Genomic DNA, 56,486 nt, shown 5'->3' on the forward strand with positions numbered 1-56,486 from the left:
CTTTTGGCACGCTGTTGAGTTCTCAAGGAACGGACGCTTCCTTCGTACTCACCGCGAGAGACTCTCTCGGGCTTTCCTCCGGGCGCTTCCCTTCGGTGTTTCCAACTCTATCAGTGTTTTTCCTTCTCTCTGACCGCACTTCCGCAGGCACGCAGAAGTCCACCCCGAGATGAGGATCTGACAAGTTGGATGCTGCCAACCGGTGACGCTGTGGTGCGTCGCTCGGTCCCAGGCAGGTCTACGACTGTACAGGGGCGGTCGGAGCAGAGGCAAATCGTTTGGGCGCCGTCCCACGGTCGCCAACCGGTACGTCTTATGCGGAACCGCCAGTTCATATGTCATACGCTGCACAACAGTGCGCCGTCCGGGACAGGCAGTGACGGCCCATATGAAACTCCTCTGGGAGGTTTCCCATGACCACCGTGACGTCCCCCCTGGCGGGGCGGGCCATCGGACTCGCCGCGGTACCCGACCCCGTCTTCTCGGGGGCGATGGTAGGACCCGGCACGGCGATCGACCCCGTGAGGGAGGCCTCGGATGCCTTCTCCCCCGTCGACGGCGTCGTCGTCTCGCTCCACCCGCACGCCTTCGTGGTCGTCGACAGCGACGGCCACGGCGTCCTCACCCATCTCGGCATCGACACCGTGCAGCTCAACGGGGAGGGCTTCGAGCTGCTGGTCAACAAGGGCGACACCGTGACGCGCGGGCAGGGCGTCGTGCGCTGGGACCCCGCCGCCGTCGAGGCCGCGGGCAGGTCGCCAATCTGCCCGGTCGTGGCGCTGGAAGCCACGGCGGACTCCCTCACCGGCCTCCGCGAGGCCGGTGAGGTGCGGGCCGGCGACGAGCTCTTCGGCTGGCAGTGACCACGGCGCCGTGCGACACGGCGGGCTGGACGACCACCGCGGCGGCCGGATCCGCCGCACTGATGGAGACGGGTGACATGGAGACAACGCTGCGAGGCGTCGGTGTGAGCCACGGTGTGGCGATCGGCGAGGTACGGCACATGGGAACGGCGGTGCTGGAGCCGCCCGCCAGGCAGATCCCCGCGGAGGGGGCGGAGCGCGAGCAGGAGCGGGCCCGTAAGGCCGTGGAGGCCGTCGCCGCCGATCTGACGGCGCGGGGCACTCTGGCGGGGGGCGAGGCCCAGGCCGTCCTGGAGGCCCAGGCCATGATGGCCCAGGATCCCGAACTGCTGGCCGATGTGGAACGACGCATCGCCGTCGGCAGTACGGCCGAGCGCGCGGTGTACGACGCGTTCGCCGCCTACCGGGAGCTGCTCGCGGGAGCCGGTGAGTACCTGGCCGGCCGGGTGGCCGACCTGGACGACGTGCGGAACCGTATCGTCGCGCGGCTGCTCGGGGTACCCATGCCGGGCGTGCCCGACAGTGACACGCCGTACGTCCTCATAGCCCGCGATCTGGCTCCGGCCGACACGGCGCTGCTCGATCCGGCGCTCGTCCTCGGATTCGTCACCGAGGAGGGCGGGCCCACCAGCCACAGCGCGATCCTGGCGCGGGCGCTCGGCGTGCCGGCCGTGGTCGCGCTGCCGGGCGCCGGTGAGCTGGCCGAGGGCACGGTGATCGCCGTGGACGGGAGCTCGGGCGAGCTCTTCGTGAACCCGAGCGCGGAGAAGAGGGCCGAGCTGGAGGCCGCGGCGGCGGAGCGGAAGGCGGCGCTGGCCGCGTCGTCCGGGCCGGGTGCCACCTCGGACGGGCACAGGGTCCCGCTGCTGGCCAACGTGGGCGGTCCGGCGGACGTGCCGGCCGCCGTGGAGGCCGGGGCGGAGGGCGTCGGTCTGTTCCGCACCGAGTTCCTGTTCCTCGACGACAGCAAGGCCGCTCCTTCCGAGCAAAAGCAGGTCGAGGCGTACCGGCAGGTCCTGGAGGCGTTCCCCGAGGGGCGTGTCGTCGTGCGGGTGCTGGACGCGGGGGCCGACAAGCCACTGGATTTCCTGACGCCTGCCGACGAGCCGAACCCGGCGCTGGGTGTCCGTGGTCTGCGGACGCTCCTCGACCACCCGGAGGTGCTGCGCACGCAGCTGACGGCGCTCGCGAAGGCCGCGGAGGGGCTGCCCGTCCACCTCGAGGTGATGGCTCCCATGGTCGCGGACCGGATCGATGCCCGCGCTTTCGCGGACGCGTGCCGGGAGGCCGGGCTGCAGGCGAAGTTCGGCGCGATGGTGGAGATTCCGTCGGCCGCGCTGCGGGCGCGGTCGATCCTGCGGGAGGTCGAGTTCCTGTCGCTGGGGACCAACGACCTCGCGCAGTACACGTTCGCGGCGGACCGGCAGGTCGGTGCGGTGTCGCGGTTGCAGGACCCGTGGCAGCCCGTGCTGCTCGACCTGGTGGCGCTGTCCGCCGAGGCGGCGAGGGCCGAGGGCAAGAGCTGCGGCGTCTGCGGCGAGGCCGCGTCGGATCCGCTGCTGGCGTGTGTGCTGACGGGCCTGGGGGTCACCTCCCTGTCCATGGGCGCGGCGTCGATCCCGTACGTGCGGGCGACGCTGGCCAAGTACACGCTGGCGCAGTGCGAGCGGGCCGCGGCTGCCGCACGGGCGGCGGACACCGCCGAGGAGGCGCGCGAGGCGGCCCGGACGGTGCTGTCCGGCGAGTAGCCGTCGGTCTGCCGGTGTGCGAGGGGCGCTCCACCCGAGGCCGTGGGCGGGGCGCCCCTCGCTCGTTCCTGTGCAGCCTGTTCAGTGGGTGTGTCCGCCCGGCGGCGGCCCCTGGTCGCCCAGGTCGGGCGGTGCGCAGTAGTCGACGCCCGACTCCGGTGGGACGAGGTCTCCCGATGCGGCGTCCGTGCAGTAGGCGTCGAAGACCTCGCCGGCGGTGAGGGGGTGGAGGGTGTCTCCGCTCAGGCGCCAGCCGTAGACGCGGTCGGTCGTGCCGGGCGCGCCGGTCCGCACGATGAGGCCGCCGGCGCTCCGGGTGGCCAGGCCCACGGCCAGGAGCGTGGTGAGTTCGAGTGCCTCGGACTCGTCCGGGTGCCGGGAGCCGTCGGGCCGCTCAGCGGTTCGCAGCGCTGCGGTGAGTGGTTCGAGGGCGGTGGAGAGGCTGCACACGAGGTGGTGTTCGCCCGGTCCCGCGGTGTCGAGGACGCGGGTGAGCAGGTCCGAGGCGTGGGTGAAGGCGGCGCGTCCGATGTCTTCGCCGCAGGACGCGCAGGCGCCGAGGCCCGCCAGGAGCGTGGCCGCGTAACTCCAGGTGGCCCGTCGGACCGCCTCGTCGATCAGTTCGGGGACGAGTTCGTCGAAGGGCTGGCCCTCGTAGGGGACGCTGGGGCCCGTGGCGGCCAGTTCGGCGGTGAAGCGGGTGCGGCTGGACGGGGTGTCGGGTTCCAGGCCGGTCTCGGCGCAGAACTCCGCGTACTCCTCTGGATCGAAGAGGGCGACCGTGGTGTGGGTGCCCTGTGCGGCGAGCGTCCTGAGCAGCGCTTCGACCTGTCGCAGGTAGGTCGTGTGGTCGTCGAACGCGAAGCTGCGGTAGCGCCGCATCGCCGCGAAGTCGTGCTCGTCGGCCAGCAGGCCGATGGTGCCGGCGATCTCGCGACGCAGGACGCGTCGCATGGTCGGGTGCTGGGTGCGCGGCATGTTTCCCCCTGTGCGCAGCGGTCGATCAATGCTCACTCACAGTAACCGGCGGCACTGACAACGCCCGGTGAGCTGGGGAAAGAGCACGTCAGCGGCGTTCTCGCGCCAAGTTCTCGTAGAAGTGGAGCAGGTCGAGATCGTCGATGGAGCCCGGGTTGACGGCCTTCTCCAGCGGGCTGCCCTGCAGGAGGCGTTTGACCGGGATCTCGATGCGTTTGCCGGTGAGGGTGTGCGGGATGCCGGGGACCTCGATGATCTCGTCGGGGACGTGCCGTGGGGAGAGCTGTTCGCGGATGGTCCGCCTGATCCGGTCCAGCAGGGCCTCGTCCAGGGTCGTGCCCGGGGTGAGGTGCACGAACAGCGGCATCCAGTAACCGCCGTCGGGTTCCTCGACACCGATGACGAGGGACTCCCTGATCTCGGGGAGCCGCTCGACGGCTTCGTAGATGTCCGCCGAACCCATGCGGACGCCCTGGCGGTTGAGCGTGGAGTCGGAGCGGCCGTGGATGACGACGGAGCCGCGCGAGGTGACGGTGATCCAGTCGCCGTGGCGCCAGACTCCGGGGTAGGTGTCGAAGTAACTGTCGTGGTAGCGGCTGCCGTCGGGGTCGTTCCAGAAGCGGATCGGCATGGACGGCATGGGGTTGGTGACCACGAGTTCGCCGACCTCGTCGGTGAGCGGTTCGCCGTCGGGGTCCCATGCCTGCAGGTCGGTGCCGAGGCTCGGGGCCTGGAGCTCGCCGATGTGCACCGGCAGGGTGGGGACGGCTCCCGCGAAGCAGGAGCACACGTCGGTGCCGCCGCTGACGGAGGCGATCCACAGGTCCGCCCCGCTCGCCGCGAACTCGTCGTGCAGCCAGCGGAAGCCGTCGGGCGGCAGTGGGGAGCCCGTGGTGCCGACGCAGCGTACGCGGGACAGGTCGTGGTCGCGTGCCGGGTGGACGCCCGCCTTGCGGCAGGCCATGACGTACGCGGCGGAGGTGCCGAAGAACGTGGCACCGGTGCGTTCGGCGACGCGCCACTGGGCGCCCGTGCCGGGGTGGCCGGGGCTGCCGTCGTAGAGCACGATCGTGGTGCCGGTGAGCAGGCCGGAGACGAGGAAGTTCCACATCATCCAGCCGGTGGACGTGTACCAGAAGAAGCGGTCCTGGGGGCCCAGGTCGCAGTGCAGGCCGAGTTGTTTGAGGTGCTCGACGAGGATGCCGCCCTGGGACTGGACGATGGCCTTGGGGAGGCCGGTCGTGCCGGAGGAGTACAGGACCCACAGGGGGTGGTCGAACGGGACCTGTTCGAAGACGGGGTCGACGTCCGCGGAGGTCAGGGCGGACCAGTCCAGGGCGCCTCCGGGGGCCTCGGTGCCGAGCAGCGGGATGTGCACGACGGCGCGGAGGGTGGGCAGTTCGCGGCGGAGTTCGGCGACGACGTCCCGGCGGTCGTGCTCCCTGCCTCCGTAGCGGTAGCCGTCGACGGTGAACAGGACGACCGGTTCGACCTGCTGGAAGCGGTCGAGGACGCTGCGGGCGCCGAAGTCGGGGGCGCAGGACGTCCAGACGGCGCCCACGGCGGCCGTGGCGAGGAGGGCGACGACTGCCTGCGGGACGTTCGGGAGGTAACCGCTGACGCGGTCTCCCGGGCGTACGCCGAGGGCGCGCAGTCCGGCGGCCAGGGAGCCGACCTGGCGGCGCAGTTCGGACCAGGTCACCGGGCGCGGGTCGTGGGTCTCGTCGACGTACAGGAGGGCCGGTTCGCCGGGGCGGGTGTCGGCGGTGCGCAGGGCGTGTTCGGCGTAGTTGAGGGTCGCCCCGGGGAACCATCGGGCGCCCGGCATGGAGCGGTCGCCGAGCACGCGCGCGTAGGGGGTGGAGAACCGTACGTCGAAGAACTCCGTGACGGCTTCCCAGAAGGTCTCCAACCGGTCGACGGACCAGCGGTGGAGAGCCGCGTAACCGCCGTCGGCCGGTGCTCCGTGGCGCTCGGCCGCCCAGGCCTGGAACGCGGTGATCCGCGCCCGGGCGACGCTGTCCGGGTCGGGTTGCCAGAGCGGCGAGGGGTTCGCTGAGGTCATGGGGCGGCTCCCGGACGGTACGCGGCGTGTGCGTGGGGCGCGCACGGGCTGGGGTGTGCGCGTGACGCGGCTGACAGGGACGATGCCACGTGATCGACTCGTGCACCAGAGTGCGGCACGCGCGGTCGGCACCGGTCGGTGGTGGTCGGCGCCGTGAAGATCTCCTCCCGCTGCGGGTGAACGGCGGCTGAACGGCTCACACCTGCGGGCCGGTCAGTGGCAGGGTGACCAGCATGGAAGCTCGTGACCTGGTGCGTTCGGTGAAGGCGGTCGGTTCGGCGGGGGCTGCGCAGGGCCTGCGCGCCGTGCGGGCGGCGTGGCGCAGAAGGCGTACCGACGCCGCCGGGCTGCCCGGGCGGGGCACCGAGCGGGCCCGGGTGCCCGGGGCCGTGCGGGAGGTGGAGCCGGGTCCCGGGGGCGGGGTCGTCCGGTTCGCCCGGTCGGAGCTGCGCGTCACCGTGACGGTGAACGGCGCCGTCTTCTGGGGCTGGGACGGCGCGGCGCCGGAACCGTCGTACGCGCTCGCGGGCCCGTGTCCCGAGCCGGATCCGCGGGCCGTCCTGGAGCCGGACACGGACGGCGCGTGGCGGGTGGTGGCCGAGCGCGTGACGGTCGTCGTGTCGCGGCACGGCGCCGTCGAGGTGCAGACGCCGGGCGGTGTGACCCTGCGCCGTGACCAGCCGCCCCGCTGGTGGGAGCCGGCCGACGGGGGCGCGTCGCGCTGGATGCAGCGCACCGAAGTGGCCGCGGACGCCCGGTTCTTCGGCCTGGGCGGGCGCTCCGCGGGGCCGAGGCTGCGTGCCGGAACGTACCGCCTGTGGAACACCGACCCCGGGCGTCCCTTCGTGCCCGGCGACGATCCGCTGTTCCTCACCGTGCCGGTGCAGCTGGTGGTGGCCGACGCGGGGACCCACCTGGTGTTCCACGACACCTCGTGGGACGGCACGGTGACGCTGCGGGAGGGTGAGGAGGGCGCCGGTTCCGGGCACGACCGGGCCGGGACGGCCGAGGTGCGGATGGACGGCGGTCCGCTGCGCTGCTGGGTCGCGGTGGGCACTCCCGCGCGCGTGCTGCACACCTGGGCCTCGATCACTGGGGCGCCGGCGGTGCCGCCCGCGTGGGCGCTGGGACACCATCACGCGCGGTCCGGGCTCGGATCCGTGCAGGAGGTGCGGCGGGTCGTCGCGGGCCACCAGGTACACGGCCTCCCGCTCGACGCGCTGCACCTCGACGCGTTCCGCTTCGGTGTCGACCGCACCGACGCCACGCGGGAGCTCGCGGTCGACGGGCCGGGGTCCGCCGGGTTGCCGGAGCTCGCCGAGGAGCTGCGCCGGGACGGTGTACGGCTGGTGCCGGTTCTCGGTCCGGCGGTCGGGGCGGTACCGGGCGACCCGGTGTACGACAGCGGCACGGCCGGGGACGCCTTCGTGCGGGACGCGGCGGGCCGGGTGGTGGAGGGGGTGGCCGGGGCCGGTGAGTCGGTCTATCCGGACTTCACGCGCGCGCGGGTGCGCGAGTGGTGGGCCGAGCGGTGCGCGGAGGGGACGGCGCGGGGGTTCGCCGGGTCCTGGTACGAGGGGAACGAGCCCACGTCGTTCACGGCCTTCGGCGAGAACACGCTGCCCCGGTCGGCCCGGCACGATCTGGACGGCAGGGGCGGCGACCATCGCGAGGCGCACAACGTCTACGCCCTGTGCATGGCGCGCGCCGGGTACGAGGGGCTGCGCGCCGCGGCGCCGGAGGAGCGGCCGTTCCTCGTCTCGCGTTCCGGCTGGGCCGGGCTGCAGCGCCACGGGGGCGCGTGGTCGGGGGACGTGGCGACGGGCTGGCCGGGGCTGCGGGCGTCGTTGTCCGTGGTGCTGGGGCTCGGGCTGAGCGGGGTGCCGTACGCGGGCGCCGACGTGGGGGGCGCCGACGGCTGCCCGTCACCGGAGCTGTATCTGCGGTGGCTGCAGCTGGGCGCGTACCTGCCGCTGCTGCGGACGCGTGGCGGTTCTCCGGCGGGGCGCGACGAGCTGTGGGAGCTGGACGGCGAGCTCCTCGCCCACGCGCGTGGGGCGCTGCTGGAGCGGCGGCGTCTGCTGCCGTACTTCCTGACGCTGGCGCACCTGGCGCACCGCACGGGAGCGCCCTGTGTGCGGCCGCTGTGGTGGGGCGCGCCCGAGGACCGGGCGCTGCGCGACTGCGAGGACGCCTTCCTGCTCGGTGACTGTCTGCTGGTGGCTCCGGTGCTGGACCCGGCTGCGGACCGGCGCGCGGTGCAGCTGCCGAGGGGGCGGTGGTACGACACGGCGACCGAGGAGGCGTACGAGGGGCCGGGGCAGGTGCTGGTCGAGGCGCCGCTGTCCCGTGTGCCGGTGTTCGCGCGCGCGGGTGCCGTCCTTCCGGTCCGGGGCGCCGACGGCAACCTGGAGCTGGAGGTGTGGGCGCCCGCGCGGGGCCGGACGGGAGGCGGGGTGGTGGTGCCCGACAAGGGTGACGGCTGGGACGAGCCGGGGGCCGAGCGCTACGTGTCGCGGTGGCACCAGCGTTCGGTCGTCGTGGAGCGGGCCGGGGACGACGGGCCGGGCGAGCCGCCGTACCCCGTACGGGTCCGCGGGCTCGCCCGGGGATGACGTCAGACGTACCGGCCCTGGAAGAAGGCCCGTACGGCCAGGGTGTGCAGCGGGAAGGCGAGTTCGGCCGGACCGTGCAGCAGGCGCCGGCCCGCCGTCTCGTCCGTGTCCGTGAACGGGGGCAGGCTCCCGGCCGGGCGTTCCGGGAGGAGTCCGAAGAGCAGCAGGTGGCCGTCGGGCGAGCTCATGGCGTCGGCGAGGCGGACGTCGCGCTCGTCCGCGCCGATGCCCGTCTCCTCCTTGAGCTCGCGGACGACGGCGCCGCGCCAGTCCTCCCGGTGGTCGATGAACCCTCCGGGCAGGGCCGTGCCCCCGCGCGCGGGTTCGATGGTGCGGGTGATGACGACCAGTGCGGTGCCTGTCGTGTCGTACACGGGCTGCAGGGCCACCGCGACGGGCAGCGGGTTGCGGTAGGCGGTCGTGCGGCAGACCGCGCAGGTGCGCGGCCAGCCGGAGACGCCCTCTCCGTAGGGCGCTCCGCAGCTCGAACAGTGGCTGTCCGGTACGGGGTCGCCGTTGGGGAGTCTGGTGGTTGCGGACACGCGGCGGACTGTAGCCGATCAGGTGGACGGCGTCTGCCGGACGCGGCTCAGTGGGTGTGCGCGAGGGACCTCCTGGACACCGGGAAGTCGAAGTAGGTGTCCGGGTAGGGCTCCGGCCCGTAGGTGAAGTGCCACCATTCCTCGGGGAGGTTCACGAAACCCTGCGCTTCCAGGGTTGCCTTCAGGAACTGCCGGTTGGCGCGCTGCGTGCCGCTGGTCCGCGGGTCGTCGGTGTGGGAGAGGGTGTCGAAGCAGTCGTAGCCCGTGCCCATGTCCACGGAGTTGTCGGGGAAGCGCTGCCCGCGCGGTGCGTAGCAGGGCGCCAGGGGCTCTCCGGGGACGTACGGGCGCGTCGGCACGGCGGGGAGCTTCACCAGGGTGAGGTCGACCGTGGAGCCCCGGCTGTGGCCCGACCTCTCCGCGAGGTAACCGTCGGCGAACAGGCGGGTCTTGTCGACCCGCGGGTAGAACTCGGCCTTCATCCGGTCGTCGTCCGGGTCCTCGGCCCACCGGACGAAGTGGTCGACCGCGCGCTGCGGGCGGTAGCAGTCGTACACCTTGAGCGTGTGACCGCGTTCCAGGAGCTGCCTCTGGGCCCTGCGCAGTGCCTCGGCGGCGGGCCGGGTGAGAATGCACAGCGGTTGCCGGTAGCCGTCGACGCGCTCGCCGACGAAGTTGTGCGCGGTGGTGTAGCGGATGTCGTGGAGGATCGTCGGGTCCACGCTCGTCAGGGAGACGAAGTCCTCGGGTGCCCCGGGCCCGGGGGTGGCGGCTCCGGCCGGTGCGGCCGTCGTGGTCAGGGCGAGCAGCGACGTGGCGGTGACGAGCAGGGCCCGCAGGCGGGACGGGAGTGTTGTCATGCCCTTTCATGTACCAGCCGATCGGGGGGCGCGGGAGCCGGACGGGGCCGTGCGGAGGGCCGTCCCGCCGGTCACTCGTACCCCTCGCCCTCGTGCCGTCCCAGCCGTTGCCGACGGCGACCTTGACGCTCCCTGACCCGGGGCTGACACTTCCGATGTCAGCCGACATCGCCGCATTCGGGTGGCTTTGCGCATCGCGTGCACCACACCGCTCGGGCATCCCACCCGCGTCATCGCGTCACGGGCCGTCCTCCGGGGGCTAGGAGCCGCCATGAGCAACGGGAACATCTTCGTCGGTGAGGTCATCGGCACCGCGATCCTCATCCTCTTCGGCGCCGGCGTGTGTGCTGCCGTCACCCTCAGGTACTCGAAGGCCAGGGCCGCCGACTGGGTCGTGATCGCGTTCGGCTGGGGCTTCGGAGTGCTGGCGGGCGCGTACACCGCCGCCCCTCTGTCGGGCGGTCAGATCAACCCCGCCGTCACCCTCGGGATCGCCGTCGACACCGGGGAGTGGGGCCGGGTGTGGGTCTATCTGCTGGGGCAGATGGTCGGCGCCATGCTGGGCGCGGTTCTCGCGTACCTCGTGTACTACGCCCAGTTCCGGGCCAACGTCCGCGAGGTAGGCACCACGGAGGGCACGGTGGACGAGCCGGTGCCCACCCTCGGCATCTTCGCCACGATCCCCGAGATCCGGAACCCGGCCGCCAACCTCATCACCGAGATCATCGCGACGGCGGCCCTCGTGCTGCCGATCCTCGCCTTCGGGCTGACCAAAGGCCTCGGCGAGTCCGGCACCCAGGTGCTGATCGTCTCCCTGCTGGTCACCGGCATCGGTCTCTCCCTCGGCGGGCCCACCGGCTACGCGATCAACCCGGCCCGCGACCTCGGTCCGCGCATCGTGCACACGTTCCTGCCGATCCCGCACAAGGGCACCTCCGACTGGGGGTACGCCTGGATCCCGGTCGCCGGGCCGCTGATCGGCGGGGTGCTCGCGGGCCTCATCTACAACGCAGCCTTCTGACGCGTCCGGCGCAAGGGTGCACGGACGCACGGACGTAAGGGGACGTCATGCCGGACACAGCCCAGAAGTACGTCGCCGCGATCGACCAGGGCACCACCTCGAGCCGCTGCATGGTCTTCGACCAGGACGGCGCCGTCGTCGCCGTCGACCAGCGCGAGCACCGCCAGATCTTTCCCAAGCCCGGCTGGGTGGAGCACGACGCCACCGAGATCTGGTCGAAGGTGCAGGCGGTGGTCGCGGGCGCGCTCGCCAAGGCGGGTCTGCGGGCCGGGCAGCTCAGCGCGCTCGGCATCACCAACCAGCGGGAGACGACGGTCCTGTGGGACCGCGCCACGGGCAAACCCGTGCACAACGCGATCGTCTGGCAGGACACCCGGACGGCCGCGCTCTGCGACGAACTGGGCGGCACGGACGGGCAGGACCGTTTCCGCGGGCGGACCGGGCTGCCGCTGGCGAGCTATTTCTCCGGGCCGAAGGCGGCCTGGCTGCTGGACAACGTGCCGGGCCTGCGGGACCGCGCGGAGCGCGGCGAGATCGCCTTCGGCACGATCGACTCCTGGCTGATCTGGAACCTCACCGGCGGCACCGACGGCGGGCGCCACGTCACCGACGTCACCAACGCCGGGCGCACCCTGCTGATGAACCTGGAGAGCCTCCAGTGGGACTCCTCGATCCTGACGGCGATGAACGTGCCGGAGGCGGTCCTCCCGGAGATCAGGTCGTCCGCGGAGGTGTACGGCACCGCGGTCGGCCCGCTGGAGGGCGTACCGATCGCGTCGGCGCTCGGCGACCAGCACGCGGCGGTGTTCGGGCAGGCCTGCTACGACGTGGGCGCGGCGAAGAACACGTACGGGACCGGCAGTTTCCTGCTGCTCAACACGGGCAACCGGCCGGTGCCGTCGCGGAACGGGCTGCTCACCACCATGGGTTACCAGATCGGTGACGAGGCCCCGGTGTACTGCCTGGAGGGATCGATCGCGATCACGGGCGCCCTGGTGCAGTGGTTCCGCGACCAGTTGGGCATCATCCGCAGCGCGGACGAGATCGAGTCGCTGGCGGCGAGCGTCGACGACAACGGCGGAGCGTACGTCGTGCCCGCGTTCTCCGGCCTGTTCGCGCCCTACTGGCGGTCGGACGCGCGCGGTGTCGTCTGCGGGCTCACGCGGTACGTCACCAAGGCGCATCTCGCGCGCGCGGTGCTGGAGGCGACGAGCTGGCAGACGCGCGAGGTGGTGGACGCCATGTTCCGGGACTCCGGGGTACGGCTCACCACCTTGAAGGTCGACGGCGGCATGACCAAGAACAACCTGCTGATGCAGCACCAGGCGGACGTCCTCGACGTGCCGGTGATCCGTCCGAAGGTCGCCGAGACGACCTGTCTGGGCGCCGCGTACGCGGCCGGGCTCGCCACCGGTGTGTGGCACGACCTCGACGAGCTGAGGGCCCACTGGCAGAAGGACGCCGAGTGGACACCGTCCATGGAGCCGTCCGTCCGGGACCGCGAGTACCACAACTGGCACAAGGCGGTGGAGAGGAGCTTCGGCTGGCACGAGGACGGCGCCGGCTGAGGCCGGACGGGACCGTGCCGCACGCGCGCGTGCCGGACGATCTCACCACGCGCGCGTGTCCGGGTCAGGTGGTGACGCTCCGCTCGCGGTCGGCCGCGTACGTCATGGCGTGCCGTACGACCGCGACGAGTACCTCCTTGACGGACTCCCTCTCGCGGGCGTCGCACAGGACGACCGGCACCTCCGTATCGAGGTCGAGGGCCCGGCGGACGTCCTCGGTGGAGTGCCGGGCCGCGCCGTCGAAGCAGTTGACGCCGATCGCGAAGGGGATGGAGCGCCGCTCGAAGTAGTCGACGGCGGCGAAGCAGTCCTCCAGGCGGCGGGTGTCGACGAGCACGACCGCGCCCAGGGCGCCGGTCGCCAGCTCGTCCCACAGGAACCAGAAGCGGTCCTGTCCGGGGGTGCCGAAGAGGTACAGCACGAGGTCCTCGCGGAGCGTGATGCGCCCGAAGTCCATCGCCACGGTCGTGGTGTGCTTCTGTTCCACGCCGGTGGTGTCGTCGACCGGGCGGCCCGCCTCGGTGAGCAACTCCTCGGTGCGCAGCGGTCTGATCTCGCTGACCGCGCCGACGCAGGTCGTCTTGCCCACGCCGAAACCGCCGGCCACCAGGATCTTGAGCGTGACGGGCTCGACCTGGGGCTTGCCGCGTTCGAAACGCCCGAAAGCCATCGGATTCTTCCTCTGCTTGTCGGTGATCGCGCGGCGCCCGCCGCCCCGATCGACCCAGAACTGCCGGCCTGCCACGTCCGTGTTCCGCCGGGTGCCGTTCAGAGCGCCCGGAGGCCGTTGATCACGTCGCGCAGAATACTCTCGTCCACCAACTCCGCAGGAGGCACGGGCCGGTTGACGTGGACCAGCTCCTCGTCCACGAGATCCCCGACGAGGACCCGTACCACTCCGACGGGCAGGTCGAGTTCCGCGGCGAGTTCCGCCACCGACTGGGGAGCGTCGTGGCAGAGCTCGACGATGGTCAGGTGCTCCGGGGACAGCGAGTGGTCCGCCTCCGGGTCGTCCGCGTGCGGTTCCGCCACCACCAGCGCGATGAGGTCGAGGCGGTGCTGGACCGCGTGGCTGGTCCGCCCTCGCGTCATGGCGTACGGACGCACCACCGGTCCGGCCTCGTCGTCGAACCAGTGGCTGCTTCTCTGACCGTCTCCGCTCATGTCATTCCACTACCCGCCTTTAGGGCACATCGGTGCGCGGAGCCGCGCCCAGGTGCACACCGACCCGCTTGACCAGCAGCGTCATCTCGTAGGCGACCTGCCCGACGTCCGAGTCGGCGTCCGCCAGGACGGCCAGGCAGCTGCCGTCACCGGCGGCCGTGACGAACAGGAAGGCGTCGTCCAGCTCGACGACCGTCTGCCGGACGCTGCCCGCCTCGAAGTGGCGGCCGACGCCCTTGGCGAGGCTGTGGAAGCCGGAGGAGACGGCGGCCAGGTGCTCGCTGTCCTCGCGGGTCAGGTCCTTGGAGACCCCCGTGGGCAGTCCGTCGCTGGACAGCACGAGCGCCTTGCGGATGCTGGCGACGCGCTCCACGAGGTCGTCGAGCAGCCAGTTCAGCTCCTTGGACTCCGTGCCTGCGGCGGTGGGCGCTGGGACCTTCGGTGCGGTCATCGACCGTCCCCCTTGTTCGTTCCTCGTGCTGTGCCGTGTGTTTCGTCTGTGCGGTCCGTGCGGTCCGTGCGGTCCGTGCGGTCCGTGCGGTCCGTGCGGTCCGTGCGGTCCGTGCGGTCCGTGCCACCGGGGGCCTGGTCGTCCGCGGCGTTCTCCTCGCGGCCGCGCTGCCAGCCCCGCTGGAGCGAGGCCATGCGGCTGCGGACCTCGTCGGCGTCGCGGTCGGCGAGCGCCTGCCGTTCCTGGCCGCCGGCCGCGTCGCGTTGCGTGTCCCGGGTGTGGCCGTCCCTGAGCTGCGGGGCGAGGCTGGCCTGCCGCACGCGGCGGGGCAGCGCGGGGCCTGCCGGCTCCGGGTCGTCCGTACCGCCGGTGGCGTGCGTGCCGCCGGTGCCGTCCGTACCGCCGATGCCGTGCGTACCGTCGGTGCCGTGCGTACCGTCGGCCCCGTCCGTCCCGCCGAACCCTCCGCGCGGGGGGTCGTTCCGCGGGACGCGGTCCGAGGGGCTCGTGCGACGGCGCGTGGGCAGCGGTTCGGGCGTTCCGTCCCCGTCGGAGGACCGGGCGGAGGACGGTTCGGCGGGGCCCTGCGACGCCTCGTCGCCCTCGTCGGGGAGACGTTCCGCCACGGGACGGCCGTGCGAGACGACGAGCTTGGGCATCCGGCGCCTGGGCAGTGGTACGGGCCCCTCGGGGCCGCCGGTCCCCGTGCCGGCCGGACGGGCGGGGCGCACCGGGTCGACCGGGCCGTCGTCCGGGCCGTCGTCCGGCTTCCGGTGCTGCTCGGCGGCTTCGCCGGGGGCCGCGTTCCGCGCCGCGGGGTGACCGGCGTGCGGGGCCGGGGCCCCGGCCTCCTCGGAGGGGCGCGCGCGGTCGAGCCGGAAGCCGGTGCCGTTGGTGTCGGGGACGTCGTCGGTGAGCAGCGCGTCCGGTATGAGGACGACGGCCGTGGTGCCGCCGTACGGCGAGGGCTGCAGGGAGACGCGGACGTTCTGCCGCTGGGCGAGCCGGCCGACCACGAACAGGCCGAGCCGGTCGGTGTCGGACAGTTCGAACTCGGGGGTCTCGGCGAGCCGCAGATTGGCGTCGAGCAGCGCCTCGGCCGACATGCCGAGGCCGCGGTCGTGGATCTCCAGGGTGAAGCCGTTGGTGACCCGTGCGCCCTGCACCTGGACGGCCGTGTGCGGCGGTGAGAACACCGTGGCGTTCTCCAGCAGTTCGGCCACGAGGTGGGTGAGGTCGGCGACCGCCGGTCCGGTGACGGCCACCCGGGGCAGCCGGCGGACCTCGATGCGCTCGTAGTCCTCGACCTCGGCGACGGCGGCCCGCACGACGTCCATGAGCTGGACGGGCTTGCGCCACTGCCGGGAGGGCGCGGCGCCGGAGAGGATCACGAGGCCCTCGGCATGGCGGCGCATGCGTGTGGTGAGGTGGTCGAGGCGGAAGAGGTCGGCGAGTTCCTCGGCGTCCTCGGTGCGGCGTTCCATGGTGTCGAGCAGGGTGAGCTGCTTGTGCAGCAGGACCTGACTGCGGCGGGCGAGGTTGACGAAGACCTCGGAGATGCCGGCGCGCAGTTCGGACTGCCGGACGGCGGCCTCGACGGCGGCGCGCTGCAGGGTGTTGACGGCCTGCCCGACGGCGCCGATCTCGGTGCCGTCGTGCTCCAGGCGCGGGGCCTCGGCCTCCACGTCGACCTTCTGGCCCGCGGACAGGCGCCGCATCACGCCGGGCAGCCGCACCTCGGCCGCCTCGTGCGCCTCCTGGCGCAGCCGCAGCAGGTCGCGCACGTGGGACCTGCCGATGCGCACGGACAGGTAGAGCGAGACCAGGAGGGCGAGCAGGCCGAGGACGCCCGGGACGGCGGCCTTGACGATGACGGCGACGACGAGGGGGCGGACGCGCTCCTGGAAGCGGTCGCCCGCCTGGACACCCAGGTCGGCGAGTTCGTCGAGCACCTGCCCGGCCGCGGTGTCCCAGGTCTTCGCGGTGACCCCGGTGGGTTCGCCGGCGCCGGACTCGACGACGGCCTCCTCGGCGACGCGCAGCGGGGCGGTGCCCGCGTTCGTCCAGTAGCGCTCGAAGCGGTCCCGTTCCTCGGCGGGCAGCAGCGGCAGGCTGACCTCGTACATCAGGGTGCGCTGCGCCATCAGGTCGGACACGTCGCGGATCTCGTCGCGGGTGAGCCGGCCGGAGACCAGGGCGGAGCTGAGGAGGGCGTCCTCCCGGGCGAGCAGCTCGCGCGCGCGGGCGACGTTGACGAGGGCGCGGCCCTGCTTGTCGAGCTCGACGTCGTCGAGGGTCTGGAGGCCGACCAGCAGTGAGAAGGCCGGGTCCACCAGGCGGTTGTAGAGGTCGAGCGCCTGCGAGACGTCGACCGTGCCCTCCTCGACGCCGCCGCGCAGGGACGGCAGGCCGTCGAGGGCGTCCAGGAACGAGCCGAGGCGGGTGGCGGTCCCCTCGCCCATGTCCTCCCGCAGTTCGTCGTCCGCGGCACGCTCACGGACCTTGGCCACGGCCTCGTCGGTGGCGGCCCGGCTGCGCCGCAGTGCGGTGAGCGCCTCGGAGGCGCGGGGATCGGCGAGGTGGACGAGGGTCTGGCGGCGCTCCTCCTGGAGCACCCGGACGGCGTCCTCCGCCGGGAAACCGAGTTCCTCGACGACGTGCGACACCGTGAAGAGCCGGCTGACGTCACGCACCGTGAGAACGGTGGCGAAACTCCAGATGGCGGTCAGGGACAGCAGCGGGACGAGCAGCAGCGCCACGATCTTCCTGCGGATCGACTTTCCGCGAAAGCGCATGGCCTCCCCCAGCTCGGCCCTCCCGCAACGGAGGAACGCATGTACGTCAACAAACGGCGTGAGCCTACTACCGGAACACAGGTAACTCGAAGGGCCGTCCGAGTGCGGCGCCCGCCGACGGGGAACCGGACATGGTGAGTTGTCCGTTCATTGGAGGAGATTGCCTCCTGTCGTCCGGCACGGGAGCGACCGCGTTCCGGCGGTGAGGGCCGCCGGTCGTCCGGATTTCTCCGCGTGTCGGGAATCTTCGCCGAACGCCGCGCGTCCTTCTGTACAGGTAACGGGGGCGGAGTCGGCTTCAGGCGCCGCGTGCCGCCTCAGGCGGCGTAAAAGAGCGCATGCCGGGCAGCCAGAGGGGTGCCGGGACGCGAGGTCCCGGAGGGAGTCGGCGGCCGGGCGGTGGGGAGTGACGAGTTGATGGGCAGGGCGGAGCGGGTCGGGGCGTCGGACGGCGTGGTGGCGCCCGCGGCCGAGCGCGGTCGGCGGATCGGGCCGGACCTCGGGAGTACAAGCCGGGAAGTGGACAGTCCTGCGGACATGGAGTACGCGGCGGGCATGGCCGAGGAGCAGCCGTACCGTCGCCCGTTGTGGGTGGAGGAGCCCGCGCGCAGACGGCGATTGCCGGATCCGGTACGGACAGCGGCCGTGCGCGCGGTGCTGATCATCTCTGCGACGCTGGTCCAGGCGATGGTGGCCTTCCTGTGCACGCTGGCCGGTTCGTGGCTCGCCTTCCCCATGGTCGTCAGCAGTGTGGCCAGCACGGTGCTGGCGACGTGGAGCGTGCTGGACGTATGGGTCACCCGGCAGGTGTGGAACCAGCGGAACGGCGTGGTGTCCGTCCCGAGCAGCACGGCGCGTGAGCTGCGCCGCGAGCGCCGCCGCGCCCGGCGGCAGGCACGGGCCGCGCAGCGCTCGCAGCAGCGAATACGCCGGCGGCGGGGCGGGGCCGGGCAGTTGTCGCATCCGTAGTTCCCGTTCATTGCCGTCTGTTGCCGTCCGTTCTGTCCGTCACACCACCGCCGCCCTCGTCTCACCGGCCGTGCGGGCCAGTTCGCGCCTGGCGCGCACGAAGGAGCGGGGCCGGTCGACGGAGAGCACAGCTGTCGTACGTCCGTCGCGTCGGTACTCGGCGAGGAAGCCGCTCCCGGCCGGGCCTCCGTCGGTCAGCGAGCCCTCGGTGACGTGGACGGTGCCGCCGTCCGGGCGACGGCCGGCGAACTGGATGCGGGCGCCGTACTGGTCGGACCAGAAGTAGGGGACCGACCGGACGGATTCCACCGTGCGTCCGGCGAGCAGGTTCCGTACGGCCACCCGGGGCTGCTCAGTGGCGGAGGTCCAGTGCTCGGCGCGGGTACCGCCGACACGGGCCACGTCTCCGACGGCGACGACCTGGGGCAGCGCCGTCACGCAGCCGTCGTCGCAGAGGACACCGTCGCGCAGGGCGAGCGCCGAGCCGTCCAGCCAGGCGGTGCCGGGGACGGCACCGATGCCGACGACCACGGTGTCGGCGGGAAGGACACGGCCGTCGGAGAGTTCGACGCCTGTGACGGCACCCGTGACGGCGTGCAGCCGGGCGACACCCGTGCCGGTCAGGAGGCGGACGCCACCGCGCTCGTGCAGGGCGGCGCAGACGGCGGCCATCTCCGGGCCGAGTTGAGCGGCAAGGGGCAGCGGAGCGGCCTCCACGACGGTGACGTGGTGTCCGAGGGAGGCGCACGACGACGCGGTCTCCGCGCCGACGAAGCCCCCGCCGACGACCACGACGCGGCGCGGCCCCTCGGCGAGTTCGTCGCGCAGGGCACGGGCGTCGTCCAGGGTGCGCAGGGCGTGCACGCCGGCGAGCGCGTCGCCCGGCAGACGGCGTGCCGAGGCGCCCGTGGCGATGACGACGCCGTCCGTGCGCACGGTGCGGCCGTCGCCGAGAAGCACACCGCGGCCGCGGGCGTCCAGGCCCCGGGCGCGTACGCCCAGCACCCAGTCGGCGCCGAGCGCGGCGGTCTCCCCGGGATCGGTCAGGGCGAGACTCGCCTCGGTGCTCCGTCCGGTCAGGAAGTCCTTGGACAGGGGCGGCCGGTCGTACGGCCGGTGCGGCTCGTCGCCGACGACCACCAGCCGGCCGTCGAAGCCCTGGGCCCGCAGCTCGCGGGCCGCGTACACACCGGCGAGCGAGGCACCGACGACGGTCACGGACCTCATGCCGCCGTTCCCGCCCCGACCCCGAGGTGCACGTGAATGACGCCGTTCTCCACGCTCACACGGTGCGTGCGGACGGCGCGGCGGGCGGGAAGACAGGTGGCCTCGCCGGTCCGCAGGTCGAACGAGGCGGCGTGCAGCGGGCATTCGACCAGACGGCCCTCCAGCCAGCCCTCGGAGAGGGAGGCGTCCTGGTGGGTGCAGGTGTCGTCGACGGCGTAGAGCTCACCGTCGGCGTTGAACACGGCGACGGGCGGCGTCGTGTCGATGCGGACGGACCCGCCCACGGGGAGGTCTTCGAGGCGGCAGACGGGAATCATGGGGCCCCCTGCGTGATGGGAGGTTCGGATGCGGTGTGCGGGGAGTGCGCGGTTCGCGGTCCGGGCCGGTCGGAAACCTTGGCGGTCCGAGGCGCTTCGGTACCATGGCGTTTCACATATCGCATCGCAGAGCGTTATGCGCAACAGAATCCGGGCGGGACGACCGTCGCGTCAAGGGCTTCCCGCAGATGCGGTCCGAACAGGGCCGTCAGGTGGTGAGAGTTGACCTATGACCCGCACGCAGCAGCAGCAGAACGAACCGAAGCGGAACGATCAGAAACAGAACGCCCAGAAGCAGAACGACCGGAGGCGGAACGACCAGAAGCAGAACGGCAGAAGCGCGGCGAGCGCCGTCCAGTCGGTGGACCGCGCGGTGAGCGTCCTGGAGATCCTCGCCCGGCACGGTGAGGCGGGCGTCACCGAGATCGCCGACGAGCTGGACGTGCACAAGTCCACCGCCTTCCGGCTGCTGGGCGTCCTGGAGAACCGCGGCCTGGTGGCCCAGGCGAAGGACCGCGGCAAGTACTACCTGGGCGCCGGCGTACTGCGCCTCGCGGGGGCGGCGGCAGTGCGCCTGGACATCTCCCAGGAGGGCGTGCCCGTCTGCCGCGAACTCGCCGACGAACTGGGCGAGACCGTGAACATCGCGGTGCACGACGAGGACGCCGCCGTCAACATCATGCAGGCCCGCGGCACCGCGTCCGTCACCGCGCAGAACTGGCTCGGCCGGCGCACCCCCCTGCACGCGACGTCCAGCGGCAAGGTACTGCTCGCGCACATGCCGCCCACCCTGCGCGAGGGCCTGCTCGCCCGCTCGCTGCCGCGCTTCACCGAGCACACCGTGACCGGCGCGGCCGCGCTCCGCGCCGAGCTGGAGGCGGTCGTCGAGCAGGGGTACGGGATGACCGTCGAGGAGCTGGAGCTGGGCCTCGCCGCCGTGGCGGTACCCGTGCGGGCCCACGACGGCAAGGTGGTCGGCGCGCTCAGCGTCTCCGGGCCGGTGTACCGGCTGACCCCCGACCGGCTCCCGGAGCTGGCCAAGCGGACGGTCGCGGCCGGGAGCGAGCTGTCCCGCCGCATGGGATACGCCTACTGACCCACCGCCGGGCGCGTGGCGGCACCCCCGTGCACGCGGACACGGCACGGCGCGGGGCCGGAGCCGTCCGGCCCCGCGCCTCCTTTGTGTCGGGCGCGTTTCGCGACGTCCGGAGGCTTTTGCCAAGGGTTAACCCGCACCCCTTGACGGTCCTGTGACGCCGTTCTCACTATGTCTCTCATCGCGCAACCCATCGTGCAATGCGCAACAGCAGAGGAGTCTGTCGTGCCACACGAGGTCCGTGCCGCAGTCGCTGTGAAGAGGGGCGCACCCGTAGAGGTGCGGAGGATCGTCGTGCCCGACCCGGGGCCCGGCGAGGTACTGGTCGACGTGCAGGCCTGCGGGGTCTGTCACACGGACCTGCACTACCGGGACGGCGCGGTCACGGACGACTTCCCCTTTCTCCTCGGTCACGAGGCGGCGGGCACGGTCGCGGCGGTCGGCGAGGGCGTCACCGGTCTCCGGGCCGGTGACTACGTGGTCCTCGCCTGGCGCGCGCCCTGCGGCGCCTGCCGCTCCTGTCGGCGCGGCCGTCCCTGGTACTGCTTCGACTCCCGCAACGCCCGCCGGCCGATGACGCTCCTCGACGGCACCCCCCTCACGAACGCCCTCGGCATCGGCGCCTTCGCCGAGAAGACGCTGGTCGCGGCGGGACAGGCGGTGCGGATCGACCCGGCGGCCCGCCCGGAGGCCGCGGGGCTGATCGGCTGCGGGGTGATGGCCGGGTACGGTGCCGCCGTCCACACCGGCGGGGTCGGCCGCGGTGACTCGGTGGCCGTCATCGGCTGCGGCGGTGTGGGGGCCGCGGCGATCGCGGGTGCCTGTCTGAACGGTGCGGTCAAGGTGATCGCCATCGACATCGACGACAGGAAACTCGATCAGGCGGAACGGTTCGGCGCCACGCACACGGTCAACTCCCGCGGCACGGACCCGGTCGAGGCCGTCCGCGAGCTCACGAACGGCTTCGGTGTCGACGTCGCCATCGACGCGGTGGGCCGCCCGGAGACGTTCCTGCAGGCCTTCTCCATGCGCGACCACGCGGGCACCCTCGTCCAGGTCGGCGTCCCCTCCCCGGGGGCGCAGGTCGAACTCCCGCTGCTCGACGTCTTCTCGCGGGGCGGGGCGATCAAGCCCTCCTGGTACGGCGACTGCCTGCCCAGCAGAGACTTCCCCTTCCTCGTCGACCAGTACCTGAACGGACTGCTGGACCTCAACGCCTTCGTCAGCGGAACCGTCTCGCTCGACGATGTCGAGGACGCCTTCGCGAAGATGTACCGGGGGGACGTACTGCGTTCGGTGGTGGTCCTGTGACCGCGCACGCTGCCGGCACGGCCTCCCATACGGCCCCTCGCGTGGTCGTCATCGGCGCCGGCGTCGTCGGCTGCTCCCTGGCCGACGAACTCACCGCCCGCGGCTGGACCGACGTCACCGTCCTCGAACAGGGCCCCCTGCCCGCCCCCGGCGGCTCCACCTCGCACGCCCCGGGGCTCGTCTTCCGTACCAGTCCCTCCAAGACCCTGACCGCGTTCGCCGCGTACACGGTCGAGAAGTTCTCGGCCCTCGAAGTGGACGGGGTCCCGTGCTTCGACCGGGTCGGCGGCCTGGAACTCGCGACCACCCCCGAACGCCTCGCCGACCTGCATCGCAAGGCGGGCTGGGCCGCGTCCTGGGGGATCCGCGGCGAGGTCGTCCCGCCGGAGCGCTGCCGGGAGCTCTGGCCGCTCGTCGACGCGTCCCAGGTCCTCGGCGGCTTCCACACCCCGGACGACGGCCTGGCCCGCGCCCTCCTCGCCGCCCGCGCCCAGATGGAGCGCGCCACCGGCCGCGGCGCGCGCTTCCTGGACCGGCACACGGTCACCGGCATCGAGCGCCACGACGGCCGGGTGACCGGCGTCGTCACCGACCGCGGCACCTTCCCCGCCGACCACGTCGTCTCGGCGGCCGGCTTCTGGGGTCCGGTCGTCGGCCGCATGGCCGGGGTCGACGTACCCCTGCAACCCCTCGCCCACCAGTACGCGACGACGCGGCCGCTGCCCGAGCTCGCCGGCCGGCGGCAGGAGGCCGTCCGGCCCATCCTGCGCCACCAGGACCGCGACCTGTACTTCCGGGAGCACGGCGACCGCATCGGCATCGGCTCCTACGCGCACCGTCCGCTGCCCGTCGACCCGTTCGCGGTCCCGGCGTACGACGACGCCCGCGGCCGGGACATGGACATGCCGTCCTCGTACCCGTTCACCGCGGAGGACTGGGCGCCGAGCTGGGAGGACTGCCGCCGGCTGATGCCCGCCCTGCGCGACACCGGCATCGACACGGGCTTCAACGGCGTCTTCTCCTTCACCCCCGACGGCATGCCCCTGCTCGGCGAGGCCCGCGCGCTCACCGGCTTCTGGCTGGCCGAGGCGGTCTGGGTGACCCACTCCGCGGGCGCCGCCAGGGCGGTCGCCGAGTGGATGGTCGAGGGCCGCCCGTCGCTCGACGTCCACGAGTGCGACCTCACCCGCTTCGAGGACGCCCAGCGCTCCCCGTCGTACGTCGCCGAGCGCGGCGCGCGGCAGTTCGTCGAGGTGTACGACGTGATCCACCCGCTCCAGCCGATGGAGCACCCGCGCCCGCTGCGCGTCAGCCCCTTCCACGCCCGGCAGCAGGAACTCGGCGCGTTCTTCCTGGAGGGCGGCGGCTGGGAGCGCCCGCACTGGTACGAGGCGAACGCCCCGCTGACGGAGGGCCTGGAACTGCCGGAGCGGGACGCCTGGTCGGCCCGCTACTGGTCCCCGGTCGCGGCCGCCGAGGCCAGGGCCACGCGGGAGGGGGTCGCCCTGTACGACATGACCCCGCTGCGCCGGATCGAGGTCACCGGCCCGGGCGCCCTGGCCTTCCTGCACCGTATGACCAGCAACAACCTCCGCAAGAGGCCCGGCGCGGTGACGTACACGCTGCTGCTCGACGAGACGGGCGGGGTGCGCTCCGACCTGACCGTGGCGCGGCTCGGTCCCGACCGCTTCCAGGTGGGGGCCAACTCCCCCGCCGACCTGGACCGGTTGCTGCGGTACGCGCCGGGTGGGGGCACCTCCCGCTCCGGCGAGGCCGGGAGTGGGGGAGTGAACGTCCGCGACATCACCTCCGGCACCTGCTGCATCGGCGTCTGGGGACCCCTCGCGCGCGCCCTCGTCCAGCCGCTGACCCGGGACGACTTCTCGCACGAGGGCTTCGGTTACTTCCGCGCGAAGGAGACGTACGTCGGGCACGTCCCGGTGACCGCGCTGCGCCTGAGTTACGTCGGCGAGCTCGGCTGGGAGCTGTACACCACCGCCGACCTGGGCCTGCGCCTGTGGGACACCCTGTGGGAGGCCGGCCAGGAGCTCGGGGTGGTCGCGGCCGGGCGTTCGGCGTTCGACTCCCTGCGCCTGGAGAAGGGTTACCGCGCCTGGGGCGTCGACATGACGGACGAGCACGACCCGTACGAGGCGGGTCTCGGTTTCGCGGTCCGCATGGACAAGGACGGCTTCGTCGGCCAGGACGCCCTGCGCGCCCTGCCGGACCCGTACCTGCCCGCCCGCAGGCTCACCCCGCTCCTCCTCGACGACCCGGCCTCCGTGGTCCTCGGCAAGGAGCCCGTCCACGTCGACGGCGCCCCGGCCGGTTACGTCACCAGCGCCGCGTACGGCTACACGCTGGGCCGCTGCGTCGCGTACGCCTGGCTGCCCCCGCTCGCCCCCGGGACCGGCGTGCACGTCGAGTACTTCGGCGAGAAGATCCCGGCGACCGTGGCCGAGGAGCCGCTGTTCGACCCGGGGATGACCCGCATCCGCCGGTGAGCCGGCCCCGGCCATGACGACAACTCCTGGAGGCGCGTATGTCCCCCACCTACGACGTCATCGTGATCGGTCTCGGCGGCATGGGCAGTGCCGCCGCCCACCACCTGTCGGCGCGCGGTGCCCGCGTGCTCGGCCTGGAGAGGTTCGGCCCCGTGCACGACCGCGGCTCCAGCCACGGCGGTTCGCGGATCACCCGGCAGTCCTACTTCGAGGACCCGGCGTACGTACCGCTGCTGCTGCGCGCGTACGAGCTGTACGAGGAGGTCGAGCGGGCGACCGGCCGGGAGATCACCACCCTGTGCGGCGGCGTGATGATCGGGCGCCCGGACTCCCGTACCGTCTCCGGCTCGCTGCGCTCCGCCGAGCAGTGGGACCTGGCCCACGAGGTGCTGGACGCGCGGGAGCTCCGCCGCCGCTTCCCGACCCTGAACCCCCAGGACGACGAGGTCGCGCTGTTCGAGGCGAAGGCCGGCCTGGTCCGCCCGGAGAACATGGTCGCCGCCCATCTGCAGCTGGCCGGCCGGCAGGGCGCCGACCTGCACTTCGACGAGCCGGTGGTGCGCTGGGAGCCGTACCGGGACGGCGTGCGCGTCCACACCGCGGTCAACACCTACACGGCGGGCCGGCTGGTGATCTGCCCGGGGGCGTGGGCGCCGCGGCTGCTGACCGGCCTCGGGGTGCCGTTCACGATCGAGCGGCAGGTCATGTACTGGTTCCAGCCGTCGTCGCCGGACGGGGTGGAGCCCTTCCGCCCGGAGAACCACCCCGTCTACATCTGGGAGGACGCCGAGGGTGTCCAGGTCTACGGCTTCCCCGCCATCGACGGCCCGGAGCTGGGCGCCAAGGTCGCCTTCTTCCGGAAGGGGGAGATCACCACCCCGGAGACCATCGACCGGACCGTGCACGACCACGAGGTCGCGGCCATGGCGGAGCACATGTCCCGCTGTATCCCGGAGCTGCCCGGCACCTTTCTCAAGGCCGCCACCTGCATGTACTCCAACACCCCCGACGAGCACTTCGTGATCTCCCGCCACCCCGCGCACCCCGAGTCGGTGACCGTGGCGTGCGGGTTCTCCGGGCACGGCTTCAAGTTCGTGCCCGTGGTCGGTGAGATCGTCGCCGACCTCGCGCTGACGGGCACCACCGCGCACCCGATCGGTCTGTTCGACCCGCGGCGCCTCGCCGCCACGCCCGCCTGAGGAGCACGCCCGTGACGACGACCCCGACCTCTCCCTCGCCCCGTTCCCCGCGGCAGCTTCCGCCCAGCCTGGTCGCGACCCTGCCGGGGCACTACTACACGGACCCGGACATCTTCCGGCAGGAGCAGGAGCTGCTCTTCGAGTCGATGTGGTTCTGCGCGGTCCGCTCGGCGGATCTGGCGAAGCCCGGTGCGTTCCGGACGGTGCGGGTCGGCCGGGAGAGCGTGCTGGTCACCCGGTCGCGCACGGGCGAGCTGCGCGCCTTCCTCAACGTCTGCCGGCACCGCGGCGCCCGGCTCTGCCTGGAGGAGGCGGGCGAGGTGCGGCGCAATCTGCAGTGCCCGTACCACGCCTGGACGTACGACCTGGACGGCAGGCTGGTGGCCGCGCCGAACCTGGTGAAGATGCCGGACATCGACCGGGCCGCGTACGGCCTGGTCACGGTGGCGCTGCGCGAGTGGCTGGGCTACGCCTGGGTGTGCCTCGCCGACGAGCCGCCCTCGTTCGAGGAGACGGTGGTCGGCGCGGCCGTGGAACGCCTCGGCGACACCGCCGCGATCGAGCACTACCGCGCGGAGGACCTCGCGCTCGGCAGGCGCATCTCCTACGACGTGAAGGCGAACTGGAAGCTGATCGTCGAGAACTTCATGGAGTGCTACCACTGCGCCACGATCCACCCCGAGCTCACCGACGTGCTGCCGGAGTTCGCCCACGGGTACGCGGCCCAGTACTACGTGGGCCACGGCGCCGAGTTCGGCGAGGGCGTCCAGGGCTTCACCGTGGACGGCGGCGCGGGCTTCGCGAAACTGCCCGGCGTGGCCGAGGACCAGGACCGCCGCTACTACGCGATCACCGTGAAGCCGACCGTCTTCGTCAACCTCGTCCCCGACCACGTGATCCTGCACCGCATGTTCCCGCTCGCGGAGGACCGCACGGTCGTCGAGTGCGACTGGCTGTACGCGCCCGAGGTCGTCGCCTCGGGCGCGGACGTGTCCAGGTCGGTGGAGCTGTTCCACCGGGTGAACGCGCAGGACTTCGAGGCGTGCGAGCGGACCCAGCCCGCGATGTCCTCGCGCGCGTACCGCCGCGGCGGTGTGCTGGTGCCGTCCGAGCACCACATCGGCATCTTCCACGCGTGGCTGATGCGGCGGTTGGGAGCCCGCCCGCAGGCGGGCACCTGATCACCCCGCCGCCGGCGCCGGCCGCTTGAACATCCGGGTCGCCGTGATCTCGCTGTGCACCGCCTCCCCCGCCTGCGGTGGCTGCGGGAGACCCGGGCGGAGGTGCTCCTCCACGCTGATGTACTTCAGCCCCGCCCGGAGGTCCGCGTCGTTGCGCAGACGGATGACCAGCGGGAACTCGGCGAGCGCGGTCGTGTCGAACAGGCCGGTGGTGTAGAGGAGCTGCACGCCGAGGGCGTCGGACACGGCCCGCTGGAGCTCCAGCAGATACGTGGCGTTGGCACGCCCGATGGGGTTGTCCAGGAACAGCGTGCCCGCGTGGCGGTGCTTGTCGCGGCCGCGGTCGTTGGAGCGCAGCGCCGCCATCGTGCAGTACAGGGCGATCGCCGCGGTGAGGAGCTGGCCGCCGGAGAAGACGTCGCCCATCTGCCCGACGGGCACCCGCTCGGCGCGCAGCACGGCGTCCGGCTTGAGGATCTCCACGGCGACGCCCTTGGGCCGCAGGGCCGCCGCCACTCCGCGCAGCAGCAGGGACATGCCGTCGCGTCGCAGGTCGGAGTTCTTCCTGACGGCCGCGCGCGTGGCCTCGTCGATGACCTCGCCGAGCCGTTCGACGAGGGTGGCCTGGTCGGGCTCCTCGAAGCGGATGCGCAGGAACTCCTGCCCCGACCACTCCCCCAGTCCCTCGGGCAGCCGGGACAGCCGCTGGGCGGAGCGCAGGGTGGCGAGGGCCGACTCCACGAGCCCGCGCAGCCGGTCCACGATCGAGTCGCGGTTCCGCTCCAGCTGCTCCAGCTCGTCGGTGAGGACGCGGAGGCGGGGCGCGAAGGCGTCGGCCCACTTCTGCGCGTGCTCGGGGAGCGCGACGGCGGGCAGCTCGCGGATCTGCTGGCGGGCCGGGGTGCGCACCTGCTCGTAGCGGGTCGCGTTGGCGTGCCGGACGAGGACGTCGCTCGCCTCGCGCACGGCGGCCTCGGCGGCGGACAGGTCGGCGGCGCAGCCGCGCAGCGACCGGCGGGTCTCGGCGGCGGCCCTGCGGGCCTCCTCCAGGCTGCCGGGGTACGGCTCGGGCGCCTCCTGTTCCTCGCCCGTGACGTGGTCGCGCAGCAGGTCGCGGAGGAGGGCGGCCGTCTCGTCGAAACCACCGGCCGCGTCCTCGGCCGCGCGGTGGGCCTCCAGCAGGTCCGCGTGGGCCTCGCGCGCCCGGTCCAGCGCCTCGGTGCGGGCGGCGAGTTCGGCGGTGGCGTCGCGCAGCAGGGTCTGGGCGTGCTCGGCGCCGACCGGGAACAGCTCCGAGGGCAGCTCCGTGTGCGCCTCCTCGCCGTCCTCGGGGGCGAGCCGCTCGGCCTCGCCGCGCAGCCGCCCGAGCTGCTCGCTCGCGGTGGACATACGGGTCTCCAGGAGCTGCACCAGCTCCTCCGCGCGCGCGGCGGCGGCCTGCCGCGAGGGCCCGTCGGAGCCGTCGGGGGACTCCAGCAGCTGCTCGGCGCGGTTGCGGACCTTGTTGCTGAGCCGGTTCAGCTCGGCGCGGGCGGCGCTCTCGTCGCTCTCCGCGCGGGCCTGCTCCGCGCGCAGGTCGGCGCCGACGCCGACCTTCTCGTACACCTGGGAGGCGGCCCGGTACGCCTCGCGGAGCGCGGGCAGCGACGCCTTCGGCGCCGGTGCCTGTGTCCCGCCGTCGTCCTCCGGTACGTCGTCGGGGGCGCCCGCGATCTCGGCGCGCTCGGCGCGCAGGGCGCGGGCCGTGCGGCGGGCGTCGTCGGCGGCGCGCTGGGCGGCGCGGCGGTCCTCGTCGGCGGCGCGGGCCCGCTCCAGGCAGGTCTGGGCGCGGGCCTCCGACTCGGCGGCCACGTCGGCCAGTTCCCGCAGCTTCGCCTGCCAGGCGGCGCGTTCGCGCAGCCGGAAGGCGAGTCCGGCGAGGGCGTCGGCGGCGCGGCGGGCCCGCTGCGCGGTCTCCTGGCGTTCGTCGCGCACCTGGGCGGCCTCGGCGGCGGCCTCCTCGGTCTCGGCCCGCACGGTGCGCGCCTCCGCGAGTTCGGCCTCGGCCTCCTCGGCGAACGCGCGTGCCTCGCGGGCGGCGTCGGCGAGTTCGGTGAGCCGGCCCGCCGGGCAGCCCGTGCGCCAGGAGGCGAGCCGGGCCGCGAGTTCCCGGTCCTTGCCGAGGCGTGCGGCGAGCGTGCGGATCTCCTCGTCGCGTTCGGTCGCCCGCGCGCGCAGGGCCTGCCGTTCCTCGTCGGCGGCGTGCTCGTCGTGCATGGCCGGGTTCGGCGGGACCAGGAAGACACCGGTGTCGCCCCCGTCCAGGGAGGGGGTGGGCGCGAGCAGTGCGGCGGCGGTGCCGACGGCGACCGTCGAGCGGGGCAGCAGCGCGGCGCCGGCGAGGGTCTCACGGGCCCGGGCGTGGCTGTCCGGGTCGGTGATGATGACGCCGTCGACCAGTTCGGGCCGTGCGGCCAGTACGCGCGCGTGGTCGGCCGGGTCGACCGCCTGGGCCAGGTAGCGCCAGCCGGGCAGGGCGGGGATGCCGTGCTCGCCGAGGAACTCCACGGTGGCGAGCACGTCGGGGCCGGGCGGGAGCAGTCCGCCGTCACCGAGGGCGCCGAGGATCCGGGCGTCGTCGGCGGCGGCGGTGCGCAGTTCGAAGAGGTGGCGTTCGGCGGCCGCGACGCCCTCGTCGAGCAGTTCGCGCAGGTCGTCGGCGTAACGGTCGAGTTCCTCGGCGGTGAGGGGGCCTTCGGTGAGGTCGCGTGCGGCCGCGCCGCCGTCGGCTTCCTCCCTGCCCTCGGTGCCGGTCCCGTCCGCGGAGCCGGCGTCGCCCCGCCGTGGCGCCGGCACCCCACCGGTCGCCCCGCCGGAGGCGCCCGGCAGACTCAGCAGCTCCGCGAGCCGTTCCTCCGCCGCCAGGGCCTCGGCCGTGCGGCGCTCCGCCTCGTACGCGCGCGTCGCCGCCGTGGCCGCGTCCGCCGCGCGGGCCGCGGTCAGCTCGGCGCGCGACTCGGCGGAGGCGGCCTCCCGGGCCTGCTCGGTGGCGCGGCGGGACGCCTCGCGCGCGGTGTCCCAGGCGGCGACGGCCGTCTTCTCGGCGTCACTGGCGGCGAGCGCGGCCCGCGCCGGGTCGGCGTCGGGTGCGCTGTCGTCGAGCCAGCCCGCCCGTACGGCCTCGGCGGTCTCCTGCTCGACCTCGGCGAGCCGCTGCCGCAGGTGCCCGATCTCGCTGCGGGCGCGCTGGGCCTCGGTGGCGGCGGCCGTTGCGTCCCGGTACGCGGTCTCGCCGGCCTCCTGGAGGGCGGCGGACCGTTCGTCGCCCTCGTTGGCGAGGGACTCGGCGCTCTCGGCGGCGCTCTCCAGGGCGCGTACGAGGTCGACGGCTGCCCTGGCGCGGGCGGCCAGCGCGGGGGCGGCGTCCCGCTCGGCCTCCTGGATGGCGGCGGCCACGCGCGCGACGCGGTCGGCGGCGGCGCGGTGGCGCAGCACGGCCTCGGCGGCCTGCCAGGCGGAGTGCAGGGTGCGCGCGTCGGCGAGTTCGCGCTTCTGCGCGGCGGCGGACTTCTCGGCGGCGGCGAGGGCCAGGGAGGCGTGCCGGAAGGCGAGTTCGGCCGCGACGAGCGCGCTGCGTCCGCGGGCGGTCTCGGCCTCCGTGACGGCGTGCGCGGCGGCGGTGACCCGCTGGGCCAGGTCGGCGCCGCGCTCCCGCTCCTGCCCGGCCCGGGCGGAGAGCCTGCGGGCCAGGGTGCGGGTGCGCCGCTCGGCGGCGGCGTGGATGTCGCGGGCGCGCTGCCGGGCCTCGGCGGCGTCGACGATCCGGCCGAGCAGGTCCACGGAACCGGCGGTGAAGTCCCGTTCGGCGATCAGCTCGGCGCGCCGGCCGAGCTTGTTGCCGAAGCCGCTCACCAGGTCGGCGAGCCCGTCGGTGTCACGGGTGTCGGTGACGGCGCGCAGCAGCAGGTCGGTGAAGTCGGAGTCCTTCTTGACCGCGAACAGACCGGCGGCCTCGCCCTCGTCGGCGTTCATCTCCCGCTGGTAGCGGAAGAGTTCGGGGTCGAGGCCGAGGTCGGTGAGGTGCTCGTTCCAGCGGTCGTGGATCTCCTCCCAGTGCACCTCCAGGTGCGGGTACGTCCTGCCCGCCTCCATGAGCGCGTCACGGAAGCCCTTCATCGTGCGGCGCCTTCCCCGCGCCCCGGAGGCGCCCTCGACGGGCGGCCGTACGGCGGTGGACTCGGCGACGGGGAGGTTGTCCAGGCTGAGCCCGGGGCCGGGCCGGAAGGAGTACCAGGCCTCGGCGAACTTGCGCGGGTCGTTGGAGACCTGCCGCCCGCGCCACTCGCTGGCCTTGCCGACCACGACGCACTCGCCGGTCAGTGTGTGCTGCCACTCCAGCGCGACGTGCCCGCAGTCGTCGGCGAGCAGGAACTTGCGCAGCACGCCGGAGCTGGCGCCGCCGAGGGTGTTGCGGTGGCCGGGCAGCATCACCGAGAAGATCAGCTTCAGCAGGACGGACTTGCCGCCGCCGTTCTCCAGGAAGAGCACGCCCGCGGGGGCCGGGCGGCGCGGCGGCCCGACGGGCTCCTCCTCGAAGAACTCCGCCTGCTGCGGCGCGGGGTCGGGCACGGGCTCGCCCACACCCCGCAGGTCCAGCACGGTGTCGGCGTAGCGCGCACCGGCCGGCCCGATGGAGTAGAGGCGGACCCGGGACAGCTCGTACATGGCGGCGGAAACTCTCGCAGTCGCAGTCGTGACAGTGGTTCGGTGGAGCGCTGGATCAGGAGTGGAACGGCAGTCCGGCGTCGGCCACCAGCTCCAGGTCGTCGGTGTCCTCGGCGGGCAGCAGGGTGGCGGTGCCGTCGGTCACCGGGACGACGCCCAGCTCCAGCAGTTCGGCCATGGCGGCACCGGCCGCCATGTCGCGCACCTGGAGCTGGTAGCGGGCGGTGGTGCGGTAGGTGCCGCCGTTGTCGTCACCGGTGCGCTGCAGGAACCCGGAGTCGGTGAGGAACGCGACGGCCTTGCCGACGATGCCGGTGGTCGAACCGGCGAGTCTGCGCGCGTCCTTGGTGGCCCCGGTGGCGCTGCGTCTGGCCCAGATCCGCCAGGCCGCCTCCAGTCCGGGCGCGTCGGTCGCCGGGTCGGTGTTCTCGCCCCGCTCCTCGGCCCGCTGCTCCAGCCGGCGGCAGGCCTGCCGTACGAAGCTGTCGACGCCGTTGACGGACACGCGCCCGATGTACCCGTCGTCCGCGAGGTCCTCGGGGCGGGGGAACGCGAGGGCGGCGACGGCGAGGTGGGCGAGGCCGTGCAGGAACCGGTCGCCCGCGTCGGACGAGGTCCGGCGCGCGTAGTCGCCCATGCGCACGGCGAACACGCTGTCCTCGGCTGCCGTCACGGCCATCCCCGCCCGCGGGGACACCTCCAGGACCACCAGGCCGAGCCCGGTGGCCACGGCGTCGGCGAGCCGTGCGAACGGCGGGTCCTCCCGGTAGCGCCGCAGCAGCTCCCCGTACTCCTGGTCGCGCGCGGGCTGCAGCTTGGGCTGGAGCCCGAAGGCGACGAGCCGCGCCGCGTCGGCGGCGTCGGCGGGGGTGACGGCGGCGGTCGTCGCCGGAGCGGCGGCGGCCTCCGGATCGCTCCACTCGACGTGCTCGGTCACGGCTGGGGCTCCTTGTCCGGTGGTGCGCAGTACGGGTGGACGGGACGGGACGGGAGGGGCGGGGGGTGCGCGGTGGTCATGTCCGGTCGGCCGCCATTCCCGCCGCGTCCAGCAGCGCCGTCCCCACGATCAGGTCGGCGCCCCCGAACTCCGGGTCGTCCAGTTCCGTCCCGTCGTCCACGGCGAACAGCAGCTTCTCCTCGCCCTGGCGGTAGGCGGTGCCGACCGGCGGGCTGGCCGCGTGCACGGCCAGGAGGGCGACGAGGTACGGCAGTTCGGGGTCCTGGCGGCGGGCATCGGTGAGCAGGCCGGAGAGCCGGCGGGGCGCGTCAGCGGGCAGGTCGAGCAGTTCTCTGGCGGCGGCGAGCTGTTCCTCGCTGAACCGGCTGTCGTCCGGGGTGGCGATGAGATCGGGCTCGGGCATCTCGGCGCCCAGGTGCTCGCGCTCCACGGGCGGCGTCAGCAGCAGGTCGACCAGGTCCCCGAGGCGTACGGACGCTCGTGTGCGGAATCCCGTGCCGCGCGCGAAGAACGCGTCCGTCACGCGGACCGCCTGCTCCAGGGGCAGGGGGAGGACGGGCGCCATCAGGTGCCCGTACAGGTCCGTGCCCGAGGTGCCCGCGGGGGCGGCGAAGGCCTGGCGGTCCTGCTCGGCGCGGAAGAGCGGGCCGGCCTCCAGCAGGCGGGACTGGAGCTGGGTGTGCCGGCGGATGCAGTCCTTGACGATGTCGACCAGCTCGGCGGCGCGCCGCTTGTTCTCGGGGTCCTCGGACTCGTCGCGGGCCCTGCGGATGTTGGTGAGGATCGCGTTCTCGTGGCGGTAGCGGTCGGCGACGTGGTCGAGGGCCTCGGCGATCATGTCGGGCACGGCGTGCAGCCAGTCCACCGCGCGGACGTTGCGGCGGGTGGCGTCCAGGGCCCTGCGCAGCGTCTCCGAGTACTGCACGGTGCGGTAGCGGGCCTGTTCGGCGGCGAGCTGGGCGTCGGCGAGCCGGCCGCGGCTGACCAGCACCTCCAGCTTGACCTCGGCGGCGATCTGCGCGCTGGTGACGTCCGTGTCGAGGGCGCCCACGAGGACGTTGACCGCCTCGTCGGTGGTGCGCAGGTAGACGCCGCCCCCGTAGCCGGGGACCTCTTCGATCAGCTTGAAGTCGTAGTCGCGCCGCACGTAGGTGCCGTCGGACGCGAAGGTGCCGTACACGGCGCGGAAGCCGCGGTCCACGCTGCCGACGTTGATCAGGTTCTCCAGCACCCAGCGGGCCACGCGCTCGTGCTCGGCGGCGGGGCGCTGCGGGGCCTGCGCGGCGATGCGCGGGACGAGGCGGGCGACGATCTGGTCGTGGTCGGCGCCCGTGTCGAAGTCCATGTTGAGCGTGACGAGGTCGATGGCGGCGAGGGCGACCTCCGCCATGCCGTACACCGAGTACTCACCCGCGAGATTGGCCTTGCGCGCGTCCAGGTCGTGCAGCGGCGCGGTGCAGGCGAGCGCGCGCAGCCGCCGCGCCAGCCCCTCGTCGGCGGCCGGGCCCGGCGCGGGGCGCGGCCCCGCGCTGAGCTGGGGCGGAACGCTGTCCGTCGATGCAGGCGAAGTCACGGTGCACAGATTAGGTCCTCGCTCTGACATCGGCCCAAACGACGGCTGGACGCCGCTGGTGGCGGGGCGACGGCCGCGGCTCCGGGACGCCCGGAACGCGGGATTCGGCTCAGGACCGTCAGACGATGCCGATCCCCTGTCCCGCGTCCGCCACCCGGCGCCCGTACACCTCGACCAGTCCCCGCAGCGAGTCGTCCAGGTAGACGGCGAGCAGTCGTTCCGCGCCGTCCCGGTCGCCCTCCTGGAGGGTCTGGAGGATCTGGCGGTTGCGGACGAGGTAGGGCTCGTGCAACCGCTTCGGGTCGTCCACCACGTGGAAGGCGAGGCGGAGTTCGGCGAAGACGCTGCGCATCAGTTCGTCGGTGCGTTCGCTGCCGGCGAGGGCGACCAGCTCCCGGTGGAAGTGGATGTTGGCCGTGGACACGCCCTTCCAGTCGCCCTCCCGGGCCGACCGCTGCCCGTCCGCGACGGCCTTCGCCAGCCCCTCCACGGCGTACGGGGGGTCACCGAGCCCGCGGACGACCGCGCACTCGACGAGGCTGCGGGTGCGGTAGATGTCCTCGACGTCCTCCACGGTCAGCACCCGCACGAAGACCCCGCGGTTCAGCTCGTGCACGAGCAGGCGCTCGTGGGTGAGCAGGCGGAAGGACTCGCGCAGCGTGTTGCGGGAGACCCCCAGCGCCCCGCCGATGCTGTCCTCGGACAGCCGGGTGCCGGGCGGGAAGAAGCCCTCGGCGATCCGGCTTCTGAGGATGTCCGAGACCCGCTCCGCCGTGCTGGTGCGGCCCAACAGCGCCCGGTCGTCGGCCAGTCCCGTGAGTTCTGCCATGCCGGGCATCTAAGCGCAGATACAAGAACGAAACAACATAGGTATTGAGGGATCGTTCAACGATCCTCTACCTTGCTGAGCAAGCGCCCGGACGCACCGCACCACGGCACGGCTCATTCCTCACGCACCCCCCGTTCCTCACTGCGAGGTGCCCATGAGCACGAAACGTCCGTTCCAGGCACCACAGACACCGCACGTACCAGAAGCACCAAAGACTCCAAACGCCCCGGCCGAACCGGACGCCGGCGACGGCGCGTTCGGCTGGCTGCGGGCCCTCGGTCCGCGCGGCCGCCGGGCCTTCGCGGGCGCGTTCGGCGGATACGCCCTGGACTCCTACGACTACTTCACGCTGCCGCTGAGCATGGTGGCGCTGGCCGCCCACTTCGGCCTCGACAGCGGCCAGACCGGTCTGATCACCACGGTCACGCTGATCGTCTCGGCGATCGGCGGGGCGGCCGCGGGGGTGCTCGCGGACCGCGTCGGGCGCGTGAAGGCACTGACGCTCACGGTCGCCGTGTACGCCGCCGGCACCGTCGCCTGCGGGTTCGCTCCCGATTACTCGACACTGCTGGTCTTCCGGGCCGTGCAGGGACTCGGCTTCGGCGGTGAGTGGGCGGTCGGCGCGATCCTGGTCGCCGAGTACACGAGCGCCAGGCACCGGGGCCGTACGCTCGGCGCGATCCAGAGCTCCTGGGCCGTCGGCTGGGGACTGGCCGTCATCGTCTACACGCTGGTCTTCGAGGTGGCGGACGAGGACATCGCCTGGCGGGTGATGTTCTGGACCGGCGCGCTGCCCGCGCTGCTCGTCGTGTGGGTGCGCCGCCGGGTGCAGGACGCGCCGGAGGCGGCCACCGCGCGCGAGAGAAGCCGCGAGAAGGGTTCCTTCGCGGCGGTGTTCGCGCCGGGCACGGCAGGCACCCCGGGCCTGCTGCGCACCACGGTCTTCGCGACGCTGCTCTCCACCGGCGTCCAGGGCGGCTACTACACGCTGGCCACCTGGGTGCCCACCTACCTGAAGACGGAACGCGACCTGTCGGTGGTCGGCACCGGCGGCTACCTCGCGCTCCAGATCACCGGGGCCTTCGTCGGCTACGTGACCGGCGGGTACCTCACCGACCGGCTGGGCCGCCGGCGCAACATCTGGCTCTTCGCGGTCCTGTCGGCGCTGTGCATCTGGGCGTACACGAACATCCCGAGCGGCGCGGACGGCCTGCTCCTGGCGCTCATGTTCCCTCTCGGGTTCTGCATGTCGGCGATCTTCAGCGGATTCGGGTCGTACCTCAGCGAGCTGTACCCGGTGGCCGTGCGCGGCACCGGTCAGGGATTCACGTACAACGCCGGCCGTGCCGCCGGCGCCGTCTTCCCCACCGCGGTCGGTTTCCTGGCCGGCAGCTGGGGCGTGGGCGGCGCGCTGGTCTTCGGCGCGGTCGGCTACGGCCTGGCGGCGGTCGCGCTGCTCGGGCTTCCGGAGACGCGCGGGAAGGAACTCCTGTGAACCACACCACCACCGACGCCCGGGGCCACCGCCCCACGACGACCGGAACGACCGTCGACGCGCTCCGCGCTGAGCACGCGCGCGCGTGGACGCCACGTGAGGCACGCGCGCGGTTCCGCGCGGGTCTCACCGGTCCCACCGCGGGCATCGCCGCCGGGCACACCCAGGCCAATCTGATCTCGGTCCCGGCCGACTGGGCGTACGAGATGCTGCTGTTCTGCCAGCGGAACCCCAAGCCGTGCCCGGTGCTGGACGTGACCGACGCCGGCGCGTGGACCACGCCGCTCGCGCCGGACGCCGACCTGCGCACCGATCTGCCGCGCTACCGGGTGTGGGAGAACGGCCGGCTGGTGGCCGAACCGACGGACGTCGTCGACGTCTGGCGCGCGGACCTGGTGTCCTTCCTGATCGGCTGCAGCTTCACCTTCGAGTGGGTCCTCGCCGAGGCGGGCGTGCCCCTGCGCCATGTCGAGCAGGGCCGCAACGTGCCCATGTACGTCACGAGCCGTCGCTGCCGTCCCGCGGGACGCCTGCGCGGCCCCATGGTGGTGTCGATGCGGCCGGTGCCGCCGGAGCACCTGACGGCCGCGATCCGGGAGACCAGCCTGCTCCCGGCCGTGCACGGCGGCCCGGTGCACTGCGGTGAGCCGTCGGGGCTCGGCATCGCGGACCTGTCCCGTCCCGAGTTCGGCGACGCGGTGGAGCCGGAGCCGGACGACATCCCGGTGTTCTGGGCCTGCGGGGTGACGCCCCAGGCCGTGGTGATGGCCTCGCGCCCGCCGTTCGCCGTCACCCACGCCCCGGGCCAGATGTTCCTCACCGACGCCCGCGACGAGCAGTACCGCGTGGCCTGAGGCACGGCACAGCGCGCGACGGCACCCGGTCCCGCGCCCGCCGGTCCTCAGGCGGCGTCGCCCGCGCGTCCACCGGCGGCACGGACGGCACCGGCAGGGCGGCCAGAGGTGACGCCCCAGGCCGTCGTGATGGCCTCGCGCCCGCCGTTCGCCGTCACCCACGCCCCGGGCCAGATGTTCCTCACCGACGCCCGCGACGAGCAGTACCGCGTGGCCTGAGGCACGGCACAGCGCGCGACGGCACCCGGTCCCGCGCCCGCCGGTCCTCAGGCGGCGTCGCCCGCGCGTCCACCGGCGGCACGGACGGCACCGGCAGGGCGGCCGGTGCCCCGGACCTGGTGGCGGACCTCCGCCTCGGCGCGGGCGAGGAGCCGCGGCAGCAGGTGGGTGCGCCGCCGTGCGGCCCAGCCGGCGCCCGCGTGGCCAGCCGCCACCGGGACGCCGACCGGGACGGTCCGGGCAGCCGGGGTGCGGCGCACGGCGCCGCACCGGTGGCGGGCCGCGCGTCCGCGAGCAGCGCGTGGAAGCGCACCGCGAGCTACCGGTGGCCGCGCTCACCGGAGTGCGGCCGGCCGGCGCTCCCCGTCGCGCGGTCCGCCACCCGGGCGCCTCGCAGGCGTGCGGGTGGACCGCCCCGTACCGCTCGGAGAGGGCGTGCACCACGGCGTCGACCGCCTGCTGCCGCCGGGCGGGCGGCCCGGCCGGCGCGCGGGGCGGGCCGAGGAGGGCACCGGGGTCGGGCAGGCAGGCGGTGAGCAGCACGGCGTTCCGCGCGGAAGGCCCCGTACACCTCGTCGAGGCGGGCGGCGACGGCGTGCAGGCCGAAGGTGCGGCGCGGGGTGTCGTCGACGCCCACGACGACCGGCACGACGTCCGGGCGCAGGGCCGGCGCGGCGGGGGTCTGCCGGTGCAGGACGTCGTGGGTCCGGGCGCCGCCGACGGCCGGGGCGACGAATGCGGTGCCGGGCCCGAGCCCTTCGGCCAGGAGGGCGGCCCAGCCGCGCCGGCCGCCCTCGACGGCCACGCCGTTCACATCCGGGGGAAGAACGCGGTCACGGTGGCGACACGGATACCGGTGCTGTCGCGACGCTGGACGTGATCGCGTCAAAGTGGATCTGTCCTCGCGGCTGACGTCCCATGAGCGTCGCCCCCGCGCACGTTCCGCTCCGCGGGCCTCCCCTCCGGGCCACCCGGGTTCACACGGCGGGCATGTCCGGCCCGATCCGGCTGCGTACGGCCGTCTGCACCTCGGCCTCCTCGGCGGGGTCGGCGGCGAGCCTGCGGAGCTGTTCGACCACGCGCGCGGAGCCGGTCTCGGCGTGCCGGGCGGCGACCTCGCGCGTGGACTCCTCGCAGTCCCAGAGGCACTCGACGGCGAAGCCGGACGGGAAGGAGGGGTCGGTGGCGGCGAGGGCCCGGGCGGCGCGCCCGCGCAGGTGGGAGGAGGCCGTCTCGCGGTAGACGTGGCGCAGGACGGGGGCGGCGGAGACGATGCCGAGGCGCCCCGCGCCGTCCACGAGGGTCCACAGGGTGGGCGCGTCGGGCCCCTCGCCCCGTACGGCCTCACGGAGGGCGGCCAGCACCGGACCGCTGTCCCGGGTGCCGCCGCGACAGGCGAGCACGCGTCCGGCGACGGCGCCGAGCGCGTCGGGGCGGCACGCCCAGCGGCGCGCACGTTCGACGGCGGCGACACTGCGCATCCGCTCGAAGGCGGCGACGGCGGCCTCGACGACCGCGGCCGAACCGTCGGCCACCGCGCCCTCGATGAGGTCGAGGGCGCCGGGGTCGTCGCTGTCGGCGAGGTAGCGCAGGGCGGTGCAGCGGGCGCCGTCACCGCCGCCGCGGGCGGCCTCGACGATCTCGGGGCGGTCCTCGGGGCCCGCGACGGCCATGAGGCAGCGGGCGGCCGGGACGTGCAGCGCGGCGCCGCGGTCGAGGCCCTGCTGGGCCCAGTCGAAGACGGCCGCGACGCTCCAGCCCGGACGGGGCCCCGAGGAGTCCAGCTGCCGCTGCCAGCGGTCGAAGCAGCCGGCCTCCCCGGCCTTCCGCACCCGCGCGGCGATCGCCTCGCGGGAGTCCTCGGCCCACAGCCGCCACGGGCGGGGCTCGAAGGCGTCACGGACGGCGGCGGCGAGTCCGGCCTCGCCCTCGGCGTCGGTGGCGAAGCGCGCGAGGACGGGGGCGGCGAGGGCGCGCAGGCCGGCGTCGTCGTCCCGGAGGGCGAGCTCGTCGAGGGCCCAGGCCCAGTTGGTGCCGGAGGCGGCGTACCTGCGCAGCAGTTCGAGAGCGTCCCGCCTGCCGTACGAGGCGAGGTGCCCGAGGACCGCGAGGGCGAGCCCGGTGCGCGACTCGCAGGTGTCGAGGACGTCCTCGGGGGCGAACAGGTGCCGTTCGATCTCGTCGAGCCCGCCGTGCAGGTCGAGATAGAGCCGGGCGTAGTACAGGGAGCGGTTCTCCACCTGCCAGTCGTGGCGGGGGTCGCTCAGCACACAGTGGTTGAGGGCCGCGAGCGCGTCGGCCCGCGGGGCGGTGAGCGCGTGCAGCGTGCCGTCGCCGCGGCCCCGCTGCAGCAGGCCGAGCAGCGTACCGCTGGGCGCTATGACCGGTTCGAACATGGGAAACAGCCTCACATCAAGCGTCGACGCAACCGTGGTCCTGCACTACCTGGCCGCGTGACAACACGTCGGAGCGCCCGCCGTCTTCTGCTTGCTGTGGCCCATCGTCCTCTGCCTCTCGTCGGTGGCCCTCGCGGACCGCATCACGGCCCGCGCGGTGCGGCAACACCTGCCCGGCCATCGCGTCCGTGAATCACGACGTCATGATGACCCGGCGGTTCTTCCTGCCGCGACCGATATTTCCGGCGGCCCCGTACCGCCTCCCCCGTATCTCGTGTTCTTGCTGGTCCGGACGTGCGGATCAGTGTGCGCCGAACAGTTCCAGCAGCTCCGTCTTGGCGAACATGCGCGCGGTGTCGACGGCCGACGGCGTGCCGGCGTGCGGGTCGGCGCCACCGTCGAGCAACGCGCGGATGACCTCCTGCTCGCCCTTGAAGACGGCTCCCGCGAGCGGCGTCTGGCCTCGGTCGTTGGCGCGGTCGGCCTCCGCGCCGCGCTCCAGGAGGGCGCGCACGGCCTCGGCGTGGCCGTGGTAGGCCGCGAGCATCACGAGCGTGTCGCCCCGGTCGTTGGTGAGGTTGGCCGGAACGCCCGCGTCTACGTACGCCACGAGCTCCTCCGTACGGCCGCGGCGCGCCAGGTCGAAGATCTTCGTCGCGAGCTCGATGACCTCGGGGTCGAGGGCTTCACTCATCACCGGACCGCCTCTCAAGCAGCAGTGCGGGCTCGGTCGGGCCCGCCGGACAAGGTGGGTGCGCACGACGGCGGGTCGGCGCCGCCGTACGGGTGAATCGCCAGGGTACTGGGCTCGGCACGCACATGACCGGACCCACCCGAGGCAAAGATCACAGCGAACCCGGCCGGGCGCAACACCGCTGGCCGGACGGGCCGGGAAGGACTGCGCCAATCAGGTGAAACTGTCACATATTCACCCAATTGCACCTTTTATCGTATAGATACATCTTGTGACCCTGGAAAAACTGACGGTGACTGTCCCCACCAACCAGGAGAGCACAAATGATCCTTTCCATGTCAGGCGTCGTCCTGCTCGGCATCATCGTCTTCCTCTTCTTCCGCAAGGACGGACTGAAGGCCTCGCACGCCATCGTGGCCACGCTGTTCGGCTTCTACCTCGCCAGCACGGCCATCGCGCCGAGCATCAAGGCGGGCGGTGAGAGCCTCGCGAGCCTCCTCGGCGGTATCAGCTTCTGACCCCCGTCCCCTCCGCACGCACCCCCGTCCCCGTCCGTAGGAGACCGCAGTGGCCCGGCGTCCCCTTCCCCGCTTCCCCCGCAGTCCGATCGACGGCAGCGCGTACCTCGCCCGGGGCCGGGAACTGGCCCGGACGACGGCCGACGGTGCCACCGACGTCCTGCACCCGCTGATCATGATCATCCGTGGCCTGCGCCGGCTCGCGGCCGCCGGCCGGCGCAAGTGGGCCGACACCCCGAAGGACAAGCGCAGTTCGCTGTTCTTCCTGGTGGCCTCGGTGGTCCTGGTCGTCGCCCTGGTGCCGTACGGACCGCTGCTCGCCGTCATCGGACTGATGGCGGCGGCAGCGTGGCAGGGCCGCGAGCCCGCGAAACCGGCACCCACGGGTCCGGACGAGGAGCGGGCGGAGCGCCTCGGCTCGCTGTACGAGGCCCTGGTGCCGTACTTCGCGGCGGCCGCCGACCCGGAGCCCCTGTACACCCACGGCGGCGACTGGAACAAGGCGTTCCCCTCGTACGACTTCGACGACGGCGGGCGGATCCGCCACCTGGAGATCCGTTACCCCGCGTACTTCACGGACGGCGAGCCCGAGTCCCGCGCGCGGATCGAGCATCTGCTGCACGCCAAGGCGGGCCGCGGCCGCGAGTACCTCTTCGACTGGGACGAGGAGGGCAACCAGCTCACGGTGACCGTCCTCGCCCCGCTGGCCACCGACATCACGGCCCAGCGCTTCGTCACGGCACCGGGCGAGACGGTGCTCGGCTTCACCGACGCGACCGGCGTACGGCGCACCCTGCCGCTCGGCCAGGGCGGCGAGCAGCGGGACGTGCCCCCGGTCGTGTGGCGCACGGGTGCGCGCTCCACGGAACCGCACCTGCTGGTCGTGGGGCAGCCGGGCAGCGGTACGACGACCCTGCTGCGCTCCGTCGCGCTGCAGGCGCTCCGGCACGGCGACGTGGTGGTCGTCGAGGGCGGCGGCACCGGCGAGTACGCGTGTCTGACCGGCCGGAGGGGCGTGCTGGCCGTGGAGTGCGGTCTGGCCGGCGCGCTGGCCAGCCTGGAGTGGGCGGCGCACGAGACGGAACGCCGGCTGATCGCCGCCAACCGCGCGCGCCAGGCGGGCCTGCCGACGCCGGAGGACGCCCGGCGTCCCCTGTGGATCCTGCTGGACCGGCCGAGCGCGCTCGGCCACCTGGCCGCCGCCGACGGCGGCCCCGACCCGCAGTCCCTCCTCCAGGTGCCGCTGCGCCACGGCCGTCCGGCGAACGTCACCGTCGTCGTGGCCGAGCAGTTCGACGGCCTGGACGCGGTCTGTGACGCCGTACGGCAGCACACACGCGCGCGCGTGGTGCTCGGTCCCGCGCTCCCCGAGCAGCTGGAGGCGGTGCTGGGCGCGCTGCCGCGGACCACACCTGCCGCGGACCTGCCGCCCGGCCGCGGTTACGCCCGGCTCGGCGGGGGCCCGGTGCACCGCCTGCAGGTCCCGGTCACCCCGGACCCGTACGACGACGCCACGAGCGACGAGCACCGCCGGGCGGTGCTGGACCTGCTGCCGGACGAGGTGGCCCCCACCGAGGCGGCACCGCGGGAAGCCGCTCCCGCACCGCCGCGGCCGGACGCCGGCACGGCACCGCCGACGACGGCACCGCCGCCGAGCGATGCCGTGTCCACCGAGGTGGCGGTGGCCGAAGGCTGACGAGCCGGCCGGGGCGGGCCCGGCCGGCCTCACGCCACGTACGTCCGCGGCTCCGCGGTACCGGAGGTCCCCGTGCGCACCAGGTGTGCCGCCGTCGCCAGGCGGGCGGCCGCCTCGTCGGCCACCGCGCCGCCCACGGTGAACGGCAGCCGGACGTACCCCTCGAACGCCCCGTCCACGCCGAAGCGCGGCCCCGAGGGAACCCGCACACCGACCCGCTCGCCTGCCTCGGCGATCCGTGAGCCCGACAGGCCCCCGGTGCGCACCCACAGGGTGAGGCCGCCCCGGGGCACCGCGAACCCCCAGTCGGGCAGCTCCCGGCGGAGGGCGGCGACCAGCGCGTCCCGGTTGTCACGGGCCTGGGCCCGGCGCACGCCCACGGCCTCCTCCCAGCCACCGGTGCTCATCAGCCAGTTGACGGCCAGCTGTTCGAGGACCGGGGTGCCGAGGTCGGCGTACGCACGGGCCGCGACCAGGCTGCGGATCACGTCCGGCGCGGCGCGCACCCAGCCGATGCGCAGCCCCGCCCAGAACGCCTTGCTCGCCGAGCCGACCGTGATCACGGTCGAGCCCGCCGGGTCGAAGCCGCAGACCGGCCGGGGCATTTCCACGTCCGCGTCGAGGTGCAGCTCGCTCATGGTCTCGTCGACGACGAGCACGGTCCCGGCGGCGCGGGCCGCGTCGACGAGCCGGCGCCGCTGGTCCTCGTCGGCGAGCGCGCCGGTCGGGTTGTGGAAGTCGGCCACGACGTAACCGAGCCGGGGCGCCGCGTCGCGCAGCACCTGCCGCCAGCGGTCCACGTCCCATCCGGCGAGCTCCTCGGCCATCGCGACGGGCACCAGCCGGGCGCCCGCCTCACGCATCAACTGGAGGATGTTGGCGTAACTGGGGGACTCGACGGCGATGCGCTCGCCGCGCGGCGCGAACAGATGGCAGATCGCGTCGATCGCGCCCATGGCACCGGTGGTGACCATGATCTGCTCGGGCATCGTGGGGATCCCGCGCGCGGTGTAGCGGTCGGCGAGCAGCGCGCGCAGCGCGGGCAGCCCGGCCGGGTAGTCGCCGTGCGTGTGCGCGTACGGCGGCAGCTCCTCCAGAGCGCCCCGCACGGCCCGGGTGAGCCAGGGCTCGGGGGCGGGCAGGGCGGCCGTACCGAGATCGATCACGGAGCCGAGCGCCTCGGGCGGCAGCGGCTCCAGCCCGCGCGCGGGCAGGGGGTTACCGGCCGGAACGGCGGTCCAGCTGCCCGCTCCCCGGCGCGACTCCAGAAACCCCTCGGTGCGCAGGGCCTCGTAGGCCGCCGCGACCGTCGTACGGCTGACGGACAGGGCGAGCGCGAGTTCCCGCTCGGCGGGCAGCCGGGCGGCGACCGGGACCCGGCCCTCCAGCACCAGCAGCCGGATGCCGTCGGCGAGCGCCCGGTAGGCGGGCGGACGGCGGCTGCCGGGGCCCGCGGGGCGCTCCTGCTGGGAGTTGAGCTGCCGCGCGAGCTGAACCGCGCCCACCGCCGAAGTCCACTGCGCCATGATGTGCGGTCCACCTTCCCCGGATTGGCCATGGATGGCGTTCTCCGCCAGGCCACAGAGTGACATGCGCCAGGCCACCGCCACCACCCGAGGGGGAACACCTTGTCCGCCGTCCCGCCCGTGCCATCCACTCCGTCCGTCCCGGCCAACCCCTCCGTCCCGTCCGCACCCCGCCGCCTCGGACGGCGGCTGCTCCAGCTGTACGCCGGTCTCGCGCTGTACGGGGCGAGCGTCGCGCTGCTCGTGCAGGCGGGGCTGGGTCTGGAGCCGTGGGGCGTGCTGCACCAAGGGCTGGCCGGGCGGACCGGGCTGACGATCGGTGTGGTGTCGATCGGCGTCGGCGCCCTGGTGCTGCTGCTGTGGGTCCCGCTGCGCCAGCGGCCGGGCCTCGGCACGGTCTCCAACGTCCTCGTGGTGGGCCTCGTGATGGACGCCACACTCGCGGCGGTACCGGAGCCACGTAGCCTGGCCGTCCGCGTGCCGCTGCTGTGCGCCGGCGTCGTCCTGAACGGCGCGGCGACCGGCCTGTACATCGCGGCGCGGCTCGGTCCCGGCCCGCGCGACGGGCTGATGACGGGTCTGCACCGGCGCACCGGGCGCTCGGTCCGGCTGGTGCGGACGGCGGTGGAGGTGGCCGTGGTGGCCACCGGCTTCGCCCTGGGCGGCACGGTCGGCGTCGGCACCGTTCTCTACGCGCTGACCATCGGCCCGCTGGCGCAGCTCTTCCTCCGGCTGTTCGCCGTGCCCTCGGCGGGCGGCAGCGCCGTCGTCGCCTCCGGGCCACCCCGGGGGGCGATACTGCGCGGGTGACCATGACGACGACTCCCGCGCGCCACCCGTACCTCGACCACCCCGGCCCGATCGCCTTCGCCCACCGCGGCGGGGCGGCGAACGGCCTGGAGAACACCACGGCCCAGTTCCGCCGCGCGGTGGAGGCCGGCTACCGGTACATCGAGACGGACGTGCACGCCACGGCCGACGGGAAGCTCGTCGCCTTCCACGACGCGACGCTGGACCGGGTCACCGACGCCCGCGGCCGCATCGCCGACCTCTACTGGAAGGACGTGCGCCACGCGCGCGTGGCGGGCGTCGAACCGGTGCCGCTGTTCGAGGAGTTGCTGGAGGCATTCCCCGAGGTGCGGTGGAACGTCGACGTCAAGGCGGAGTCCGCCCTCCACCCGCTGCTCAACCTGATCGGCCGCACCCGGTCGTGGCACCGCGTGTGCGTCGGTTCGTTCTCGGAGTCCCGCGTCGCCCGCGCCCAGCGCCTGGCCGGGCCCCGGCTCGCGACGTCGTACGGCACCGGCGGCGTCCTGGGCCTGCGGCTGCGCTCGTGGCGCCTGCCCGCCGCCCTGCGCGGCTCGGCGGTCGCCGCGCAGGTGCCCGAGTCGCAGTCGGGCGTGCCCGTGGTCGACCACCGGTTCCTGCGCGCCGCCCACGCGCGCGGGCTGCAGGTCCACGTGTGGACCGTGAACGACGCGCAGCGGATGCACCGGCTGCTGGACCTCGGTGTGGATGGCATCATGACCGATCGCATCGACACGCTGCGCGCGGTGCTCCTGGAACGGGGCGCCTGGGCCTGAACCGACCCGCCGCGGCTCGTCACGGGGACACGGGGAAGCGAGGGCACGGGTGGGCACGGACACCCTTCACACGGCCGCGGTCGGCGAGGCCGCCGAGCGGAGACGCGAGCAGCGCGGCTGGTACTTCTACGACTGGGCCTGCTCCGTCTATTCGACGAGCGTCCTGACGGTGTTCCTGGGCCCGTACCTGACGTCGGTGGCCGAGGCGGCGGCCGACGCCGACGGTTTCGTACACCCCCTGGGCATCCCGGTGCGCGCGGGCTCCTTCTACGCCTACTCGGTGTCCCTGTCGGTGGTCCTCGCCGTCGTGCTGATGCCGCTGGTCGGGGCGGCCGCCGACCGGACGGGCCGCAAGAAGCCGCTGCTCGCGGCGGCCGCCTACCTGGGAGCCGCGGCGACGGCGGGCATGTTCTTCCTGGACGGGGAGCGCTATCTGCTGGGCGGACTGCTGCTGGTCGTCGCCAACGCCGCCCAGTCAGTGGCGATGATGCTCTACAACTCCTATCTGCCGCAGATCGCCCCGCCCGAGGAGCGCGACGCGGTCTCCTCCCGGGGCTGGGCCTTCGGGTACGCGGCGGGCGCGCTGGTCCTGATCGCGAACCTCGTCCTGTACACGGCCCACGACTCCTTCGGCGTCTCGGAGAGCACGGCGGTACGCATCTGCCTGGCCTCCGCCGGGCTGTGGTGGGGCGCCTTCACCCTCGTGCCGCTCAGACGGCTGCGCGACCGCCGGGCGCCGGCCGGTCACGCCACCGCCCCGGGCTTGCGCCAGTTGGCGGCGACCGTCCGCGACATGCGCCGCCACCCGCTCACGCTGTCCTTCCTGCTCGCCTACCTGGTCTACAACGACGGCATCCAGACAGTGATCTCCCAGGCCTCGGTGTACGGCGCCGAGGAGCTGGGCCTCGGCCAGTCGACGCTGATCGTGGCCGTGCTGCTGGTGCAGGTGCTGGCGGTGGCCGGGGCGCTGGGCATGGGCCGGCTGGCCCGGAGGTACGGCGCCAAGCGCACGATCCTGGGCTCCCTGGTCGCGTGGACGCTGACGCTGGCCGCCGGGTACTTCCTGCCCGAGGGCGCGCCCGGCTTCTTCTTCGCGCTGGCCGCCGGGATCGGTCTGGTCCTCGGGGGCAGCCAGGCGCTGTCCCGCTCGCTGTTCTCCCACCTGGTGCCGCCGGGCAAGGAGGCCGAGTACTTCTCGGCGTACGAGATGAGCGACCGCGGGATGAGCTGGCTGGGTCCGCTGCTGTTCGGTGTGACCTATCAGCTGACCGGCAGTTACCGTGACGCGATCATTTCCCTGGTGCTTTTCTTCGTTCTGGGATTCGTCCTGCTCGCACGGGTACCCGTGCGGAAGGCGATCGGCGACGCGGGCAACCCGGTGCCGGAAAGGATTTAGCACCGAAGACGAAAGGGCTGTAGTGTACGCGTTTGGCCTGCCAGGCGGACCGTTACTGCGCGTCAAAGATGACGAAACGCTGTGTGACATCTGCTATCAGATGTGACAAACCGGGCCTCGGTGGGTACAACAAGGGCGGCTACGACGGCGACGCATGACCCGGAACGGACTCGGAACGGGAATCTTAACCGCCGACCGGACGTTGACCGGATGACGACGACAGCGACACCTGTCCTGTGGGCGACAAGCCCGGGAGGCACGATTCATGAGTGAGCGAGCTCTTCGCGGCACGCGCCTCGTGGTGACCAGCTACGAGACGGACCGCGGCATCGACCTGGCCCCGCGCCAGGCCGTGGAGTACGCATGCGAGAAGGGGCACCGCTTCGAGATGCCCTTCTCGGTCGAGGCGGAGATCCCGCCGGAGTGGGAGTGCAAGGTCTGCGGGGCCCCGGCGCTCCTGGTGGACGGCGACGGCCCCGAGGAGAAGAAGGCCAAGCCCGCGCGTACGCACTGGGACATGCTGATGGAGCGGCGCACGCGTGAGGAGCTCGAAGAGGTCCTCGAGGAGCGCCTGGCCGTCCTCCGCTCCGGTGCGATGAACATCGCGGTACATCCGCGGGACAGCCGCAAGTCCGCGTAACCCCGGTGGGGCCGGGCGGCCGACGAAAACGCGCAGCCGAGAACCGCGGGTGCCGTACGTGAGTGACGTACGGCACCCGCGGTCTTCGTGTGCCGGGCCCCGGGCCGTACGGAACGGACGGGCCGCCCTGCGCAACGAGAAGGGAGGCCGCCCCGGTCAGGGGCAGCCTCCCTCGCGCGACGGCGAACGGCTCAGCGGGTCAGCGGCGGACGCGGCTCCCGCGGGGCGCCGGCGTCACCGGCGTCGTCCCTGATGACCTCGCCCTGCACGACCTTGCCGTCCGGGCGGTGGATGCGGGCGTTCCGGAAGGCGCTGCCGAAGCCGCCGGAGGCCGCCTCACGGAGCTTGCGTTCGAAAGTGCGCTCGGCGTAGGCGCCGAGGGCCTTCTGGACCGGCGGGATCAGCAGCACCAGCCCCACCACGTCCGAGACCAGGCCCGGCAGCATCAGCAGCAGGCCGCCCAGCATCAGGAAGCCGTTGCCGTCGCTCCTGCCCGTGGCGGCCGCGCCGGACTGCTGCTGCTGCTGCAGTGTCTCGGTCAGGTTGCGGAAGGCGCGGCGCCCGGCCCGCTTGACCACCACGGAGCCGAGGGCGAACCCCGCGACCAGCAGCAGGAAGACGGCGAAGCCACTGGCCGCCCCCGCGACCAGCGAGAGCAGCCAGATCTCCAGCACCAGCCACGCGGCGATGCCCAGCGGCAGGAACGTCCGCAGCCGGGAGCGTCGCGGCCGTGCGGGGTACGTGGGAGTCGTAGCGCCTGTCGTCATGCTTCCAGTGTGCCCGGAGAGGGCTCAGCGCGACATAAGGGGCTGGTCAGGAACGTCCGCCCGGCTCGGGCTCCGTCGGCTTCGGGCGCTGCAGCGCCTTGCCGGCCTTGCCGACCCGCTCCCCCACTCCCCAGGCGGTGACCCGCCACAGGGCCTCCACCAGGATGTCGCGGCTCATCTTGGAGTCGCCCAGCTCCCGCTCGACGAAGGTGATGGGCACCTCGACGACGTGGTAGCCGCTCTTGACCGCCCGGCGGGCGAGGTCGACCTGGAAGCAGTAGCCCTGGGACGAGACCTCGTCGAGGCCGAGGCCCTGCAGGGTCTCGCGGCGGAAGGCGCGGAAACCGCCGGTGACGTCTCGGATCGGCACGTCGAGCAGGACACGCGAGTAGAGGCTGCCGCCGCGGGAGATGAACTCGCGGGACTTCGGCCAGTTCACCACCCGTCCGCCCGGCACCCAGCGGGAGCCGAGCACCAGGTCGGCGCCCTTCAGCGCGGTCAGCAGGCGGGGCAGCTCCTCGGGCTGGTGCGAGCCGTCGGCGTCCATCTCGATCAGGACCCCGTAGTCGTGCTCCATGCCCCAGCGGAAGCCCGCGAGGTAGGCGGCGCCGAGCCCCTCCTTGCCCTTGCGGTGCAGCACGTGGACGCGGCCGTCCTCGGCGGCCAGCTCGTCGGCGAGCTTGCCCGTGCCGTCGGGGCTGTTGTCGTCGGCCACCAGGACGTGCGCCTCGGGCACCGCCGCCCGTACCCGGCCGACGATCTTCTTGATGTTCTCCGCCTCGTTGTAGGTCGGGATGATCACCAAGGCCGTGCCGAGCGGGCCGAACCGCCTCCCCTGGGACTGTGCCTCCAGGGTCCCGTCGCCGTCGTTCACTGCTGCCCCTTCGAGTCCGTACGCAGAGGACCACCATAGTGGGCACGGCCTGCGTCGACGGCGCAGTGAGCGGGTACGGGGGTGTCGGCCCCGCGTGAGCGGGGCGGAAGCCCGTCCGGCGGGCGCACAATGCCCGGATTGCGGCGGTCCGGGGCCGGAAACCGACGCGCCGCGGCGCCTGACGGCCGTTCCTCAGCGGGCCGCGCCACCCGCGTCCGGCCGCAGGAACACCGTGCGGCCGCCCACGACCGTGCGCAGACACACCGGCAGGTCGCCGCCGGGGCTCAGGTCGGGCAGGCCCGGGGTGCCCGAGCGGGGGTCGGTCGACCAGCGGGCGACCCGGTCGTCGGGCGCCTGGACCACGAGCGCGTCGGTGCGCCACACGGCGTAGTCCGCGGGCGCGCCCGGCACGAGCACGCCCGCGTCGTCCCGGCCGACCGCCCGCCAGCCGCCCCGGGTGTGCGCGGTGAACGCGGCCCGCACGGACACCCGGTGCTCCGGGGTGCGGTGGAAGGCCGCCGCGCGGACCGTGCCCCACGGGTCCAGGGGGGTGACGGGGCTGTCCGAGCCGAACGCGAGGGGGACACCGGCCCGCAGCAGCGCCGCGTACGGGTTGAGCGTCCGGGCCCGGTCGGCGCCCAGCCGCCGGGCGTACATGCCGTCCTCGCCGCCCCACAGCGCGTCGAAGGCGGGCTGCACGGAGGCGATGAGACCGAGTTCCGCGAAGGCGGCGACGGTCTCGGGGGTGAGCATCTCGGCGTGTTCGACGCGGTGCCGGGCGGCGCGGACACGGGTCAGGCCGACCTTCTCCGCGGCCGCCCGCACGCCCTCCACGACGGTGGTCACGGCGGCGTCGCCGATGGCGTGGAAGCCCGCCTGGAGCCCCGCCTCGGTGCAGGCGACGACATGGCCGGCGACGGCCGCGGCGTCGAGGTGGGCGGTGCCGGTGTGGCCGGCGTCGGCGTACGCCTCGTGCAGGCACGCGGTGTGCGAGCCGAGGGCGCCGTCGACGAAGAGGTCGCCCGCGGCGCCGGCCGCGCCCAGCGCACGCGCCCTCGCGACGCCCTCGTCGCCCTGCTCGGCCCAGTACCCGACGACGCGGGGGCCGGGCTCCTCGGCGGCGAGCCGGAGCAGGGCGGTGAAGTCGTCCTCCGAGGAGATCTCCGGGCCGCCGCACTCGTGGACGGTGCCGATACCGAGGGACGCGGCGTGGGCGAGCGCGGCGCGCTGCGCCTCGGCGCGCTGGGCGGAGGTCACGGAGCCCAGCGCGACGGCCCGTACGGCGTGATGGTCGTCGCCGGTCAGCGGGGCGTCCGCGAGGCCGCCGCCGCCGGGGACCAGGCCGAGCAGCGCGCTGGTGACGACCGCCGAGTGCACGTCGATGCGGCTCAGGTAGAGCGGCCGGCCGCCGGTGGCCCGGTCGAGCTCGGCGCGCGTCGGGGGACGGCCGCCCGGCCAGCGGGAGGCGTCCCAGCCGTGGCCGAGCAGGACCCGGTCCGCCGGACGGGCCGCCGCGAACTCGCGGACGAGGTCGAGGGCGGCCTCCAGGGAGGGCGCGTCGGACAGGTCGAGACCGGTCAGCGCGAGACCGGTGGCCGTGGTGTGCACGTGCGCGTCGGTGAACGCCGGGGTGACCAGGGCGCCGTCCAGGTCGATCACCTCGTCGACGCCGTCCGCGAAGGCGTCGGCCGCGCCTTCGGAGCCGACCCAGGCCACCTGGCCGCGTTCCACCACCATGGCGGTGGCGAAGGGATCGGCGGGACTGTGTACTTCTCCACGGCGCAGCAGCACGGTGTCCGACGAGGCGGTGCTCTCACTCATGGACAACAGTCTCGCCCCTCGCGGTGCGCGCCCCGCGCGCGGGCCCCCGGCATCCGCCGGGGCGCGGGTGCTCAGATGCGCGGCGGCCTGGCCTCGTACGGCGTCGACAGCACCACCGTCGTGCGTGTCGACACGCCCGCCAGCGACCGCAGCCGGGCCAGGAGTTCCTCCAGCTCGTGCGGGGTGGCGACGCGGACCTTCAGGATGTAGTTCTCGTCGCCCGCGACGCTGTGGCACGCCTCGATCTCCGGTACGCCCGCCAGGCGTTCGGCGATGTCGTCGGGGGCGCTGGGGTCGAACGGTTTGACCGAGATGAACGCGGTCAGCGGCAGCCCGACGGCTTCTGGGTCGACGACCGCGGCGTACCCGCGGATGACGCCGCGCTGCTCCAGCCTGCGCACCCGCTGGTGCACGGCGGACGTGGACAGGCCCGTCGCCTTGCCCAGGTCGGTGTAGCTCATCCGCCCGTCCGCGACGAGCAGCTGCACGATCTGTCGGTCCAGCTCCTCCATGGCACAGGAACCTACAGGGCGGCTGATCTCCTCGGATACCCGGCGGCGCAGGTCATAGCCGGTTCGTGAGGTGCCCGCGCGCTGTCCGTGGGCCGTCCGGGTGGCACGGGGCCGTACCGGCCGCGCAGGACGCGGATACTCTCACATGTGACGAACGCCACAGTGCAGGAACAGGCTTCGTGATGTTCCCGTGATTACCGCGGGAAGCGGACGGGAAGTGGTTGCTGTGGTCGAGGCCGCAGCGCCTCACGGCCCAGCACTAGGGGGAGTAACCCATGCAGAACTCCAAGCGCGTCGGTCGCGGCGCGTCCAAGCGCACGCACTTCCTGATCGTCGACTCCGAGCCGGAGGGCGTCGAACCCGACGACGAGCCCGACGCCTACGACACCTTCGAGATGTACCGGGTGATCTGCCCGGACTGCGCGCAGCCCATCGCGCTCCTGGCGGACGAGGAGTACCTGCCGGAGCACGCGCTGTGCGCCTCGCCGTGGAACCCGTTCGGGCTCACGGTCTGCGCCGGTACGGGCCGCGCGGCGGCCGACGCACGGCCCGCGGACCGGTCCGCGGAAGTCCAGGAGCAGGACACCGCGCTCCTGCTGACGCTCCCCCAGGGACTCGACTGGCGCACGCAGCCCTTCTCCCACGTCGGCGGCCCGGGCTCGCGCCCGATGCGGATGCCGGCGCTGCGCCGGGCCGCCTGACGGCCACGCCCGCCGGGCCGAGCACGGCCTCCGCCCGGCCCGCCCCCCCTTCCGTGAACGCCCCGCGCCACGCAGCGAGCCCGCTGCGGTGCGGAACGGGTGCGTCCGGACGCCCGGGCCGACAGCACGTCGACCGGCCCGCCCCGCCCGACCGGACCCCCGTCCGGGTCCGGCCTGGACACAGGCTCGAATCCCGGTGCCGGTGACCGTGCCACCGGCGCACGCGTTGTCCCGGCATGACCCCCACCTCTTCCGTGACCGGGCGTCCGCTCCACATCACCGTCCCGGCCTCGTCCTCGGCACCCGTCGCGCGGCGGCGGGGCCGGCCCGTCCAGGACCCGCCCATCTACCGCGCCCTGATGCGCAGCTGGGCGGAGCGCGGCCGTACGCTGCCGGGGCACCACGACCCGGAGTGGGCCCGGCTCGCGACACCCCCGTACGACGCCGACACGCTCGCGGTGCACCCGGACCCGTTCGGCCCGGGTGTCCTCAGCGGGAGTCCTGTCCCACCAGGTGACGGGCGATGACCATGCGCTGGATCTGATTGGTGCCCTCGACGATCTGCAGCACCTTGGCCTCGCGCATGTACCGCTCGACCGGGAAGTCCGCCGTGTAGCCGTAACCGCCGAGGACCTGGACGGCGTCCGTGGTCACCTTCATCGCGGTGTCGGTGCAGTGCAGCTTCGCCATGGCGGCCTGCCGGGAGAACGGCAGGCCCGCGTCCCGCAGCCGCGCCGCCGCCAGGTACAGGGCCCGGCCCGCCTCGATCTGCGTCGCCATGTCGGCCAGCAGGAAGCGCAGCCCCTGGAAGTCGGAGATCGGCCGTCCGAACTGCTGCCGCCCGGTGGCGTACGCCACCGCTTCGTCGAGCGCCGCCTGCGCCACGCCGATCGCACAGGCCGCGATGCCGAGCCGCCCGGAGTCGAGCGCGGACAGGGCGATCGCGAAGCCCTGCCCCTCCTCGCCGATGCGCCGCTCGTCCGGGACCCGCACCCCGTCGAAGTGGACCTGCGCGGTGGGCGAGCCCTTCATCCCCATCTTCCTCTCGGGCGCCGCGGCGCTCAGCCCCGGGGCGTCCCCGGGCACCAGGAAGGCCGTGATGCCCCGGGGGCCCTCGACACCCGTGCGGGCCATGACCGTGTAGAAGTCGGCGATCCCGCCGTGGGTGATCCACGCCTTCGTCCCGGTCAGCACCCATTCCTCACCGTCGCGCACCGCTTTCGTGCGGAGCGACGCGGCGTCCGAGCCCGAGGTCGGCTCGGACAGGCAGTACGCGCCGAGCAGTCCGCCGCCGAGCATCGCGGGCAGGTGCTCGATCCGCTGCTGCTTGGTGCCGAAGGTGGCGAGCGCGTGGCAGGACAGGGAGTGCACGCTGACGCCGAGGCCGACGGTGAGACGGGCCGCGGCCAGCTCCTCCAGGACCTGCAGGTAGACCTCGTAGGGCTGGTCGCCGCCACCGTGCTCCACACCGTACGGGAGGCCGAGCAGCCCCGCCCGGGACAGGAGCGAGAAGAGTTCCCGGGGGAAGCGTCCGGCCTCCTCGGCCTCGGCCGCGTGCGGGGCGATCTCCCGCGCGGCGATGCCGCGGACGAGCGAGATCAGGTCCCGGGCCTCGTCCGAGGGCAGCTGCCGGTCCACCGGCGGTACGGTGCGGTCGGGCATGGCGACGCTCTCCTCCCTGTCGGGGCGGCCCCTGCGGACGCACCGGGTTGAGGGGCGTCGCCGGGTCTCACGGGCCACAGCCGACAACACCCTTCCGGGTCACGGAAGCTGCTGGTCAGCGGCCTTGGCGGTTGGAGTATGCCCGATCGCGGGCGGCGAGTCACCAGTTAACGACCGTTTATTGGGACACATCGCGGAAACGGTCGTCCGCCCGGTCGCGGAACGAACGCGAACCGGCAGCCGACCGGGCGCGAGGCGAGGGGGAGCGCGCTTCAGGAGTCGCGGCGCGGGCGTGGGCGGGGCGGGGCGGTCGATGCGGTCCGGGGTGGCGCCCTCGACGCCGCGCACACCCACCCGGGGAGGCCCGTGCGCGGCAGGGCCGCGATGTCGCGCCGGCCGTACGCCCCCTCGGCCGGCACCTCCTGCGACGCCCTGTCAGCTTCCGCCCTGTCAGCTTCCGCCCGGTCGCGGTCGGTCCGGCGGGGCGGGCACGGCCGCCGCTCGGGTCAGAGCAGGCCGAGCCGGGTGACCAGCATCGCCAGGACCACGACGAGGATCCAGCCCAGGACGTGCTCGAGGAGGGCGGGACCGTCGTCCTCGGGGCCGCCGGTACGGGCTCGGGTGGTGGTCGCGGATGTCGCGGTCATGGCTTCTCACGGGTGTCGTCGTCGGGTGCTGCACTCCCCCGCCTGCCCGTCCACCTTGCCACCGGACGGGGCCTGTGCCGTCGAGACGTCGGTCACACGGGTGCGGCCCCCGGGCGCCCGGGGGCCGCACCGGTCCGTCCCGGACGGCGGCGTCAGGACACCACGCCCACCGCCGCCAGCGCCCTGCGCTGCTGGGCGGTCGGACGCGCCGGGAAGTACAGGTAGCAGATCCCGCCCGTGCCGGAGACGACGCTTCCGGCGGCGTTGTACCGCTTGGTCCGCAGCCAGATGGTCTCGAACTCGTGCCGCCGGTACACACGGCGCACGGCCGCGTTGTCCGGCGACGCGGGGTCGTTGGCGATCACGTCGCCCCGCGCCGTGAACCCGATCACGGTCATCAGGTGACCGGCCGTGCCGTAACCCGCGCCGGTCAGCTCCGAGGCGAGGAACGACACCGAGGTGATCACCGGGATGCCGCCCGCGATCAGCGTCTCCACCTCGCCGAGCGAGCCGAGCCGGGTCACCACCGCCCGGAGGTCGTCGTACGTGGCGGCGTACGCGGCGTTGAAGGACCAGTTGCCGCAGCCGCCGTACTGGTAGTCGTACGTGAACCGGGCCGCGTGGCACACCTGCGGGTCCGAGTAGCCGGGCTTGACCCAGGCGAGGTCCTCCTTGCTCGGGCGCCGCCCCCAGTACTCGATGATCATCTGTGAGGAGGTGGGGCTGCACCAGGCCTCGCCGCCGTTGTCGTACTCGGGGTAGCGGCCCTTGTGGACCTCCTGCGAGTAGCGCGGGACCTTCAGCTCCGCGGCGAGCCGGGGGGTGGAGGCCGGGACGGTGAAGCGGTCCGGGACGGCGGAGCCCATCGCGCCGAGCCGCCACACCCTGGGCGTGCTCGCGCTGCCCGGCCTGCGGTGGAGGGTCAGCCGCAGCCGGTACGCGGCGAGCCGCAGCCCGGAGGCCGGGTCGTCGATCGCGAAGGTGTCCGTCCAGACGCTGCTCCTGCCGTCGCCCTGGCCGTCGACGGAGGTGCGCCGGATGTCCCGGTCGCCGGCCGCCCAGCGCCCCATCACGTACCAGGGCGTCTCCCTCCCGTCGGAGTACGTGCCCCGCAGCTCGACCTGGATCCAGGTGCCGGCCGGGGTGTCCGCGTTCCAGGAGGTGACGGCCTCGGTGGCGGGCACGGTGAGCTCGTGGGCGGGGGACGTCCAGGTGGCGTACTCCCAGGCGGAGGTGGTGCCGGTGTGCGGGTCGGTGTAGTCGGTGGTGCCGGCCGGCCGGTCGAACACCAGGCCGGGACGCGCGCCCGCCTCGGCACGCGTCCCCACCGCGCTGCCGCCGCGCCAGTCGGCGTACGAGGTCCAGGCGTGGTTGTCCACGGCGGTGCCGCCGCTCCTGCCGCCGAGGACGGCGGAGACGGCGGGGGAGGTCCCCGTGGGGCGGCCGGCGGCTACGGCGGGTCCCGCGGCTCCCGCCGCGGCGGCGGCGACGGCCGCCGCAAGAACGGTTCTGCGGGACAGCTGAGAAGCGTTGCTCATGGGCGGGTTACCCCCAGGGTTGCGGAAGGCGCGGCTCAGACGACGGCTGTGGGCCAACTATGGACGGCGGAGCCCGACTTCTGCCAGCACCCCGCGCACGGCCGCGTCCACCAATATTGGTCGAGACCACTTCGGGCGGGGCGGTGGTGACGCGCGTGGCCGCAGTAGAGTCGGTGACCGCACCGACCTTCGCAGCATTACGGGGACCGCCATCCATCAGCTCGCCAGCCGCCTGCGTCACCTGCCGCCCTCCTGCGGGACGGTCCGTCTGATCGGTGTCGACGGGCACGCGGGCTCCGGGAAGACCACCTTCGCCGGGCGGCTGTCCGGCGCACTGGGCGGCGCGCCCGTCCTCCACCTCGACGACATCGCCACCCACGAGGAGCTCTTCGACTGGACCGGGCGGCTG

The 56,486-nt window shown here is 73.6% G+C and carries 47 protein-coding genes and 1 pseudogene (1 of these 48 running past the window's edge); 23 read left to right on the plus strand and 25 right to left on the minus strand.

What is annotated here, in order from left to right:
* Positions 1 to 413 precede the first annotated feature (413 nt).
* Both IEZ04_RS31080 and ptsP read left to right on the plus strand, forming a co-directional pair.
* Positions 414 to 863, plus strand: coding sequence for a PTS sugar transporter subunit IIA (locus tag IEZ04_RS31080; protein ID WP_189220321.1), 450 nt, complete (start codon positions 414 to 416; stop codon positions 861 to 863).
* Between the two features lie 77 nt (positions 864 to 940).
* Positions 941 to 2,611: a phosphoenolpyruvate--protein phosphotransferase gene (gene ptsP / locus IEZ04_RS31085; RefSeq protein WP_189220322.1), complete on the plus strand. Its 1,671-nt coding sequence runs from the start codon at positions 941 to 943 to the stop codon at positions 2,609 to 2,611.
* A gap of 81 nt (positions 2,612 to 2,692) precedes the next feature.
* Here ptsP and IEZ04_RS31090 read toward each other — a convergent pair whose 3' ends face one another.
* Positions 2,693 to 3,589, minus strand: a complete 897-nt coding sequence (locus tag IEZ04_RS31090) for a DUF8829 domain-containing protein (protein WP_189220323.1) — start codon at positions 3,587 to 3,589, stop codon at positions 2,693 to 2,695.
* Between the two features lie 88 nt (positions 3,590 to 3,677).
* The gene (locus IEZ04_RS31095; RefSeq protein WP_189220324.1) at positions 3,678 to 5,654 is read right to left on the minus strand and encodes an acetoacetate--CoA ligase; all 1,977 of its coding nucleotides are present in this window, start codon (positions 5,652 to 5,654) and stop codon (positions 3,678 to 3,680) included.
* Between the two features lie 233 nt (positions 5,655 to 5,887).
* Here IEZ04_RS31095 and IEZ04_RS31100 point away from each other — a divergent pair, with 233 nt between their 5' ends.
* On the plus strand, positions 5,888 to 8,269 hold the full coding sequence (locus IEZ04_RS31100) for a glycoside hydrolase family 31 protein (RefSeq protein ID WP_189220325.1): 2,382 nt from the start codon (positions 5,888 to 5,890) through the stop codon (positions 8,267 to 8,269).
* Between the two features lie 2 nt (positions 8,270 to 8,271).
* Here the strand turns inward: IEZ04_RS31100 and IEZ04_RS31105 are convergent, their stop codons facing one another.
* Positions 8,272 to 8,811, minus strand: a complete 540-nt coding sequence (locus tag IEZ04_RS31105; RefSeq protein WP_189220326.1) for an NUDIX domain-containing protein — start codon at positions 8,809 to 8,811, stop codon at positions 8,272 to 8,274.
* Between the two features lie 47 nt (positions 8,812 to 8,858).
* Complete coding sequence (locus IEZ04_RS31110) at positions 8,859 to 9,671, minus strand: M15 family metallopeptidase (protein ID WP_189220327.1); 813 nt, start codon at positions 9,669 to 9,671, stop codon at positions 8,859 to 8,861.
* 271 nt (positions 9,672 to 9,942) lie between these two features.
* Between IEZ04_RS31110 and IEZ04_RS31115 the strand changes: the two genes are divergently transcribed.
* Together IEZ04_RS31115 and glpK are read left to right on the plus strand one after the other, a co-directional pair.
* Positions 9,943 to 10,692: an MIP/aquaporin family protein gene (locus IEZ04_RS31115; protein ID WP_189220328.1), complete on the plus strand. Its 750-nt coding sequence runs from the start codon at positions 9,943 to 9,945 to the stop codon at positions 10,690 to 10,692.
* Between the two features lie 47 nt (positions 10,693 to 10,739).
* Positions 10,740 to 12,260: a glycerol kinase GlpK gene (gene glpK / locus IEZ04_RS31120; RefSeq protein WP_189220329.1), complete on the plus strand. Its 1,521-nt coding sequence runs from the start codon at positions 10,740 to 10,742 to the stop codon at positions 12,258 to 12,260.
* A 64-nt stretch (positions 12,261 to 12,324) separates the two neighbouring features.
* On the opposite strand, the gene IEZ04_RS31125 is transcribed toward glpK, so the two are convergent.
* The 4 genes from IEZ04_RS31125 to IEZ04_RS31140 all read right to left on the minus strand — a co-directional run bounded on the left by IEZ04_RS31125 (position 12,325) and on the right by IEZ04_RS31140 (position 16,670).
* Positions 12,325 to 12,930 (minus strand): GTP-binding protein, encoded by a 606-nt coding sequence (locus IEZ04_RS31125; protein ID WP_189220330.1) that lies wholly within the window; start codon positions 12,928 to 12,930, stop codon positions 12,325 to 12,327.
* A gap of 98 nt (positions 12,931 to 13,028) precedes the next feature.
* Positions 13,029 to 13,424 carry a DUF742 domain-containing protein gene (locus IEZ04_RS31130; protein ID WP_189220331.1) on the minus strand — a complete coding sequence of 132 codons (396 nt, stop codon included), beginning with the start codon at positions 13,422 to 13,424 and terminating at the stop codon, positions 13,029 to 13,031.
* 19 nt (positions 13,425 to 13,443) lie between these two features.
* Positions 13,444 to 13,875 (minus strand): roadblock/LC7 domain-containing protein, encoded by a 432-nt coding sequence (locus IEZ04_RS31135; protein ID WP_189220332.1) that lies wholly within the window; start codon positions 13,873 to 13,875, stop codon positions 13,444 to 13,446.
* The gene (locus IEZ04_RS31140) at positions 13,872 to 16,670 is read right to left on the minus strand and encodes a sensor histidine kinase (protein WP_189220333.1); all 2,799 of its coding nucleotides are present in this window, start codon (positions 16,668 to 16,670) and stop codon (positions 13,872 to 13,874) included. The genes IEZ04_RS31135 and IEZ04_RS31140 overlap by 4 nt, the downstream gene beginning before the upstream one ends.
* A gap of 417 nt (positions 16,671 to 17,087) precedes the next feature.
* Here IEZ04_RS31140 and IEZ04_RS31145 point away from each other — a divergent pair, with 417 nt between their 5' ends.
* Entirely contained in the window at positions 17,088 to 17,639 is a 552-nt protein-coding gene (locus IEZ04_RS31145) for a hypothetical protein (RefSeq protein WP_189220334.1), read from the plus strand.
* A gap of 39 nt (positions 17,640 to 17,678) precedes the next feature.
* On the opposite strand, the gene IEZ04_RS31150 is transcribed toward IEZ04_RS31145, so the two are convergent.
* Both IEZ04_RS31150 and IEZ04_RS31155 read right to left on the minus strand, forming a co-directional pair.
* Positions 17,679 to 18,866 carry an NAD(P)/FAD-dependent oxidoreductase gene (locus IEZ04_RS31150; RefSeq protein WP_189220335.1) on the minus strand — a complete coding sequence of 396 codons (1,188 nt, stop codon included), beginning with the start codon at positions 18,864 to 18,866 and terminating at the stop codon, positions 17,679 to 17,681.
* Entirely contained in the window at positions 18,863 to 19,183 is a 321-nt protein-coding gene (locus tag IEZ04_RS31155) for a bifunctional 3-phenylpropionate/cinnamic acid dioxygenase ferredoxin subunit (RefSeq protein ID WP_189220336.1), read from the minus strand. The genes IEZ04_RS31150 and IEZ04_RS31155 overlap by 4 nt, the downstream gene beginning before the upstream one ends.
* A gap of 229 nt (positions 19,184 to 19,412) precedes the next feature.
* Between IEZ04_RS31155 and IEZ04_RS31160 the strand changes: the two genes are divergently transcribed.
* The 5 genes from IEZ04_RS31160 to IEZ04_RS31180 all read left to right on the plus strand — a co-directional run bounded on the left by IEZ04_RS31160 (position 19,413) and on the right by IEZ04_RS31180 (position 26,474).
* Complete coding sequence (locus IEZ04_RS31160; RefSeq protein ID WP_229821405.1) at positions 19,413 to 20,279, plus strand: IclR family transcriptional regulator; 867 nt, start codon at positions 19,413 to 19,415, stop codon at positions 20,277 to 20,279.
* Between the two features lie 225 nt (positions 20,280 to 20,504).
* The gene (locus tag IEZ04_RS31165; protein WP_189220337.1) at positions 20,505 to 21,590 is read left to right on the plus strand and encodes an S-(hydroxymethyl)mycothiol dehydrogenase; all 1,086 of its coding nucleotides are present in this window, start codon (positions 20,505 to 20,507) and stop codon (positions 21,588 to 21,590) included.
* Between the two features lie 41 nt (positions 21,591 to 21,631).
* Positions 21,632 to 24,094 (plus strand): GcvT family protein, encoded by a 2,463-nt coding sequence (locus IEZ04_RS31170; protein WP_229821406.1) that lies wholly within the window; start codon positions 21,632 to 21,634, stop codon positions 24,092 to 24,094.
* A 38-nt stretch (positions 24,095 to 24,132) separates the two neighbouring features.
* Positions 24,133 to 25,293, plus strand: coding sequence for an N-methyl-L-tryptophan oxidase (gene solA, locus IEZ04_RS31175; protein WP_189220339.1), 1,161 nt, complete (start codon positions 24,133 to 24,135; stop codon positions 25,291 to 25,293).
* Between the two features lie 11 nt (positions 25,294 to 25,304).
* On the plus strand, positions 25,305 to 26,474 hold the full coding sequence (locus IEZ04_RS31180; protein WP_189220340.1) for an aromatic ring-hydroxylating oxygenase subunit alpha: 1,170 nt from the start codon (positions 25,305 to 25,307) through the stop codon (positions 26,472 to 26,474).
* Here IEZ04_RS31180 and IEZ04_RS31185 read toward each other — a convergent pair whose 3' ends face one another.
* From IEZ04_RS31185 to IEZ04_RS31200, 4 genes are all read right to left on the minus strand, one after another.
* Positions 26,475 to 31,178: a hypothetical protein gene (locus IEZ04_RS31185; RefSeq protein WP_189220341.1), complete on the minus strand. Its 4,704-nt coding sequence runs from the start codon at positions 31,176 to 31,178 to the stop codon at positions 26,475 to 26,477.
* A gap of 55 nt (positions 31,179 to 31,233) precedes the next feature.
* Positions 31,234 to 32,115 (minus strand): hypothetical protein, encoded by an 882-nt coding sequence (locus IEZ04_RS31190; RefSeq protein ID WP_189220342.1) that lies wholly within the window; start codon positions 32,113 to 32,115, stop codon positions 31,234 to 31,236.
* A 76-nt stretch (positions 32,116 to 32,191) separates the two neighbouring features.
* Positions 32,192 to 33,709 carry a hypothetical protein gene (locus IEZ04_RS31195; protein ID WP_189220343.1) on the minus strand — a complete coding sequence of 506 codons (1,518 nt, stop codon included), beginning with the start codon at positions 33,707 to 33,709 and terminating at the stop codon, positions 32,192 to 32,194.
* 118 nt (positions 33,710 to 33,827) lie between these two features.
* Positions 33,828 to 34,538 carry a GntR family transcriptional regulator gene (locus IEZ04_RS31200; protein WP_189220344.1) on the minus strand — a complete coding sequence of 237 codons (711 nt, stop codon included), beginning with the start codon at positions 34,536 to 34,538 and terminating at the stop codon, positions 33,828 to 33,830.
* A gap of 154 nt (positions 34,539 to 34,692) precedes the next feature.
* Between IEZ04_RS31200 and IEZ04_RS31205 the strand changes: the two genes are divergently transcribed.
* The 3 genes from IEZ04_RS31205 (at position 34,693) to IEZ04_RS31215 (ending at position 37,106) form a co-directional block, all read left to right on the plus strand.
* Complete coding sequence (locus IEZ04_RS31205; protein ID WP_189220345.1) at positions 34,693 to 36,033, plus strand: MFS transporter; 1,341 nt, start codon at positions 34,693 to 34,695, stop codon at positions 36,031 to 36,033.
* Positions 36,030 to 36,887, plus strand: coding sequence for a putative hydro-lyase (locus IEZ04_RS31210; protein WP_189220346.1), 858 nt, complete (start codon positions 36,030 to 36,032; stop codon positions 36,885 to 36,887). Before IEZ04_RS31205 ends, IEZ04_RS31210 begins: the two co-directional genes overlap by 4 nt.
* Before the next feature lie 108 nt (positions 36,888 to 36,995).
* The gene (locus tag IEZ04_RS31215) at positions 36,996 to 37,106 is read left to right on the plus strand and encodes a D-glutamate cyclase family protein (RefSeq protein ID WP_373296388.1); all 111 of its coding nucleotides are present in this window, start codon (positions 36,996 to 36,998) and stop codon (positions 37,104 to 37,106) included.
* 47 nt (positions 37,107 to 37,153) lie between these two features.
* Here the strand turns inward: IEZ04_RS31215 and IEZ04_RS35395 are convergent.
* The 3 genes and pseudogenes from IEZ04_RS35395 to IEZ04_RS31235 form a co-directional block, all read right to left on the minus strand.
* Positions 37,154 to 37,920, minus strand: a pseudogene (locus IEZ04_RS35395) (GDSL-type esterase/lipase family protein).
* Positions 37,921 to 38,083: 163 nt separating this feature from the next.
* A complete protein-coding gene (locus IEZ04_RS31230) occupies positions 38,084 to 39,502 on the minus strand; it encodes a HEAT repeat domain-containing protein (RefSeq protein WP_189220349.1) in 1,419 nt (472 codons plus the stop codon).
* 301 nt (positions 39,503 to 39,803) lie between these two features.
* On the minus strand, positions 39,804 to 40,196 hold the full coding sequence (locus IEZ04_RS31235; protein WP_189220350.1) for an ankyrin repeat domain-containing protein: 393 nt from the start codon (positions 40,194 to 40,196) through the stop codon (positions 39,804 to 39,806).
* A 323-nt stretch (positions 40,197 to 40,519) separates the two neighbouring features.
* Here IEZ04_RS31235 and IEZ04_RS31240 point away from each other — a divergent pair, with 323 nt between their 5' ends.
* Entirely contained in the window at positions 40,520 to 40,714 is a 195-nt protein-coding gene (locus tag IEZ04_RS31240) for a hypothetical protein (RefSeq protein WP_189220351.1), read from the plus strand.
* Between the two features lie 49 nt (positions 40,715 to 40,763).
* Positions 40,764 to 42,410, plus strand: coding sequence for a hypothetical protein (locus IEZ04_RS31245; RefSeq protein WP_189220352.1), 1,647 nt, complete (start codon positions 40,764 to 40,766; stop codon positions 42,408 to 42,410).
* A 29-nt stretch (positions 42,411 to 42,439) separates the two neighbouring features.
* On the opposite strand, the gene IEZ04_RS31250 is transcribed toward IEZ04_RS31245, so the two are convergent.
* Complete coding sequence (locus IEZ04_RS31250) at positions 42,440 to 43,936, minus strand: SCO1417 family PLP biosynthesis transcription factor (RefSeq protein WP_189220353.1); 1,497 nt, start codon at positions 43,934 to 43,936, stop codon at positions 42,440 to 42,442.
* A 120-nt stretch (positions 43,937 to 44,056) separates the two neighbouring features.
* Here IEZ04_RS31250 and yczE point away from each other — a divergent pair, with 120 nt between their 5' ends.
* The 4 genes from yczE (at position 44,057) to IEZ04_RS31270 (ending at position 47,555) form a co-directional block, all read left to right on the plus strand.
* Positions 44,057 to 44,746: a membrane protein YczE gene (gene yczE, locus IEZ04_RS31255; RefSeq protein WP_189220354.1), complete on the plus strand. Its 690-nt coding sequence runs from the start codon at positions 44,057 to 44,059 to the stop codon at positions 44,744 to 44,746.
* Positions 44,747 to 44,748: 2 nt separating this feature from the next.
* Positions 44,749 to 45,519: a glycerophosphodiester phosphodiesterase family protein gene (locus IEZ04_RS31260; protein ID WP_189220400.1), complete on the plus strand. Its 771-nt coding sequence runs from the start codon at positions 44,749 to 44,751 to the stop codon at positions 45,517 to 45,519.
* A gap of 49 nt (positions 45,520 to 45,568) precedes the next feature.
* Positions 45,569 to 46,915 carry an MFS transporter gene (locus IEZ04_RS31265; RefSeq protein ID WP_189220355.1) on the plus strand — a complete coding sequence of 449 codons (1,347 nt, stop codon included), beginning with the start codon at positions 45,569 to 45,571 and terminating at the stop codon, positions 46,913 to 46,915.
* Positions 46,916 to 47,180: 265 nt separating this feature from the next.
* Positions 47,181 to 47,555: an RNA polymerase-binding protein RbpA gene (locus IEZ04_RS31270; RefSeq protein ID WP_009187548.1), complete on the plus strand. Its 375-nt coding sequence runs from the start codon at positions 47,181 to 47,183 to the stop codon at positions 47,553 to 47,555.
* Positions 47,556 to 47,746: 191 nt separating this feature from the next.
* Here IEZ04_RS31270 and fxsA read toward each other — a convergent pair whose 3' ends face one another.
* The 4 genes from fxsA to IEZ04_RS31290 all read right to left on the minus strand — a co-directional run bounded on the left by fxsA (position 47,747) and on the right by IEZ04_RS31290 (position 51,529).
* Positions 47,747 to 48,322 carry an FxsA family membrane protein gene (fxsA, locus tag IEZ04_RS31275; RefSeq protein WP_189220356.1) on the minus strand — a complete coding sequence of 192 codons (576 nt, stop codon included), beginning with the start codon at positions 48,320 to 48,322 and terminating at the stop codon, positions 47,747 to 47,749.
* A 46-nt stretch (positions 48,323 to 48,368) separates the two neighbouring features.
* On the minus strand, positions 48,369 to 49,196 hold the full coding sequence (locus IEZ04_RS31280; RefSeq protein ID WP_189220357.1) for a polyprenol monophosphomannose synthase: 828 nt from the start codon (positions 49,194 to 49,196) through the stop codon (positions 48,369 to 48,371).
* A gap of 192 nt (positions 49,197 to 49,388) precedes the next feature.
* A complete protein-coding gene (locus IEZ04_RS31285; RefSeq protein WP_189220358.1) occupies positions 49,389 to 51,017 on the minus strand; it encodes an amidohydrolase in 1,629 nt (542 codons plus the stop codon).
* Positions 51,018 to 51,088: 71 nt separating this feature from the next.
* Positions 51,089 to 51,529 (minus strand): Lrp/AsnC family transcriptional regulator, encoded by a 441-nt coding sequence (locus IEZ04_RS31290; protein ID WP_005485572.1) that lies wholly within the window; start codon positions 51,527 to 51,529, stop codon positions 51,089 to 51,091.
* A gap of 275 nt (positions 51,530 to 51,804) precedes the next feature.
* Here IEZ04_RS31290 and IEZ04_RS31295 point away from each other — a divergent pair, with 275 nt between their 5' ends.
* On the plus strand, positions 51,805 to 52,230 hold the full coding sequence (locus IEZ04_RS31295; protein ID WP_189220359.1) for a hypothetical protein: 426 nt from the start codon (positions 51,805 to 51,807) through the stop codon (positions 52,228 to 52,230).
* A 236-nt stretch (positions 52,231 to 52,466) separates the two neighbouring features.
* On the plus strand, positions 52,467 to 52,757 hold the full coding sequence (locus tag IEZ04_RS31300) for a hypothetical protein (protein ID WP_189220406.1): 291 nt from the start codon (positions 52,467 to 52,469) through the stop codon (positions 52,755 to 52,757).
* Here the strand turns inward: IEZ04_RS31300 and IEZ04_RS31305 are convergent.
* The 3 genes from IEZ04_RS31305 to IEZ04_RS31315 all read right to left on the minus strand — a co-directional run bounded on the left by IEZ04_RS31305 (position 52,720) and on the right by IEZ04_RS31315 (position 56,077).
* Complete coding sequence (locus IEZ04_RS31305) at positions 52,720 to 53,892, minus strand: acyl-CoA dehydrogenase family protein (RefSeq protein ID WP_189220360.1); 1,173 nt, start codon at positions 53,890 to 53,892, stop codon at positions 52,720 to 52,722. The genes IEZ04_RS31300 and IEZ04_RS31305 overlap by 38 nt on opposite strands.
* Positions 53,893 to 54,398: 506 nt before the next feature.
* On the minus strand, positions 54,399 to 54,539 hold the full coding sequence (locus tag IEZ04_RS31310) for an SCO1431 family membrane protein (protein WP_189220361.1): 141 nt from the start codon (positions 54,537 to 54,539) through the stop codon (positions 54,399 to 54,401).
* Positions 54,540 to 54,691: 152 nt separating this feature from the next.
* Complete coding sequence (locus IEZ04_RS31315) at positions 54,692 to 56,077, minus strand: C39 family peptidase (RefSeq protein WP_189220362.1); 1,386 nt, start codon at positions 56,075 to 56,077, stop codon at positions 54,692 to 54,694.
* A gap of 196 nt (positions 56,078 to 56,273) precedes the next feature.
* Between IEZ04_RS31315 and IEZ04_RS31320 the strand changes: the two genes are divergently transcribed.
* On the plus strand, positions 56,274 to 56,486 hold the 5' end (the start) of the coding sequence (locus IEZ04_RS31320; protein ID WP_373296389.1) for a uridine kinase family protein. Its footprint extends 423 nt past the window's final position; the window shows 213 of its 636 coding nt (coding positions 1-213); it begins with the start codon at positions 56,274 to 56,276; the stop codon falls past the right edge of the window.

Source organism: Streptomyces ruber (assembly GCF_014648075.1).
In the GTDB taxonomy this organism is placed as follows: Bacteria; Actinomycetota; Actinomycetes; order Streptomycetales; family Streptomycetaceae; genus Streptomyces; species Streptomyces ruber.

Bases quoted from the DNA above. Each gene is read 5' to 3' on its own strand.
- IEZ04_RS31080 (WP_189220321.1), top strand. From the start codon at position 414: ATGACCACCGTGACGTCCCCCCTGGCGGGGCGGGCCATCGGACTCGCC.
- ptsP (WP_189220322.1), top strand. From the start codon at position 941: ATGGAGACAACGCTGCGAGGCGTCGGTGTGAGCCACGGTGTGGCGATC.
- IEZ04_RS31090 (WP_189220323.1), bottom strand. From the start codon at position 3,589: ATGCCGCGCACCCAGCACCCGACCATGCGACGCGTCCTGCGTCGCGAG.
- IEZ04_RS31095 (WP_189220324.1), bottom strand. From the start codon at position 5,654: ATGACCTCAGCGAACCCCTCGCCGCTCTGGCAACCCGACCCGGACAGC.
- IEZ04_RS31100 (WP_189220325.1), top strand. From the start codon at position 5,888: ATGGAAGCTCGTGACCTGGTGCGTTCGGTGAAGGCGGTCGGTTCGGCG.
- IEZ04_RS31110 (WP_189220327.1), bottom strand. From the start codon at position 9,671: ATGACAACACTCCCGTCCCGCCTGCGGGCCCTGCTCGTCACCGCCACG.
- IEZ04_RS31115 (WP_189220328.1), top strand. From the start codon at position 9,943: ATGAGCAACGGGAACATCTTCGTCGGTGAGGTCATCGGCACCGCGATC.
- glpK (WP_189220329.1), top strand. From the start codon at position 10,740: ATGCCGGACACAGCCCAGAAGTACGTCGCCGCGATCGACCAGGGCACC.
- IEZ04_RS31125 (WP_189220330.1), bottom strand. From the start codon at position 12,930: ATGGCTTTCGGGCGTTTCGAACGCGGCAAGCCCCAGGTCGAGCCCGTC.
- IEZ04_RS31130 (WP_189220331.1), bottom strand. From the start codon at position 13,424: ATGAGCGGAGACGGTCAGAGAAGCAGCCACTGGTTCGACGACGAGGCC.
- IEZ04_RS31135 (WP_189220332.1), bottom strand. From the start codon at position 13,875: ATGACCGCACCGAAGGTCCCAGCGCCCACCGCCGCAGGCACGGAGTCC.
- IEZ04_RS31140 (WP_189220333.1), bottom strand. From the start codon at position 16,670: ATGCGCTTTCGCGGAAAGTCGATCCGCAGGAAGATCGTGGCGCTGCTG.
- IEZ04_RS31145 (WP_189220334.1), top strand. From the start codon at position 17,088: ATGGGCAGGGCGGAGCGGGTCGGGGCGTCGGACGGCGTGGTGGCGCCC.
- IEZ04_RS31150 (WP_189220335.1), bottom strand. From the start codon at position 18,866: ATGAGGTCCGTGACCGTCGTCGGTGCCTCGCTCGCCGGTGTGTACGCG.
- IEZ04_RS31155 (WP_189220336.1), bottom strand. From the start codon at position 19,183: ATGATTCCCGTCTGCCGCCTCGAAGACCTCCCCGTGGGCGGGTCCGTC.
- IEZ04_RS31160 (WP_229821405.1), top strand. From the start codon at position 19,413: ATGACCCGCACGCAGCAGCAGCAGAACGAACCGAAGCGGAACGATCAG.
- solA (WP_189220339.1), top strand. From the start codon at position 24,133: ATGTCCCCCACCTACGACGTCATCGTGATCGGTCTCGGCGGCATGGGC.
- IEZ04_RS31185 (WP_189220341.1), bottom strand. From the start codon at position 31,178: ATGTACGAGCTGTCCCGGGTCCGCCTCTACTCCATCGGGCCGGCCGGT.
- IEZ04_RS31200 (WP_189220344.1), bottom strand. From the start codon at position 34,538: ATGGCAGAACTCACGGGACTGGCCGACGACCGGGCGCTGTTGGGCCGC.
- IEZ04_RS31205 (WP_189220345.1), top strand. From the start codon at position 34,693: ATGAGCACGAAACGTCCGTTCCAGGCACCACAGACACCGCACGTACCA.
- IEZ04_RS31230 (WP_189220349.1), bottom strand. From the start codon at position 39,502: ATGTTCGAACCGGTCATAGCGCCCAGCGGTACGCTGCTCGGCCTGCTG.
- IEZ04_RS31235 (WP_189220350.1), bottom strand. From the start codon at position 40,196: ATGAGTGAAGCCCTCGACCCCGAGGTCATCGAGCTCGCGACGAAGATC.
- IEZ04_RS31240 (WP_189220351.1), top strand. From the start codon at position 40,520: ATGATCCTTTCCATGTCAGGCGTCGTCCTGCTCGGCATCATCGTCTTC.
- IEZ04_RS31250 (WP_189220353.1), bottom strand. From the start codon at position 43,936: ATGGCGCAGTGGACTTCGGCGGTGGGCGCGGTTCAGCTCGCGCGGCAG.
- IEZ04_RS31260 (WP_189220400.1), top strand. From the start codon at position 44,749: ATGACGACGACTCCCGCGCGCCACCCGTACCTCGACCACCCCGGCCCG.
- IEZ04_RS31270 (WP_009187548.1), top strand. From the start codon at position 47,181: ATGAGTGAGCGAGCTCTTCGCGGCACGCGCCTCGTGGTGACCAGCTAC.
- fxsA (WP_189220356.1), bottom strand. From the start codon at position 48,322: ATGACGACAGGCGCTACGACTCCCACGTACCCCGCACGGCCGCGACGC.
- IEZ04_RS31285 (WP_189220358.1), bottom strand. From the start codon at position 51,017: ATGAGTGAGAGCACCGCCTCGTCGGACACCGTGCTGCTGCGCCGTGGA.
- IEZ04_RS31290 (WP_005485572.1), bottom strand. From the start codon at position 51,529: ATGGAGGAGCTGGACCGACAGATCGTGCAGCTGCTCGTCGCGGACGGG.
- IEZ04_RS31295 (WP_189220359.1), top strand. From the start codon at position 51,805: ATGCAGAACTCCAAGCGCGTCGGTCGCGGCGCGTCCAAGCGCACGCAC.
- IEZ04_RS31300 (WP_189220406.1), top strand. From the start codon at position 52,467: ATGACCCCCACCTCTTCCGTGACCGGGCGTCCGCTCCACATCACCGTC.
- IEZ04_RS31305 (WP_189220360.1), bottom strand. From the start codon at position 53,892: ATGCCCGACCGCACCGTACCGCCGGTGGACCGGCAGCTGCCCTCGGAC.
- IEZ04_RS31310 (WP_189220361.1), bottom strand. From the start codon at position 54,539: ATGACCGCGACATCCGCGACCACCACCCGAGCCCGTACCGGCGGCCCC.
- IEZ04_RS31315 (WP_189220362.1), bottom strand. From the start codon at position 56,077: ATGAGCAACGCTTCTCAGCTGTCCCGCAGAACCGTTCTTGCGGCGGCC.